This window comes from Cellulomonas sp. P24 (assembly GCF_024704385.1).
GTDB lineage: Bacteria > Actinomycetota > Actinomycetes > Actinomycetales > Cellulomonadaceae > JAJDFX01.
In genome coordinates, this window is sequence record NZ_JAJDFX010000002.1 from 3,033,539 (window position 1) to 3,088,968 (window position 55,430).

The window sequence follows — 55,430 nt, forward strand, 5'->3', positions numbered from 1 at the left end:
CGCCTCGGCACCCTGCTGCGGCTTGCCAGGGGCGAGCGCGCGATGCTCGACGTCGCGCTCGAGGCCGGTGTCTCACCCGAGACCCTCCGCAAGATCGAGACAGGCCGGGTGCCGACGCCGGCGTTCCCGACCATCGCCGCGATCGCCGACGTCCTCGGCCTCTCCCTCGACGCCGTCTGGGCCGAGGTCAGGACGTCCCAAGACGGCGTCGGACCCTCCCGGCCGCGTCGCCGCTCGCATGAGCGGGTGGCCTCGTAGGTCGCGAACCCGCAGCGTCCGGTCATCGAGCCCGGTAGGGACGCGCGCGCCGTGTCGAGCCGGCCGGCCCCCGGGGCGTGGGCGCGGTGTCGCCACCCCCCGAGGGTCGACGGGCCCGTCGGTGTCAGCGCCAGAACGCGGTGAGCTGCTCGGCGAGAGCGCTGCCCTGGTCGTACCCGGCGCGAGCGGCGGGCGGACGCGTCGACAGATCCATCATGTTGGTGCCGAACGCCGTGAGCGCCGCGTCATCCGGGAAGACGGTCTCGACGCTGCTGCCGCCGGCGCGGAGCTCGTCGATCTGTGCGGCGAGCTGCATGCCCCACTCCAGCGGATGCCGGGTTCGACCACCGAAGGGCGACAGCACCAGCACCCGCGCGTACCCGGCGGCGAGATCGGCATTCTCGTTGCGTCGGTAGCCGCCGTCGAGGTAGCGCCTGCCGCCGATGTCGGCAGGAGGGACACCGAAGCCGTTGGACGTGCTGGCGGCGACGGCATCGACGAGGTCGACCCCGGAGAAGCGGTCGAGCACGACAGGCTCTCCGGTACGGGCGTCGACCGCCGTGATGAGCACCGTTCGTTCCGGCCAGTGCGCGCCGGGCAGTCGCGCCGCGACCGTCGTGCGCCACCGCGCAGCTCCGGAGCCGTCCGATGTCGCGTCGAGGTCGAGTGCCGCCGCACCCATCCTGCGACGCATGTCCGCCGCGTCCTCCGCTGCGGCGATGATGCGGTCCGTCACCTCCATGTGGTTCGCCACCGGGCCGAACGGGCCCGGTGCGCCGCGGCCGAACGCACCGGTCCGCTGCGGCGGTGCGGCGGAGAGGATCGCGGCGAGCAGGTCGGTCGGGGTCGTGGTGGTGAGCTGGGCCGCGACCGTCGCTCCGGCCGACGTCCCGACGGTCAGGTCGGGCGCCGTCACGTCCAGCCCGGCATCGAGCAGCCCCGCGAGGACGCCGATCTCCCACGCATTGCCGGCCGATCCGCCGCCGTGGAGCACCAACGCGCGCTCGCCTGGGACGGGGATCCGGTGGGTGGCGTCGACCTGCGCCTGATCGTCGTGGGACCTCGACCGGTCGGAGGCCGTCGTCGAGGGGAGGTGCTGAGCTGAAGACGATGTGCTGTTCATGGAAGTGCCCTTCGCGAGTTGCCTGGCGGGCGCTCCCGGTGGCGACTAGCGCCGTCGCGCGATCGTGGACCGTGGGGGGCACCCAGTGCGGGTACTGCGTTCATGGGTGTCACCTCCTTGGGGGCGGGCTGCGATCGCCGAGACGGTAGCGCGTCGGCCTCGGCGTACGCAACGGCATTGACGCCGACCGTGGTGTCACCGGCGGGCGCGCCGCGATCGTTCGCGGAGGGCGGATCGCGCGGGCCGCGGGCGCGCGCGTGTGGCTGCTAGGTTCGCCCGAGAGGAGGTCGCCATGGCACCCGAGCCACTGGTCGCACTCGGGCAACGGGGTGCACCCGAGCCGCTGCTCCGACGGCTCGTCGGCGCGATCCTGCGCACCCGACGCGAGGCGCAGAGCAGGACGCTGCGCGACGTCGCGCTCGCGGCTCGTGTCTCGGTCGCGTACCTCTCCGAGATCGAGCGCGGACGCAAGGAGGCCTCGTCCGAGGTGCTCGTCGCGGTGTGCCGAGCGCTCGGGATGCGCCTGGTCGACCTCCTCGCGGAGGCCCACGACGAGCTCGTGGGACGCGCGGAGGTCGTCGACCTGACCGCCCGCGCGTCCCGACCCGGCTCCGTCCGACCGGTCTCCGTCCGATCCGGCTCCGTCGGACCCGATCGCGGCACCGACGTCGCCAGCGGTGCCGCGACCGCGGTCGACGGGGGAGCGTCACGCTGGACGCCCGGCGGTCAGGCGGTCCTGCGCGCCGCCTGAGGCGGCAGGTCGCCCTTTAGCGTGCGCACGACGTCGTCCACCAGGCCGTAGGCCACCGCCTCGCGCGCGTCGAAGATGAGGTCGCGGTCGGTGTCCAGCCGCAGCTTCTCGACCGGGTGCCCGGTGTGCCGGGACAGGATCTCCTCGACCTCGGCGCGCAGTCGCAGCACCTCGCGCGCCTGGATCTCGAGGTCCGCGGCCGTGCCCTCCGCCCCGCCCGAGGGCTGGTGCAGCAAGATCCGCGCGTGCTCGAGTGCGAACCGCTTGCCCGGCGCGCCCGCCGCGAGCAGCACGGCCGCCGCCGACGCGGCCTGACCCATGCAGAACGTCGAGACCTCCGGCCGGATGAACTGCATGGTGTCGTAGATCGCCATCAGCGCCGTGAGGGAGCCCCCGGGGAGTTGATGTAGAGGCTGATGTCCGCGTCGGTGTTCGCCGACTGCAGGTGCAGCAGCTGCGCGATCGTCACGTTCGCGACGTCGTCGTCGATCTCGGTGCCGAGGAAGATGATCCGCTCGGACAGCAGCCGGCTGAACACGTCGGCCGCGCGCTCTCCCGTCGGTCGCTGCTCCACGACCACCGGGACCGTGTAGTGGCCGGCCATCACAGACCGACCTTCTGCTGGTGAGCGTCGGGGCGGACGTCGTCCAGCCGGGTGACGACGCGGTCCACGAAGCCGTACTCCTTCGCCTCGGCGGCGGTGAACCAGCGGTCGCGATCGCTGTCCCGCTCGATCGTCTCCACGCTCTGGCCGGTGTGCTCCGCGATGAGCGACTGCATCGTCGTCTTGACGTGTGCCATGTTCTGCGCCTGGATCGCGATGTCCACCGCCGTGCCGCCCAGTCCGCCCGACGGCTGGTGCATCAGGACACGGGTGTGCTCGAGGGCGAACCGCTTGCCGGGCGTCCCCGCGCTCAGCAGGAACTGCGCGGCACTCGCGACGAGCCCCATGCCGAGGGTCGAGACGTCGTTCGGGATGAGCCGCATCGTGTCGTAGACCGCGAGCGCCGCACTGACCGAGCCGCCTGGGGAGTTGAGGTAGAGCGCGATGTCGCGGCGAGGGTCCTCCGCGGAGAGCAGCAGCAGCTGCGCGCAGATGCGGTTCGCGATCGCGTCGTCGACCTCCGCGCCGAGGACGATGATGCGCTGGTGCAGCAGGCGGGTCGCGAGCTGGTCGTCGAACGGGGACGGCGGAGGTGCCTGGGCGGTGCGAGCGAGCGGCGGGGCGGTCAGGTCCCGTCCGGTGGTGACTCGGGTGCTGGCGGTGGTGCTCATCGCGGTGTCCTCTCACGGTGTGTCGCTGACCTGACCACCGTCACCCCTCGGTGCGGCCGGAGCGGCTGGGGTCTGCCGTCGGCGGATCTGCTGACGGCAGACGGCACTCGGCACTCGGCACTCGGCACTCGTCCGGCGACGACCTCGATGGCGTCCCCGTCGAGGTCGCGTTCCGGCCGTCGGTCCCGCGCAGGCTGAGGCGGCCGCGCGACCCGAAGATAAGGCTTCTGCCGATGTCCTGGGGCACCTTAGGCGCGCACTCTCGAACACGTCGGAATGGTCGAGATCGCAAGGAAGAGACGATGGTGCACCTCTACACCCCGGAGTTCATCGAGGCCGAGCAGTCCTACCGGCTGGAGGGGTTCCGCCGCTGGTCACGTCATCGCGGCGGGGTCGACGGGGACGTCGTTGCGGCGCCCGTCGTGCCCGATGACGGGTGCCGCCAGGAGGTCGGCCTGCCGTCGCGCCGTCGGTCGTCACGGCCGCGTCGATGGCGTCGGCGACGTTCCACACCGTGCCTGCCGGCCTGATGTCGCCGATGTCGGAGGGCGGCTCGATGATGGGGTGCGTGACCTCCGACACCCGCGGCGGCCCGCTCGTCGGGCGTGAGGACGAGCTGAGCGAGCTCTGCGAGCTGCTCGGGGTCGACGAGGCCGTGCACGGTTCCGGATCCGTGCTGCTCGGCGGGGATGCCGGGGTCGGCAAGACGCGACTCGTGCAGGCCCTGCGCGAGCGCGCCGCAGCGACCGGTCGGAGTGATGTCGTCGGACACTGCCTCGACTTCGGCGACAGCGCCCTGCCCTACCTCCCCTTCAGCGAGATCTTCGGCCGGCTCCTTGCCGAGATCCCTGACGTCGTGGGTCCCGTCGTGGCCGCCCACCCCTCGATCAACCGACTCCTGCCGGGCCAGCGGGTCCGCTCGGGTGTCGGGATCGTCCCGTCGACGACAGACCACGACGACCGCCTCCGTGGCGATCGGGCTGCGCAGGCGCAGTCGAGCCGCGCCGATCTCTTCGAGTCCGTCCACGCGGTCCTCGAGGAGCTGGCGGAACGACAGCCGCTCCTTGTCGTCGTCGAGGACGTTCACTGGGCCGACCAGGCAAGCCGCGAGCTGATCTCGTTCCTCTTCTCGAGACCGTTCGAGGCACCTGTCGCGCTCGTCGTGACGTACCGCAGCGACGACGTCCATCGTCGGCACCCTCTGCGGTCCGCCATCGCCGAGTGGTCCAGGCTCACGACGGTGCACCGCCTCCACCTCGCCCCTCTCAGCGAGGGCGAGGTCCGCACGCTCATCCAGACTCTCCACCCGCTGCCGCTGCCGGAACGCGACATCCAGGCGATCGTCTCCCGTGCCGAGGGGAACGCGTTCTTCACCGAGGAGCTGGTCCTCGCGACCCAGATGGGGACTCGGGCCCTGCCCAACGACCTGGCGGACCTCCTCCTCGTCGAGCTCGACCACCTCGACGAGCGCAGCAGAACCGTCGTCCGGGCGGCAGCCGCCGCCGGTCGTCAGGTCACGCACCAGCTCCTCTCGCGAGTCGTCTCGGTCCCCGCGCCGGACCTCGACCTCGCCCTCCGGCAGGCGGTCGAGTCGCACATCCTGGTCCTCTCGCACGACGACAGCTACGCGTTTCGCCACGCCCTGCTCGCCGAGGCGATCTACGACGACCTCCTCCCCGGGGAGCGGGTCCGGCTCCACGCGGCCTACGTCAGTGTGCTGAGGTCCGGCGAGGTCCCGGGGACGGCGGCGGAGCTCGCCCGACACGCTCGGGCTGCGCGGGACGCCCCGACTGCGATCCGCGCGAGCATCGAGGCAGGCGACGACGCGATGGCGGTCGGCGCCCCCGAGGAGGCGGCCCGGCACTACGAGATCGCGCTCGAGCTGCTGGCCCGGGCCGTGCCGCAGGCGGGCGGTGGGGCCGCCGCGGGCGGATCGGTGCGGGCGGTCGGGCCCGTCGAGGTCGACGACGCCGACAGTGGCGAGCACGCGATCGTCGGGCTCGTGCTCAAGGCAAGTGACGCCTTGATCGCCTCGGGTGATCCCTACCGTTCCGTGAAGCTCATCGCCGACCACCTCGGCATGCTGTCGCCTGAGGCCGACCCGTCAGCACGCGTGCGCCTCCTCGTCGGACTCGCGGCCGGGACGTTCCTCACGGAGACCGACCTGGATCCGCTGGAGCTCACCGGCGAAGCGATGTCCCTCGTCCCGGACGTCCCTCCGAGTCCGCTTCGGGCCGAGGTCCTGTCCGTCCATGCCAAGGCGACGATCCATCGCCTCGGCGGCCAGGACGCGGCGCGCTTCGCCACCCAGGCCCACGACATGGCGCTCAGTCTGGGCCTGCCACGGGTTGCCGCAGAAGCGACGTTGACCCTCGCCCAGATCGACAACCTCACCGGTGACGCCGACGCGGCCCGCTCCCGCTTGGAGCGTGTCGTCGCGCAGGCCAGAGCCGACGGCGACGTCACGGCAGAGCTGCGCGGACTGGACCAGATCGGCCGGCTGCACTTCGGCCAGGGAGAGTTCCCCGAAGCGCTCGCGGTCTGCCAGGCGGCCGATCGCCGGGCCCGGGAGAGCGGGCGACCCTGGACTCCCTACGGGGTCGATGCGCGTGCGATCTCTGCCATCACCGCCTACACGATCGGCGACTGGGACGCGGCACTGCGTACCGTCGACGTCTCCGGTCAGTCGCCGCCACCGATGGCCGAGGCGCTCCTTGCCGCGGTCAAGCTCAGCGTCCTGGCAGGGCGGCGTGATCCCGGGGCGCCCGAGCTCGTGGAGATCACCCGTGCCTGGTGGGGTCGCGACGGGATGACGGCCCTGCTCGCGGGTGGAGCAGCGATCGACGTCCGCGGCGACCGTCACGAGATCGATGACGCCGTCGCCGTCCACGACGACGTCATCGGGAACCTCCGGCGCCTGTGGCAGGGGTCGACGATCTGGGTCCAGGTCCGCCTCAGTGCGCTCGTCCTGGGGCAGCTCGCCAACCACGCCCCGCGCGTTGCCCGATCGGAGCTCGCCGCACTCGGGTCCTCCGGCGCGAGGTTCGTCGCCGCCGCTGCGGACGTCTGGGACCACCAGTCGATGACCGGACCGGCACGGGTCGAGGTTCGTGCGTGGCGAGCGCGTGTCCTCGCCGAGCATCTCCGGTTGCGCTGGTTGACCGACGTCGACGCCCCGGCGGAGGACGACCTGGTCCGTGCCTGGCGGGAGAGCGTTGCGGCCTTCGAGGAGTGGGGCGACGTCTACGAGCTGGCCCGGTCACGAGCCCGCCTCGCCGTCGTCCTGCGGGCGGCCGGTGACGCGGACGAGGCGCGCACTCTCGCCGACGCCGCACGGGCCACGGCGCGCACGCTCGGGGCCGAGACACTGCTGGCCGAGCTGCGCGGCCTCGGCGGTCCGGCACGCACCACGTCCGCACGTGTCGCCACCACCAGTGCCCTCACCCCCCGCGAGCGCGAGATCCTCGGTCTCGTGGCCCAAGGGCGATCGAACGCCGAGATCGGCCGCCGGCTCTTCATCAGCGCCAAGACGGTGAGCGTCCACATCTCGAACATCATGGCCAAGCTCGGCGCCCGTGGGCGCACCGAGGCGGTGGCCGTGGCTCGCCGCGACGGGGTCCTGTCCGACTGAGGGGTCCCGCCCCTGACCGTGGCCGAGGCGATTCCTGCGGGGGTTCTCCGTCTGGAGCATGGCGGGCACATCAGCACGAACGCGCGCGTCGACGACGCCCTCGTCCGGCGGCGTGCGCAGGGCGACTCGCGCCGCGTGCGCGCACGCCGACCTGACCCTGGTGACCCGATCGGGTCCGGACGTCAACCGGTCGGTCAGGGCAGGATCTCGACGTACCCGTCGCCTCCGTGCACGCGGATCCGCTGCCCGTCGTGAATCAGGCGGGTGGCATCGGCCACGCCGACGACGGCCGGCAAGCCGTACTCCCGGGCGATCACGGCGCCGTGAGTCATCGCGCCGCCCACCTCCGTCACCAGCCCAGCGATCGCGACGAACAGCGGTGACCAGCTCGGGTCGGTGTGGGTGGTCACCAGGATGTCGCCGGCCTCGAGATCGGCCTGAGCCATGTCGAGGATCACGCGGGCGCGGCCGTCGACGATCCCGGTGGAGACCGGCAGGCCGACGAGGGCGCCGGGCGGTACGTCGTCGCGTCGGTACGCCCCGGAGAGGACCTCGCCGTCGGAGGTCAGCACCCGGGGCGGCGTGAGCGCCTGGGATGACCGGAACGCGTCCTTGCGCCGATGGATGAGCTGGTCGTCGACCTGGTGGGAGCGCGCGACGTCGTGGAGCTCGGCGAACGTGAGGAAGAAGATGTCCTCCTTCTCGGTGAGCACGTTCGCCGCCACGAGGCGTTCGGCCTCGCCCAGCAGGGCCTGCTTGTAGATGAGGTAGCGGCTGACGATGTCGTACTTCGGGTACTCCCGGTAACCGATGAAGGTCCGGACCCGCTCGATCATCCGCGTGGTCTCGTCGGCCTTCTGCTCCCCGTCCGGCAGGGCCCGCAGGCGTGACAGGACCTCCTGCTCCTTCCGTCGCGCCTCCTGCTGGCCATGCTCGAAGCGCCGCGCGGCGGCTCCTGGCTCGAAGAGCGCGATGTTGTCGAGGATCAGGGGGACGAGCGTGGTGGGGCGTTCGCTCCAGCGCGGCCTGGTGATGTCGATCTCGCCGACGCAGCGCATGCCGTACCGGTCGAGATAGGCCTCGATGGCGCGTCGTGCTGCGGTCCCACCCGGGAGCGTCGGCAGCTCGTCCAGGAAGCCGTCGTCGTCGACTCGCTCCAGGAACGCCACCACCTCCGGATAGGGCCGGATCGCGTCCGCGACGTCGAGCAGCTCCAGTCCCATCTGCGAGGTGACGTTGCCGGGGGCCGACAGGGTGAGCGTGTCGGCGGCGTTCTTCTCGCCGAGCCACTCCTGCAGGTGATCGTTGAGCCACCACGTGGCTTCCATCCCCGCCATGATCGCCTGCACGCTCGACGGGTCGCTGAGAACCCGCTTGTGCTCCTGGAACGCCTCGAGCAGGAAGTCGAACAGCGCGGGTCCCGTCACCGTCCTGATGTCGCGCCGCAGGGCGGCGATCGAGGCCTGGCTGCGCTCGATCAGCTCGGCGACGAGGGCCGGATCGGTCGCGATCGGGGCAGGTGCACCGCCCGGTGGCGGGGGACCGGGAACCGCATCCGAACGCAACGGGACGAGGTCGCCGCGGCTCAGGATGGTCTCCAGCGCATCCCTGGTCAGCGGGTCGGACCTGCCCACCATCTCCAGGAAGCCGGCACGGCCGGCAGGCGAGGACAGTCGTGGGGTCGCGTCGACGAACAGCCGCCCGCCGGCCTCGAGCATCGGCGCCATGGCAGTCAGCTGCCACATGGAGAGGCCGAGCGGCTTCATGGCGTCGGTCATCATCTGCTGATGGCCGACGGAGAGGTACACGTGTGTCTCCTGGTCGCGGGCCGCCGGCACGGGGAACAGCGTGGTGATCGGGCGGCTCTGCACGATCTGGACGTCGTCGTCGACCAGGCACCACTCGATGTCCTGCGGGCAGCCGACGCGCGCCTCGATCTGCCGTCCGAGGTGCGCGAGCCGCACGGCCTGTGCGTCCGACAGCGTGGGTTGCTCCTGCCGCGACGGGTCGATCGGCAGCTGCTCCGTGCCGCCCCCGGGACGGGCGTGAACGGCGCGATGCTTGGTGGCGATCGCCTTGGAGACGACCTCGCCGTCTCGTACCTGGTAGACGTCCGGGTTCACGAGGCCGGAGACCAGGGCCTCGCCCAGCCCGAAGGTGGCCTCGATGCAGGCAACCTTGCGGTTGCCCGTGACAGGGTCGGCGGTGAACAGGGTCCCGGCCGCGTCCGGGACGACCATCCGCTGCACGACCACGGCCATCTGGACCGCACGATGGTCGATGCCGTTGTGCAGGCGGTAGGTGACCGCGCGCTCGGTGAAGAGCGAGGCCCAGCACCGGCTGACGTGGCGGAGGATCTCCGCGGGCCCGACGACGTTCAGGTAGGTGTCCTGCTGGCCGGCGAACGAGGCCGTGGGGAGGTCCTCCGCCGTCGCGCTGGATCGCACGGCGTAGGCGCCGTCGCCACCGAGCTCGGTGAGCGCGCGCCTGATCGCGGTCGTGAGGTCGTCGGGAATGGCGGCCCCTTCGAGGGCTCGGCGGATCTGCGCGCTGAGCGTGCCGATCGCGTCCCGGTCCTCCGGGTTCAGGCGCGACAGCTGATCGAGCAGCTTGTCGACCGACGACGCCGACGCCATGAGCCGCCCGAACGCGGCCGTCGTCACGCAGAACCCGGCCGGGACGCGGACGCCATCGATCCGCGAGAGCTCACCGAGGTGGGCACCCTTGCCGCCGACGACCGCGACCTGCGACTCGTCGACCTCATGAAGGTTCAGCACGAGCTGCTCGATCATCGCGACACCTGCGAAACGGTCGCGGTCGGTCGCCCGGGACCGGCCACGCGTCGGAGAACGCGCGGTTCGTCAGCACGTCCCTCGTCCGTCGACACCACACCCACGTCGTGCCCCCATCTCCTCATCGGCGCCCTGTCGGCGCCGTGCTCGGGGGCCGATCTTGCGCCACGACCAGGGCCTTGCCGCAAGCCCCCTGTGCGTTGTACGTTGGAGACGGCGGGGGAGTGAGATCCGGGCAACCGTCCGTCGAACAGGCGAGAACCGCAGCGCGTCACGGCCCACCGCGATGGCCCGACGTCGTCAGCGCCGGTCGACGCGGTCCGCCGTCAGTGCCCGAGGAGCCGCAGGGCTGCCGAGTTCAACAGGTACACGACGGCGAGAGTGATCGCCGGGGCGGTGCGCCCGGCGAGGGCGAGCGCCAGTGCGCCCACGCCGAACCATGCGACCTGGAACGTCACGCTCGCGACTCCGTGAAGGGGTATCGAGGCCCTCGGTGCGGCGAACAGTCCCCACGCGACGGCCATGAGGACGGGCGCACCGAGCCCCACGAGCACGCGCAGGACGATCGGGTGCACCAGGGTGAACCCGGCGTAACCGGTCGCGGCAAGCACCGCCAGCTCCAGGACGAACGCGATCGACAAGCTGAGGTAGCGCAGAGACGACATCAGGGTCCTTCGGTCAGTGTGGGAGATGCGATTCCCTCCGTGGCTAATGGCATTAGCCAAACTACGATCGTGAGCCGAGGTCGTCAAGAGGGAGCGTGAGGCCGCCTCGCCCCGCCGGCCCGGCCCGGTCGTTCGCGACGGTCGCGGGTCGGGAAGAATCCGGATGGGGGAGGCGTTCGAGATCCCATGGCACAACCGCAGTCCGAGAGTCGCGCTCACGTCGGAGCTCGAGGCCCAGGTTCGGAGTTGACCGTCTGGGTGGTCGGCGGTCCCACGGCCGTGCTGGAGCTGGGTGGGCTTCGTCTCCTGACAGACCCGACACTCAGCCCGGCAGGGGTGCACGAGAGTGCGCCCGGCAGACCATTGACGAAGACCGAGGCGCCCGCGTTCGACGTCGACGTCATCGGGCCGATCGACGTCGTGCTCCTGTCCCACGACCAGCACGCGGACAACCTCGACCCGGCCGGGCGAGAGTTCCTTGCGAGTGCGCCGCTGACGCTGACGACGGAGAGCGCCGCGCGTCGTCTCGGCGGTACCGCCCACCCTCTCGCCAGCTGGCACGGGATCGTCCTGGACCGACCCGCGGGGGGCACGCTGGAGGTCGTCGCCGTTCCGGCGCGGCACGGGCCGGAGGGATGCGAGCCGTCGACCGGCGAGGTCACCGGGTTCGTCGTGCGCGGCGACGGCCTGCCCACGGTGTACGTCAGCGGTGACAATGCCTCTCTCGAGATCGTTCACGAGATCGCCGACCGGATGGGCGAGATCGATGTCGCACTGGTCTTCGCAGGTGCTGCCCGCACGTCGTTGTTCGACGGCGCGCCGCTGACGTTGACCGGCACGGACGCTGCCGAGGCGGCTCGCCTTCTCGACGCGAGGTGGGTCGTGCCGCTGCACGTGACGGGTTGGGCCCACTTCAGCGAAGGCCCCGACGACGTGCGTGCAGCCTTCGCGGGCGCGAACCTCGCCGATCGGCTGCGGGTCATCGAGCCTGGTGAGATCGCCACCTTCTAGCGGTGCGCCTCGGACGAGCTCGTCGACCAGGACGTGTCCTTCTCGGGGTGGACGTCGGCCCACAGGGGGGTCAGTCGGTGCCCAGGGTTCGGCGCGTGAGCTGGGCGATCCCGGTGGGCAGGTGCGCCGGGTGGGCTCCTGCGGCGTCGGCGCTGCACCGTGACAAGACGCCCGCAGCGGCTCGGACCGCACGGCGCAGCTCGACGGCATCGAGCCCCGCGACGGTCGCCTCGATGCCTGGGGGAGGAGGTCCGGGCTGTCATCGAGAACCTGCGACAGTCCGTGCCAGGGGTAGGAGGTGCGGCGGGCCGCCGCCCACAGCATCCAGATCCGATCGCGAGCCTGGTGCAGGCGCTGGTGCGCCTCCCACAGAGATCCGCGGCGGAGGTACTTGTCTGCGTCCAGCAGAGCACGCCACCCGAGGAACGCCCACTCCCGGACCTGGTCGGCGGACACGTCGTAGGCAGACGGCCCCCTGCTCAGGGCCGGCGGATCTTCCTGCCAGTACAGGGGCACGAAGTCCGGTGCCGCGTCTCCGCGGCGCACCTCGACCTCGGCGATGATCGCGAGGTCCAGCTGGAGGCGGTCGGCGAACTGAACGAAGACCCTCCGGATCGCGAGGTCGGTGCCCTCCGAGCCGCTGAGCAGCACGTCGACCGGGCTGCCCAGACCGGGTAGCGCGGCGACCAGCTGGTCCTCGACCTCGCGGATGACCCGCATGCCAGTGGCCCCGCGCGGCGCGGCCACGCCGATGGCTGCGTCGATGTCCGAGAGCTTGTCGCCCGCGCCTCGGCCGATCGAGCAGCCCACCGACAGGGACGTCACCGCGGAGCTGGACTCGCAGAAGGCCAGCAGGGCGGCGATCGCTGCTCGGTGACGGCTCATCGCCTCGCCGAGCGACGACAGCCATGCGCGATCGCTCGGCATCACGGACTCCTCGCGTGGGGACGAGATCATTCATCTGGCGCAAGGCTAGTTCCGGCTTGCGGCTCGTCGGGCCGGGCTGACCGCCGTGACGCGCGTGGGTCGACTCCGGCCCGGGAAGCCTCACGACGCGAACCTCGAGGACCGGAGGCGGCGTTCACGCGGCGGGGTCTCGTCGGTGGAGAACGACCCACGCGATGCTCATGGCGACCACGACAGTGGCTGCTTGCACGACGACGCCCAGCGCGAGCCCACCGCTGCCGCCTCCGGCGTGGAACAGCTGCGTCCAGCGCATCCAGTAGTGCTCCGGAAGGACCACTGCGACGGCATGCAGCGCGCGCACGTTCTCGATCATCACGGACCCGATGAGGAAGGCCACGCTGATCCCGAGGGCCTCCACAGATCGAGGGAGCAGCAGACCCAGCGCCAAGGCGATGGATCCGAGACTCAGCAAGCAAACGGCGAGGTACGCTCCCGCGCCGAGAGTTGCCCAGGCCGCCGTCGCCGTCGACAGGACGCTGACCCCGCCGCGGTGGTAGGAGTGCCACCCGAACGCCACGGCCCCGGTGAGCACGGCGGCCACCAGGAAGGCAGCGACGACCAGGGCGCTGCAGATCACCAGGGTCCACCACGTGCCGGTGATCACTCGGCGCGGGCTCACGGGCCGCACGTACAGGTAGCGCAGCGTGCCCCAGTCGTGGTCCGCGCCGCCCAGGGTGCTGCCGATGACGGCAACGACCAGGCCGAACAGCACGGGATCCATGAAGTTCAGGCCGGACTCGGCGAAGTTCAGCGCCGAGAGGGTCTCGTCCCCGTGCCCGCCGTGGGTGACCACGGCCAGGACGGGGATCCCGATCAGGACGCCGAGCAGCACCAGGCTGCGCACGCGCAGCAGCTGGGTGGCGATCTCAACGCGCAGCATCGGTCTCTCCCACCAGCTCGAGGAACGTCTCTTCGAGGCTTCGTCTCGAGCGCACGGCCTCGACGCCCACCCCTGCAGCGACGAGCACCTGGTTGAGCTCCTGGGGGGTGTGTCCCGGGGCGGTGACGGAGAGGCGATCGCCTCGTCGCGAAACGGACTCCACGCCCGGCACCGTGCGAAGGGCCGTCTCCGCGCCAGCGAGGTCATCGACCGCGAACTCGTAGGAGCCGTCGCCCAGCAGGTCCTGCAGCCGTCCTCGGGCGAGCACGGTTCCCTTGGTCATGACGACCGCGTGCGTGGCGAGCAGCTCGATCTCGGCCAGGAGATGGCTGGAGATCAGGACGGCGGCGCCGCGCTCGGCGAGTCGGCGGAGGTGCTCGCGCAGCGCACGCACCTCGCCGGGATCGAGTCCGTTGGCGGGCTCGTCCAGGATGAGGAGCTCGGGAGCTCCCATGAGTGCCTGAGCCAGCATCAGCCGCTGGCGCATGCCCATCGAGTAGCTCCTGACCTTGGCGTCCAGCGCTCGGTCGAGGCCGGCCAGGTCGAGGCTCTCCCTCAGTGCCGGCGGAGGCCACGTGCGTCCTCCCGCGGTCCAGAACAGCTCCAGGTTGCGCCGTCCGGTCAGGTGCGGGACGAACCCGGGTCCGTCGATCGCCACTCCGACCCGAGCGAGGACGCCCGCGGCGAGTCGGCTCTGTTCTCCCAGCAGACGGGCCGTTCCACGCTCTGGCCGCGAGAGGCCGACCAGGACCCGCATCGTGGTGGTCTTCCCTGCCCCGTTGGGACCGAGCAGGCCGCAGATCTGCCCGCGTTCCACCTCGAAGGTGACTCCATCGATGGCGCGCCGGCGACCGTAGCTCTTGGTGAGCCCGTGGGCCGCGACGACAGTCGCATCAACCATGGCGTACTCCTCTTCCGGGCATAGGGGTGCGAGCGTCGGCCGACGTCGACGGCCGACGACGGGGTGTGATCAGGCGGTGGCGGCGAGCTTCACACGCGTGTGTGCGTGGTACGCGTGCGTCGCGCGCAAGCCGAGCCATCCGCCGAGCGCTGCGAAGGAGGTGTACACCGCGGCGGCCTCGATGGCGGACGCGAGGATGTCGGGGTCGCCGATCAGCAGGTCGGGGATCTTCAGCGCGAGGCCGGCGGCCACGGACGCGCTTGCGGCGGCCCGCCACGGGTGGTGGCGCAGGTCCAGCCATCGGGTCAGGCGCGGGGCACGGGCGTGGGCCGCTCGCCAGGTCCGCCCGACGGCATCGTGCGCCCGACCGAAGGATGCCCAGCGTCCGGCCAGCGAGCCGGCGACTGCGGCGATGACGTCGAGCACGTCATCGTCGTCGACGCGGTCGGTCAGTCGGGCGGCGTGTGCCGGGGCACGTAGGCCAGCCACGGCCGCGATCGGGACGAGACCGGCGACCGTCGCCAACAACAGCCGCTCGACCACGGGCATCCCGGTGCCGAGGTTGCCCGCCGCCACGACGGCCACCGGCAGAAGCAGGCAGCCCGCCAGCGCGAGGTTGCGCCCCGCGAGCTCGGCCGGACGCCCGCTCAGCGGCTCCGCCCGAAGGCGAGGCGCGACGACGACGAGGAATGACGCGATGGCGGCGCAGACAACCGGTACCTGGACCCACAGCTGCATCACCAGGGAGAAGACCGAGTCGCTGGGCCACGCCCGGAGACCGGCGGTCTGCTGCACCGAGAGTGCGGCCGCGACGAGGGCCGCAGCGGCGCCGGCAGCAACGGCGACCGATGCCCGGTGCAGACCGCGTCGCGCGGCGTGGGCGTCGAGCTCTTCCGTCAGCCGGGCCGGCGCACCCGGTCGTTGCGGCGCTCGCCCCGCGGTCGACGCGAACGACCGCTCAGCCCCCCGTCGACGGCCCGCTTCGTCAGGTTCGTGATCGTGTCTCGAAGGTGTCATGGTCTGAATAGTACGCATCCCGTAGTACGCGTCAAGTAGCATCGCCGAACGTATTATGGTGAGCAGGGCCGTCGACACAGGTCCATGGGAAGGGGGCATGATGCACAGCAACGACGCCCAGATGCTGGTGCTCACGGTTCTGGCCGGAGGACCCCTGCACGGGTACGCCATCAACACCGCGATCGAGGAGCTCACCGGAAGTCGACTCGGACCGGGCAGCCTCTACGGGGCGCTGGCGCGGCTCGAGGCGCGCGAGCTGATCCGCGCCGTCGATCAGGAGGTCACCGACCGCCACCGGACCGTGGTCATCACCGACGCCGGCCGCGATCAGCTCAGCGCGGAGCTGCGCCAGATGGCACGGGTGTCGGCCGCGGGACTGCGAGCTCTGGGGGTGGCGCCGGCATGAGCGCGACCACGTTCCTGATCGAGCTGTTCCCGCCGGCTGTGCGTGACCGATGGGGCGCGGACCTTCGTCGGGAGATAGACGCGTCGGGGGTCCGATCGTGGCCGGACACCCTTGTCGGAGCGGCCCGGCTCTGGCTACACCCCAGCGACTGGCCCGAGGGTCGCGGCGGCGAGACCCGCCGCGTCTTGACCGTGATGCTGTTTGCCATCACGGCGGCCACGGTGCTGGTGTTGCGTACCGTCGCGCCGTCGTCAGTCCTGACGGCCAGTCCTCGCCACCCCGCCACCAGCCTGTGGCTCGTGCCCCTGCTGGTCGGTCTTGCCCTGGCCGTGCCACTGCCACCGCTGCAGCGCGACCGGCTCCGCCTCCTGGTCGCCACGGCTACACGCACCCTGATCGCACCTGCTGCGGCCGTCCTGGTCCTGTTCGCGCTCGCGTGGAGTGGCTTTGCCGGTCACCTCACCGGGGGTGCCAACGTCGCCCTGGTCGCCTACTACTGGCTGACTCTCGGTTTCGTCGCGTGTCGGATCTGCGTCCTGATCGCCCGCACCGCCCGGATCGTCACGTTGCCCAGCATCCGACGACTGTCGATCGCGCTTCTCCTCATCGGGGCAGGGCTGAGCCTGGCCTCCGGCCAGGCCCTCCTCGCTGCCGCGGCACGCGGAGTCGATCTGACCTGGCTCGCGCAGGTCCTCGCGCTGGGTGTTCTGGCGCTCACGGCGCTCAGCGCCGGACGAGACACGCGCCGAACCGCGGCATAGCCGACCAGACACCTGCTGCGCCCTCGTTCGCGGCGAGCTCGTCCCCCTCGTGGCAACCGACGGCTGCGGCCCCAGTCTCGGGTAGCCGTAGCCGTGCAGTGCTGACCACCGGGGTTCTGGGGAAGGCGTCGGCGAGTCAGCTGCCGGCGGTGGCCTTGCCGATCCTGGTTGCGATGCCGTCGAGGAGGCAGTCGAGACCGAACTCGAAGCGGGCCGTGTCGTCCTCGGGCGGTGCGCTGGAGTGGACGTAGCGCCCGTAGGTGGGGTAGTCGCCGGTCGCGAGGAGCCAGTCCAGGCGCGCTGCGTTCGCGTCCTTCGCGTCGTCCTCGGACGCCCACCCCTCAGGGCTGCGTAGACGGCTTCGGGTGACCTCGTCGTGGGCGCTGGCGCGGGTGTAGGCGGTCACGGCGGCGGCGATGGCAGCCATCTGGTCAGTGGTGAGCCCGAGGCCGTCGAGGGCGGTGAGGTTCTGCTCGGCGACGGCAAGGAGCGCTGGGGTGGTGGCGAACAGTATTCGGCCGGGGAGATCGGTTATCCAGGGGTGGCGCAGGATCACGCTGTGGAACCGCATGGCGGACGCCCGGAGGACGGACCGCCAGTCGCCGCGGGGATTCTCGAGGAGCACGCCCTTGCGGACGGTGTCGAGCATCAGTTCCAGCACCTCGTCCTTGCCCGAGACGTACCGGTAGCAGGCCATCGCGGAGACGCCGAGCTCGTCGGCCAGACGGCGCATCGAGACTGACGCGATGCCGTCGGCGTCGGCGATGCGCAGCGCAGCGTCGGCGATCGTGCCATGGGTGAGCGTGGGTCGCTGGGTCGCGTGCGCCTGCGCGACCCGCTCCCAGAGAGGCGGCGCAGCTGCTGGCGGGGCGTCCGTCTTCTGCCGGTTCACGAGTACGACGTTATCAGTTGTGTACAGCGTAAACTCTCTATTACGCTGTAAACCATGTCGGATCTGAGAGGACGTACCTCCGCATCCCGAGAAGGGGCGGCAGGACGTGCCCCCAACCGTTGGCGGGCGCTGGCGGCATGCCTGGTCGCCGGGTTCATGACGCTGCTCGATGTGAGCATCGTGAACGTCGCTCTCCCCTCGATGCAGAGCGGGCTGCACGCCGGGCCGGCGGACGTGTCCTGGGTGCGGGCCGGCTACACGCTGACCTTCGGCCTGGTCCTGATCCCCGGCGGAAAGCTCGGCGACGCCGCCGGGCGCAAGCGCATGTTCCTGGCCGGCGTGGCGATGTTCACCGCCGTCAGCGCGCTGTGCGCCGTGTCACCGGATCCTTCCTGGCTCGTCGTCGCCCGCTTGCTTCAGGGGGTGGCGGGCGGGCTGCTCAACCCGCAGATCATCGGGCTGATCCAGTACCTGTTCGGTGGGCCCGAACGCGGCAGAGCGTTCGGGCTCTACGGGGCGACGGTCGCGATCGCTACTGCCGTCGGCCCTCTGGTCGGGGGTCTGCTCATCGCGGCGGGCGGCTGGCGTTGGGTCTTCCTCGTCAACGTGCCCATCGGTCTGCTCGCCCTCGGACTGGGTGTTCGGCTCCTCCCCGCAACCCCCGCACGTCGACACGGCGACGGAGTCGACGTGGTGGGCGTGGTGCTGCTCGGGGGGGCGGCATCGCCTCGATCATGCTTCCCCTGATCGAGCAGGAGCAGTCGACCGAGACGGCGAACCGGTGGCCGCTCGGCCTCGCGATGGTGCTGCTCGGTGGCTTCGTCGGGTGGGAGCGGCGTCGGCAGCGCGCCGGGAAGGAGTCGCTGATCCATCTGCACCTGCTCCGCTCCCGCGCGTTCGCCCTGAGCGGCGCCGTCGGGCTGGCCTTCTTCGCCGGTTACCCCGGCCTGCTCTTCATCCTGTCGCTCTACCTTCAGCAGGGTCTGGGGTACTCGGCCCTGGGGGCAGGTGCGGCGGGGCTGCCCGTCGCGGTCGGATCGGCGATCAGCGCCTTGGCGAGTGGAGGCGCCGTGTATCGCATGGGGCGCCTGATGGTCCTCCTCGGCCTCGCCGCCGCCGCGCTCGGGCTGGTCGCCACCGCGCTGATCATCCGTACCGATCCGCACGGCACCATCTGGCTCGACCTCCTCGTCCCCCTGCTCGTCGCCGGCCTCGGCAGCGGTCTGGTGATCGGCCCCAACCAGACCCTCGCGCTCCAGCACGTCGCCCCAGCCTTCGGCGGAACCGCCGCGGCGATGCTCCAGACCGCTCAGCGGATCGGGATGTCCATCGGCACCGCCGTCGTCGCCACCCTCCTCTTCGGTCGGCTGAGCGTCGCCCGCGGCGGTTACTCGACGGCCGCCAGCACGAGCCTCTTCGGCGCTGCAGCGATGGCGGCGGTTGCCCTCGTCATTGCTGCTGTGGACCTCGCTGTCAACCGCCGCCCGCACGACGGCGAGATGTCGAACGCGGCGGCAGCGTCCCGTGACGAGTCGGTGCCCGACGTCGCCCGGTGACGCATCTCCCGGTGACGCACTCCGGTGCTGGCGGTCAGTGCGGTGCGTGCTCGGCTGCGGCGATCAGGTCGTGGAGGACCTCGGGGTACAGCGTGCGCAGCTTGCGGTGGACGACTCGCCCGAGCAGTGTCGCCCGCCAGTCGGCCGCCCAGTGGATGTGGGTGCCGCCGTCGGTGGGGGTGAGGGTCACCCGTGCGACGTACTCGCGAACCGGGAGGCCGCCGACGACGGTGTAGCTCAGGTCGTGCGGTGCGTGGAGCTCGGTGATCTGTTCGCGGGTGATCGTGCGCCCGTAACGCATCCAGCGCACGGCACCGGCCCCGCGGCGGTTGTCGTCGCGATACCCGCTCTCGTCCCACGGGCCCCAGACGTGGTAGGTCGTGGCGTCTGCGATGAGCGCCCACACGTCCTCGGGAGAGGCCTGCGTCGTTCCCGACGCCTCGACATGCAACACACCCATCACGCACCACCCGTCTGTACCAACTGGAACATGTACCGGATGGTACGGTCGGGCATGGCTCCATCGCAAGCACGACGCAAGCTGCTGGACGCGGCCGTCGGTCACGCGCTCGACGCCGGGATCGGCGACCTGAGCCTGCGCGAGCTCGCCGCTGCGATAGGCACGAGCCATCGGATGCTGATCTACCACTTCGGCTCGCGCGAGGGCCTGCTGGTCGCGGTCGCTGACGCCGTCGAGCGAGCCGAGCGAGACGCCGTGATGGCCGACGGTCAAGGGCGTGAAGGGGCGTGGCGCACCTGGGAGCGGCTCAGCGACCCGAAGATGTGGCCGCAGGAGCGACTGTTCTTCGAGCTGTACTCGTACGCGCTGCTCGGCCGGCCCGGGACCGACGGGTTCCTGGACGGCATCGTCGAGGACTGGGTCGGCCCCGTGGCCGACGGACTCATGGCGGAGGGCGCCGACGAACGCGACGCGCGCGCCGATGCTCGTCTCGGCCTGGCCGTCGTGCGGGGGCTGCTGCTGGACCTGCTCGCGACCGGCGATCGTGGGGCGGTCGACGAGGCCTACCGCCGCTTCATCGGCCTGGTGCGGCCCGAGGCCTGACCGGCGCCGGTCTACCCGGGTGGCGGTGCGGGTGCCGCCTGGCCAGGCGCGCCGGCGCACATCGAGGTCGGCGTCGTCAGGCGCGGCCCGCGGACGTGGCTCTCGAGAGGCGGGTACGCGCCTCCCGTGCGCGCGACCCGACCTGCTCGAGGACCGTCACGGTGGTGGCCAGGTCCTCGGCGGTGATCCCCTCGACGAGAGGCGCGGTCGTCGACGTCACACGCCGGCGCGTCTCCGTGACGAGGGCAGCACCTCGGGGCGAGAGGTGCCACGAGTCGTCGGTGCGGTGGAGGATCCCCTTGTCCTCGAGGGAGTGCAGTAGGTGGCGACCGGCGGCGGCGTCGACCGCGAGGCCGCCGGTGACGGCGTCGAGGATCGCGGTCTCGTCCGCGCCATGTCGATCGACGAGGGTCAGCGCCACCCACTCCTCGTAGCCCGCCAGCTCCGTCGTGCGGAGGAGCTCGGAGAGCAAGGATCGCAGGGCGTTCTCGGTCGAGCCGAGGGCGGCGGGCAGCGGACGCTGGGGTGACGGGGTCGACATCGGTCCTCCTCGAAGATTGATTGGTGGCGCCAACGATATCCGATCGCCGGAGACACCGCCAGGCGACGCCGTACGCTCGCTGCATGCCTGACGAGCTCCCCGCACGCCTCCGCGGGCTTCCGACCTGGATGGTCAGTCAGGCCGCAGTCCGTTCCCATCGCCTGGTCGTCCACGCCCTGTCAGGTTCGGACGCGCGCGGGCATCACTACCGGCTGCTCGTCGCTCTCCACGAGCAGGGGTCCGCCGACCAGTCGCAGCTCGGACGACGCACAGCGCTCGACCGGAGTGATGTCGCGGTCGCCGTCGACGAGCTCGAGCGCCGTGGCCTGGTGCGTCGGCGGCGCGATCCCGACGACGGCAGGCGCAAGCGGGTCGAGATCACGGACGCAGGGATCTCGTTCCTCACCGAGCTCGACACGGCGATCTCCTCCGCCCAGGACGAGCTGCTTCGGCCGTTGCCGGCCGACCAACGCCAGGTGTTCCTCGAGCTCCTGGGGCGGCTCCAGCCGGACCCTGGCGGCACCGGCGACTGAGAGCGCGGCGGCCGGTTCGAGGGCGCACGTCCGCGCCGGTGTCGCGTGAACCGCCGAACGCGCACATCTCGCAGACGCGTCTGCGTATGCTCGAGGAGGCCGCTACGACATCGGTATCGACGAGCGTCGGCGGCTCACTGACCAGCAGGTTCGTACGGTCCTCCACGAAGGCGTGTGCATGTCCGACACCACTCTCGAGCACCTCGGTGCGAGGTCCGGGCACGCCGTCGAGTTCGGGCGCGATGCGCTGATCGTGTGCGACAACCTCGTACGGATCTACCAGACCGGGACGATCGAGGTGCAGGCCCTGCAGGGGCTCGACCTGCTGGTCGACGCCGGCGAGATGATCGCGGTCGTCGGCGCGTCCGGCTCGGGGAAGTCCACGCTGCTGGCCGTCCTGTCGGGGGTCGACGCACCGACGGCGGGCCGGGTCCGGGTGGGCCCGTGGGACCTCATGGCGATGTCCGGGCGCGAGCGCGTCCAGTACCGCCGCAGCATGGTCGGGTTCGTCTGGCAGCAGGCCGCCAGGAACCTCGTGCCGTACCTGTCGGCCGCGCACAACGTCGAGCTTCCGCTCAGCCTCGCCGGGGCCGGCCGCCGGGAACGCCGGGCACGTCGCGCGGACGTCCTCGAGCTGATGGGCGTCGGGCACTGCGCCGAGCGCCGACCGCGCGAGATGTCGGGCGGCGAGCAGCAGCGGGTCGCCATCGCCGTCGCGCTCGCCACCAACCCGCGGGTGATCCTCGCGGACGAGCCGACGGGTGAGCTCGACACGGCGACGTCCCAGGAGGTCTTCGACGCGCTCCGGGCCGCCAACCGTGACCTGGGGGTGACGGTCGTCGTCGTCACGCACGACCACATGGTGAGCGGCCAGGTCGAGCGCACCGTCGCCATCCGTGACGGACGGACCAGCACCGAGGTGCTGCGTCGGCCGGCCGAGGGGGCCGACGGAACCGGCGGTGGCGCCGATGGCACGGACGTCATCGCGGAGGAGTACGCGGTGATGGACCGGGCCGGGCGCGTCCAGGTCCCCCGGGAGTACCGCGAGGCGCTCGCGCTCACGCGGCGCGTCAAGCTCGCGCTGGAGGCCGACCACGTCAGCGTCCGGCCCGACCGGTCGGTGACGTCGTGAGCGCGTCGGCGGAACCGGCACCGCCGATGGTCTCGGTCCGCGACGTCGACCGCACCTACGGCACGGGCCGCGCGGCCGTGCACGCGCTGCGCGGCGTCTCGTTCGACGTCGCCCCCGGCGAGATGGTCGCGCTCGTCGGCCGCTCGGGCTCCGGGAAGACGACGCTGCTGAACGTCGTCGGCGGTCTGGACCGCGCCGACGCCGGCACCGTCCGGGTCGGCGGCATCGAGGTGACGTCACTCGACGACGCAGGACTCGTGCACCTGCGCCGCGACATGGTCGCGTTCATCTTCCAGACCTTCGGCCTGGTCCCGATCCTGTCGGCGGCCGAGAACGTCGGTATCCCGCTGCGACTGCGATCGCTGCCGGTGGTCGACCGCAACCGCCGCGTCCAGCTTCTCCTGGACCTCGTGGGTCTGGGCGAGCATGCGGACCATCGACCTGACGAGCTGTCCGGTGGTCAGCAGCAGCGGGTGGCGATCGCCCGGGCGCTCGCCGGATCTCCGCGGCTCCTGATCGCGGACGAGCCGACCGGGCAGCTCGACTCGGAGACCGGCCTGGCGGTCATGGCGCTGATCCGGGCCGTCGTGGAGGCCGAGGGAATGACCGCGATCGTCTCGACCCACGACCCGGTCATGATCGGGCTCGCCGATCGTGCGATCCGGATCGTCGACGGCCAGCTCACGGATGTGTGATGACGACCAGCGGTGACCCGGGGTGAGCGGCGCCTGGTGGTTCGTCGTCCGCCGCACCCGCACGCAGCTCGGGGTGCTTGTCGCCGTGCTGGTCGTCCTCGTCGCCGGCACGACGCTCCTGGGTACCTGCGCCCTGCTGCTCACCATCGCTCAGGACGATGCCCTCACCGCGGCGCTGCGGGATGCCGCGCCCGGTGCCGTGGATGTCAGTGCGTCGCTCGGAGTGGTCGGCGGAGACCCGGCCGCGGTCGTCGCCGACGCGACGCACGTGGTCGACACCACGCTCGCGCCGCTCGGCTCGGCGACCTCGACCTGGCTCACCTCGGCGATGGTGTCCGTCCCCGGCAGCGCGGACCAGCCGGACCGGCAGGGGTATCTGGAGAGTGCCACCGACCTCCCTGACCACGCGCGCCTCACGGCAGGGCGGTGGCCGCGCGGACAGCTCGGCGACGGGTCCTGGGAGACCGCGGTGCCGGAGTTCGCAGCTCAGCAGCTCGGGCTCAAGATGGGCAGCCGGGTCGAGCTGCAGGGCATGTCGGGCCGGCAGGTGGGTGGATCCGCGTCGGGCATGAGCGTCGTCGTGGTCGGCACCTTCACCCCGACCGTCGCCGATGCCACCACCTGGAACCGCGACCTGCTCGTCGGCGCGGGGTACGCACCCGCGTGGGAGAAGCCCGGGTCGGAGGGGTGGGTGACGCTGCCGACCTACGGGCCGTTCGTCGTCGACCCGGCAGCGATCCTGGCCGGGCCCGACGGACTCTCTCAGGTCAGCCTCGTCGCCCGGCCCGACCTCACCGATGCGACGGCCGCCGCGCTCAGGACCGTCCGTGCCTCGCTCACCGGTGCGGGCCGGACGCTCGCGACCGCGCTCGGCGACCGGGTCCGCACCTCGAGCATCACCTCCGGGCTGTCAGGGACCCTCGACTCGGCCTGGGCGCAGCAGCGGGCGACCCGCTCGGTGGTCCTCGTGCTCGCCCTCATGGGCACGCTGCTCGCCGGCGCCGCGCTGGGGCTCGCCGGCCTGATCGTCTCGGGGCGCCGGCACGCCGAGACGGGTCTGCTCGTCGCCCGTGGCGCCGGCCGGGCCCAGCGGGTCGCGGCCGCGACGGGGGAGAGCCTCGTGCTCGCTCTCGTCGCGGCCGCGCTCGCGGTGCCGCTCTCGGTCGCGCTCTACCAGGGCGTGACGCGGTTGCCGCTGCTCGAGCACGCGGGAATCACCGGCCACGCCGGCGTGACTGGCGGTCTCGTGGTGAGCGTGCTCGCCGGGTCGCTCTTCCTGGCGTCGATCCTCGTCGTGCCGGCGATCCGCAGCACCGAGCACAAGGGACGGTCGCGGTCGCGCCTGCGCGGGGTCGCGGCACGCTCAGGCGGCGACCTCCTGCTGGTCGGCCTTGCGGCAGTCAGCTACCTGCAGCTCCGCGACCACGCGTCCGACCAGGGTGCAGGCGTCGACCCCGTGCTCGTCGCAGCACCGGTGCTCTGCCTCGTCGCGCTCTCCGTGGCCGCGCTGCGCACAGTCCCGTGGGTCGCCCGCGCGGCCGAGCGGTACGCCCGACGGTCGCGACACCTCGTCGGACCGCTCGCCGCGTGGGAGGTCGCGCGTCGACCGCAGTCGATGGTGGTCGGACTCCTGGTGGTGCTCGGGACGGCGGCCGCGACGTTCGGGGTGTCCTTCGATCGCACCTGGTCGGCCTCGCAGATCGACCAGGCCGACGCGCGGGTCGGCACCGCCCTGTCGGTGAACCTGGCGCCGTTGCCGTCCCTCGCGCAAGGGCACACGCTCGCCGGGGTGACGGTGGGGAAACCGACCCCGGTGACCCACCGGACGATCGGGGTCGGGGCATGGTCCGGCAGCTCGACCGCGGGCGGCTCGGGGGGCACCTGGCTCGTCGGTGTCGACACCACCCGGGCGTCGACCCTGCTCCGGGGACGCCTCCCCGCGGGTGAGACCTGGGCCTCGCTGACCGCGGGTCTGGCTCCGTCGACCCCGGTCGCGGCCGTCCCGATCGCCTCGGACGCCCACGGTGTGCAGCTCGCGATCACGGGGACAGGATCGGCCGGAGGACGACCGATGCGCGTCGTGCCGACCGTGGTCGTCCAGGACGCCTGGGGCGACAGGGCTCCGGTGGTCGGTACCAGCGTGGCCCTCGACGGGCAGCGGCACCTGGTCACCCTGCCGTTCCCGGCGTCTCCCCGGCCGATCGAGGGTGAGCTCACCGTGGTCGGCGTGGACCTGGACGTCAGCATGGAGCCGGGGGTGCATCCGTCGAGCCTGGACCTGTCGAGCGCGCTCGCCGTGACTGCCGAGATCCCGGATGGCGGTCGGCAGGGCTCGTCGAGCGCCGCGGAGTGGACCCTCTCCCTCCCGGCTGCGTCCTTTCCGTCGGTGAGCGCCGCGACGGTGCAGGCCGAGGGCGGGAACGGGGTCACGACCGTCACGACCGAGGCGACCGTTGCGACCTACCTGCTGTCGGTCACGCCCGCGACGATGATGCTCACCCCCTTCGCCGCGCCGGACGAGGTACCGGTCGTCGTCTCCGAGGACCTGGCGCGCGAGACGAACAGCTGGCCCGGCACCGAGCTCGGGCTGACGGTCGGGTCGGCCACGGTGCGCGCCCGAGTGGTCGCGACCGCGCCGTACGTGCCGTCTGCCGTCGGGCGTCCCGCCATCCTGGCCGACGAGGACCTCCTGTCGCGGGCGGTCCTCACCCAGCTCGAGCGCGGGTCCCTGACGGACGCCTGGTGGCTGGGACCGTCGGATGACACCCCCGGGACGGCCGACCGCGTGCGGGCCCTCGGGCTCGGGGAACCCGTCAGTGCCTCGGTGACCGCCGCGAGTCTCGGCTCCGGTCCGCTCCGGGTCGGGATCCGGGCAGCCCTCGGTCTGCTCGTCGTCGCAGCCGTCGTGCTGGCTGTGGCCGGCATGGTGCTGCACACCGTGGCGTCGCTCGAGGCGAGGTCGGTGGAGATCGCACGGCTCCTCGGCATCGGCATCTCGCGGCGTGCAGTCGTGACTGTGCACGCCGTTCAGTACGCCGCGGTGAACCTCCTGGTGGTGGGTGCCGGGGCGGTCGCAGGGGGAGCGGTCGCGGCCGTCGTGGGTCCGTACCTTGCGTTGTCGGAGACCGGACAGGTACCTGTGCCGACGCCGATGCCGGTCATTCCCTGGGGGAGGAGGCCGTCGTGGTCGCGGGCCTGCTCGTCCTGCTCACCCTCGCCGTCCTCCCCGTCGTCCAGCTGCTCGTGCGCCGCGCGGGCGCAGCCCACCTGCGGCTCGACGGGACGTCATGATGGCCGTGCGAGCAGACCCTCGTCCCTCGCGACAGCGCCGGTCGCGCGTCTTCCTGCCGGGCATGGGCGGACGCGCCCGTGCCGACATCTGGCCGCTGACCGTCGCCGTCGGTGTGATCGCGCTGACGATCCTCCTGGCGAGCCTCACCCCGCGCCTCGTCGACCGGACCGCCGACGCCGCGCTGCGCGACGCCCTCGCGACCACCGATCTCTCCAGCGGGGTCGTCGTGACCGTGCCGTTCGTCGACGACAACCGCGGTCCGCGCATCCTCGAGTCGGACCTTGCGGCTCAGGTCGCCGAGCGCGGGGCGGCGCTCGCTGCCGCCCTGCCGGCGGGGTTGACGGCTGTGCTCGCACCTCCGGTCGCCACGGTGACCAGTGCGCCGCAGACGATGACGCTCGAGCGGAGCGAACTCGGAGCGGTCGCCCTGACGTTCACGTACGTCGCGCAAGGCGGAGAGCCCCAGGTCCGCTGGCTCGAGGGGGGACCGCCCACGGCAGCCCCGGTCCTCAGCACGGGTGCGATGGACGGGAGGGAGACGTGGTCGCTGCAGGTCGCCCTGTCGCGCGACACCGCATCGCTCCTCGACGTGCATGCGGGCGACCGGTTGCCCGTCGTCGACCAGGTGTCGATGCCCCTGGACGTGACGGTCAGCGGGGTCTTCGTCCCCGTCGATGCGCGGGACCCGATCTGGTCGCACGCCCCCGGGGTCCTCGAGCCGGTCTCGGTGGGTGCTCACGTCACGACGGACACCGCTGTCACGGCGCTCGTCGGCGCCACCTCTCTTCCGGCGGTCGTCGCCGACTTCCCGATGGGACACACCACGCGGACCTACGCGTTCGACGTCGAGCCCCAGGCGTTGCATGCCAACGACATCGGGCGCGTCCTCACCGCGCTCGCCGACGCCGAGGTGCGACCGCAGACGCTCGGTACGCCGCGAGAGCTGCCGTCGGTGACGACGTCGCTGGACACGATCCTCGTCGCCGCGCGGTCCCACATCCGCGCGGGGCAGGCACAGGCCTCCGTCCTCCTTGCCGGTGTGGTCGCGGCCGCTGGTGCGACGCTGCTCCTGATGGGGCAGCTCCTGTCCCGACGGAGGGCCGTCCAGCTCGCCCAGTACCGTGCGCGAGGGGGAGCGCTCACCGGCCTCGCCGTCGAGCTCGGAGCGGAGGCGCTGGCCGTCGCTCTTCTCGGCTGCGGCATCGGGCTGACGGTGGCCGCAGTGCTCGTCCCCGGGCCCGTCGCGTGGTGGTGGGTGCTCCTCGCCCTGCTCCCGGCCGTCGCCGCGCCCCCGGCCTACGGGGTTCGAGCCGCCGCCCGAGGATCCGGTGGGACGCGTGTCCCTGCTGGGCGCAGCGATCGGCGGCTCGCGGTGCGGGACCGGCACCTGCGTCGGATCGCCCTCGAGGGGGCGGTCGTGCTCGCGGCCGTCGGTGCGCTCGCCGCGCTCCGGGTCCGCGGCGTCGTCCCGTCGGCATCGGACCAGGGCGGTGACCTGCTGCTCGCCGCCGCTCCCTCCCTCGGCGTGCTGGCCGGGGCGGTCGTGCTGGCCCGCGTGCTGCCCCTGGTACTGCGGGGTATCGGCGCACTGGCCGTACGCGTGCCCGGCGCCGTCCCGGTTCTCGCCGCGGCGCGCGCACAGGCGACGGCCGGTCGGGTCCTGCCGATCGTCGCCCTGACCCTGGCGACCGGACTCGTCACGTTCGGCTCGGTGATCGGGACGACGGTCGACCGTGGTCAGATGGCCGGCTCGTGGAGCGCTGTGGGTGCCGACGTCGTCGCGACCGTGGGCACCGATGTCTCGGCCGCGGACCTCGCCGCCCAGGTGGCGGCTCGGCCAGGGGTCACGACGGCCGTGTCTGGTGCCGTGGAGGACGTCCAGATCCGATCCTCGAGCGGTGGCCACCAGGTTCGGGTCGTGGCCATCGACGCCGCCGACCTCGCCCGGCTGCTCGCGGCCGTGCCGGTGCCCCTCGGCCAGCACGGACAGCTCGTGGCGACGTCCGGAAGCGACCTCGGGGTGCTCCTGGGGGCCGACCTGCGCACCGGAGGCGACACCGACCTGTCCATCTTGTGGCGGGGGACGTGGGTCACGGTGCATCCGGCGGGCGCCGCACCTGTCGTCGGGTCGGACGCCGCCGACCTCGTCGTGGTCGATGCCGGATCCCTCTCCAGCGCTGTGGGCGTCCGGGTCGAGCCCAACACGGTCTGGGTCGTCGGGCCAGGTGCCCGATCCGCGGTCGCTGCGGTCCCGCAGCTCGCGCACGCGGACCTCGTGGAGCGGTCCGACTGGCTCGCGCGGCAGCGCTCGGCGCCGCTCACCGCAGGGCTCGGTCACCTGCTGGCTGCCACGACGGCCGTCCTCGTGCTGCTCGCGGTCCTCATGGTGGTGCTCGGAGCCTCGGCGAGCGCCCCCGAGCGTGGGGCGATGCTGGCGACGTTGCGCACCACCGGGCTCGGGCGCGGACAGGTCACCCGGATCGCGATCGGCGAGCTGCTGCCGCCGGTGCTCGCGGCGGGCGCTACCGGGATCGGTCTCGGGGTGCTGCTCGCAGAGCTCGTCGCCGGACCCCTCGGGCTGCGGTTCGCCACCGGTCAGCCGGGGGACCCGACGCTCGCCATCGCGTCGTGGGTGCTGCTTCCCGTGGTCGCCCTGGTCCTCGTCGTGGTGGCCGTGGTCGCGGCGGAGTCCTCGCTGACCCGCCGCGAGCGGCTCGGACAGGTGCTGCGCGCGGGCGCACGGTAGCGGCTTCGCGGATCCCGATCGAGCCGCAGCAACGGGACGGGAGCCTGGTGACCTGGGCGCCGGTCAGACCAGGGCGCGCGTGACCGCGCGTGCTTCGGCCGCTTGCCACAGGACGAGCTGCAGCACCCCGAGGACTGCGACGTAGGGCAGCAGCGTCCACACGCCCATGCCCTGGGCGATCGCCGCAGCCAGCCAGGGAAGGCCCGCGCCTCCCACGACCGAGACGGCGTTGAGCACCCCGATCGCCGTCGGGACCTGGGCCGTCGGCGCGAGGTCGGGGACCAGGGCCATCGCCGTCGGGAAGAGCGGGCCGAGGAAGAACCCGAGGAGCGCGAACCCGGCGCCGGCCGCCAGGCCGTGCAGGGCCCAGGTGAGCACCGTCGCCCCGATCACCCCCGCCATGCAGCCCAGCATCATGCGCTGGGACGTCAGCCCCAGGCGGCGTGCCAACGGGCTGATGACGAACCTCCCGACGGTCAGCCCCAGCCAGTAGCCGCTCAGGGCGTACCCGGCGGTGAGGGCGAGCAGGCCCTGGTCCTTGACGAGGTAGGTGTACGCCCAGTTGCCGACGCTGATCTCCAGCCCCACGTACACCGCGAGGAAGGCCGCGGCGAGCATCACGGACGGCCGTTGCAGGACCTGCGCGAGCAGCCCGTCGCGTGGGGATCGACGCCCCAGCGGGCGAGGTTCGCGCTCATGGTGCCGCGGGAGCACCAGCGCGAAGCCGACCAGCAGTGCGGCGGTGAGCAGTGCCAGCACGAGGAAGACGGCCGTCCACGGTCGGTACCGCAGGATCCACGCGGCCAGCACGGGACCGAGGAGTGCCCCGACGCCGAAGAAGGCGTGGAGACGGTTGAGGAGCACGGTCGCCGACGGCAGCCCCGCCAGGTACACGTTGAGCACCGACTCGAGCACACCCATGCCGTAGCCGGAGAGGACCTGGATGGCCACGAGCACGGCGAAGGTCGGGCGCGTCGTCGTGATCAGCGCTGCGACGAGGAAGGTCGCGCCACCGGCGAGCAACGCCGACCGGGTACCGAGGCGGCCGACGAGCGCACCCGTGCTCGCTCCCGCCAGGAAGAACCCTGCCGAGAAGGTGACGAAGGTGAGGCCGATCATCGACATGCTGATGCCGTAGTCGTGGATCTGCGCCGGCAGCAGCACACCACCGACTCCCGAGGTGACTCCGACGAGGACGAACGCCGCATAGGACAGGACGACCGGGAGCGGCCAGGTGCGACGCCGCATCTGCATGGTGGCGATGGTAAACGTTATCGACGACGGCGTCACGCCGGAGTAGGTACCGGTGACCCGATGACCGGAGGAACCTGACGGGCCTCGACCCGGACGTCGGCTTCGCGGGCACGGCGCGGACGGGTTTGACCTGTCTACTGGTGAACGGTCAACGGTGGCGGCATGAACACCACGCCACTGGCCCGCCTCGTCGTCGACCTCCCGCTCACCTTCGCCGGTACGCCGCAGGAGGTGTTCCCTCTGCTGTGCCCGGTCAGGGAGTACGACTGGATCCCTGACTGGTCCTGCACGATGATCCACAGCACCAGTGGTGTGGCCGAGCTCGGCTGCATCTTCACCCGGGAGCGGGGCGAGACATGGATCACCACGCGGTACGAGCCGTCGGTGCGGATCGACTACACGATCGTGCTGCCGGGGCTGGTCGTCCGGACGCTGTCGTTCGAGTTGACGGCCACGGGCCCGCGGACGACGTCGGCGGCGTTGCGCACCACGGCGACCGCCCTCGGTCCGGACGGGGTCGCGGAGGTCCACGGCTGGACGGCCGACGACCAGCGGCGACTGTGGCGGTTGCGCGAGGAGCAGGCCAACCACTACCTGACCACCGGGAACCTGCTGGTGGCCGCGCCGACGCCGACGACGCCGACGGTGGGCTGACGGTCGGGCGGCTCGCCGCCAGGTTCGGCCTCTCGCGCACCACGCTGCTGTACTACGACCGCCTCGGGCTGCTGTGCCCGGCAAGGCGGTCGGCCGCGGGGTACCGGGTGTACGACGCGGTCGACGTCGAGCGGCTGGCCACGATCTGCCGTCTGCGTCAGGCCGGCCTGCCCCTCGCGGAGATCGGGCGCGCGCTGGACTCCGCGACGCCGCACCTCGTCGCGGCTCTGGCCGTCAGGCTCGTCGAGCTCGGTGATCAGATCGAGGTCCTCCGGAGTCGTCAGCGGACGATCCTGAGCGCGCTCGCGACCGGTCGCGAGGGCGACCGGACGTGGTCGCTGGACAAGGCGTCTCTCGTCGACCTGCTCGACGGCGCCGGGATCGGACCGGACCGGCAGGAGGCGTGGCACGTGGCCGCCGAGCAGGCCGACGGGGAGCTGCACCAACAGCTCCTGGAGTCCCTCGACATCCCGGCGGACGAGGTGGCGCGGATCCGGCGCGGAGGCGGCGGCGCGGATCCGGCCGGGTGACCGGTCTGGGGTCGCCTGGCTCCCGACCGTTCTCACCGATGGCGCTCTCAGAAGAACGTGCGGACCAGGTCCACCACGAGCGGGTCGTCACCGTCCGGGTCGTCGATCACCGGGACCAGCGCCCACTTGTCGAAGGCCGTGCACGGATGGGACAGGCCGAGGCGCAGGCGGTCCCCGACCCGCAGCTGGTCGGACCGGGCGCTCGGAAGGCGCACGAACCCATGCTGGTCGTTCAGGGCGCTCACGAAGACGTCCTCGAGGCGTGCGCCGTGCTCTCCGGCGACCCGCGCGCACCGCACCTGCGCCTCGGGGAGCCCCTCGTCGTAGGGCAGGTCGCGCTTGCCACCGTCGACGAGTGCCAGCCCGCGCTCGGGGTGCGAGAGGACACTCACCCAGGCGTGGAGCGCGGCGGTCAGCAGCGGGCCCGTCGTGCGTCGGTCACGACCGAGCGGCGAGACGCGACGGTAGAAGCCGTCGTCATGCGCCAGGTAGGCGCCTGAACGCAGGACCACGCGTGCACCGGTCCCCGTCAGCGGTCCGAGCTCGTCCGCGACGAGATCGAAGTACGCGCTGCCACCTGCCGTGACGACCGGCTCGGCGTCGGGCGGGTAGAGGCCGTGCGCCTCGATGCGGAGGTGCAGTGCCGCGACCTCGCGCAGGTACCGGCGGACGGTCTCGAGGCTCGCGGCGTCGGTCGTGTGCGCGATCGCCCCCTCGTAGCCCGCGACGCCCACCAGTCGTAGCGCGCTGCTGCGTGCGACGGCGTCGGCGACCTCCAGCGCCGCAGCCTCGTCCCGGGCGCCCGCACGCCCTCCGGGTGCGCCCCGTTCCACCAGCACGCCCAGACGTCCGGGCTCGGTCCCAGGGTTGTCCCGGGCGTGCTCGGAGAGAACCGCGTCCATCAGGTGCACCCCGCGTACCGAGTCGACCCAGACCGTGATCTCGTGCGAGGGGTTCGCCGCGAGCTCGTCGGCGATCCACCGCAGCGCCGGCGGCGAGACGACCTCGTTCGCGAGCATCACCCGGGTCACGCCGTACGCGCGCGCGACGGCGAGCTGGGCCGGCGTCGCCACCGTGAGGCCGTATGCACCCGCGTGCAGCTGCTTCGCCCAGAGGGCGGGGGCCATCGTGGTCTTCCCGTGAGGGGCGAGGTCCAGCCCGCGCTCGTCGACCCAGCTCGCCATGGTCGCGATGTTGGTGGCCACGGCCGGTGCGGTCAGCGTCAGCAGCGGGGTCGGCAGGTCGGACAACCGCGGAGCAGCCTCGAGCATCTCCGCGACGGTGGCTCCCCAGAATCGCGGCGGCACGGCCTTGAACCGCCAGCCGAGCTGCTCGTCGGCCAGGCGATCGATGCGGTGGGCGTCGATCGATGTGGGACGCGGGTCAGGGCTCACGGGCGGTGTCCCCGTCAGCCGACGACCGCGAGGGCGTCGATCTCGACGAGCATCTCCTCGCGGGGCAGCCCGACGATCACGGTCGTGCGCGCCGGGTAGACGCCGGAGCTCAGCCGTGCGCCCAGGAACTGCCCGTAGGCGGCGTTCATCGCCTCGAAGTCCGTCCGGGCCGCGAGGTACACCCGCAGCATCACGACGTCGTCGAACGACGCGCCCCCGGCGATCAGCACGGCCTCGACGTTGGCCAGCGTCCGTTCCGTCTGTGCCGCGACGTCGCCGGGGAACACGTACGCCCCGGTGGACGGGTCGACGGGACCCTGACCCGAGACCTGGAGGAGGGCACCCGCTCGCACGCCCTGGGAGAACGTGTGGGCGGGCGACGGGCCCCGGCTGGTGGTGATGGCGGAGGTCGGTGTCATGGTGCCCTTCCGGGTGCCGGTGAGACGCTCGTGCGCGTCCCGGGGTCGGGTGCCGTCGGAGCCCGGCGGGCTCAGGCGGTCTGGGTGATCTTGCGCAGCCCACGCGGTGCGTCGGGGTCGATCCCCTTCGCGCGCGCGAGTGCCTCGACGAGGAGCTGACCGGGGACGACGAGCGACATCGGCGCGAGCATCGCGTCTGCGTCGGGACCGGCGACCGAGACGCGACACTCCGCGGCCAGCTCGGCGTCGCCACCGAACGCGATCACGTCCGCACCTGCCCGCGCGCACCGCCGGGCCACCTCCGCCGTGCCCGGGAACACCGCGGCATCCCCGGTCGAGGCGATCAGGGCCGTGGGAGTCCCCTCACCGACCATCGCGATCGGACCGTGCAGCAGGTCCGCCCAGGACAGGCCGACCGCCGTGACGTAGCACGCCTCCTGGAGCTTCAGCGCGAGCTCCCGCGCGACCGACAGCGCGTAGCCGCGGGCCGCGACGACGAACCTGTCGGCCCCGACGAGCTGCCCGGCCAGCTGCTCCATGAGCGGGGCCGAGTCCAGCGCCCGCGCCATCTGATCGGGAACCCGCTCGAGCTGGTCGAGCATCTCGGTGTCCTCGGCCAGGACCAGACCGAGCACGGCCATCGCCGCGAGCTGCGACGTGTAGGTCTTCGTGGCGGGCACGGCGACCTCGCGCCCCGCTCGCGTGACGAGCGCGAGGTCCGCCACGGCAGCCAGGTCGGACTCGGGCTCGTTCGTCACCGCGACGGTGCGGGCGCCGCAGCGGGCCGCCCACTCGAGGGTCTCGACGATCTCGGAGGTCGTCCCCGACTGCGAGAGCCCGACCGCGACGACATCGCCGAGGTCGAGGTCGGAATGGTAGGCGGTGGCGATCGACGGCGAGGCGAGGGTGGCGAGCCGCCCCCGTGTCGACAGCACGTACTGGCCGTACACGGCCGCGTTGTCCGACGTCCCACGACCGATCAGGAGCACGTGCCTCCGCTCGGCGACGAGCCGTCGGATCGACCCGGCCGACGCCAGCAGGCTGCTGATCGTGAGGGCGACCGCCGCGGGCTGCTCCCGGATCTCCCGGGCCATCTGCGTCGTCATGCCGACGTCCGGCGACGTTCTGCTGCGGCGCGTGAGCGCAGCTCGTTGCGCAGGTGGTCGCGCAGCGTCGCCGGTGCCCGCCACGTGTCGAGCCCCAGCAGGGCCGCGCCGGTGACAGGAGGCTCGTCGACGATGCGGATGATGGCGCGAGGTGCACGCTCCTGCATCCGGGTGGCGATGGCCTCGACGAGGAACGGGTTGCGGGCGGCGAGCACACCGCCGCCGAGCACGACCTCGGCCGGGGACTCGAGCAGGTTCAGGCGCCCGAGGGCGACGACGGCGAGCGTGACGACCTCCTCCGCCAGGCGGAGGACGATCGATCGCGCGACCTCGTCGCCGTCCGCGGCAACGGCCAGCAGCACCGGGACCAGCTCGTGCAGTCGCGCGGTGTCGATGTCGCCGAGGTGCATCCCCGCCGAGACCGCTGCGACCGTGGAGAGACCGAAGTGCCGGCGGACGGCCTCCTGGAGGGCGGTCGGGCGACCACGACCGTCCTCCGCCCGGACGGCGTACCACAGGGCGTCGTCGCCGAGCTGCGCCCCGCCGCCCCAGTCGCCCGAGAGCCGGCCGAGGGACGGGAACCGTGCGACCCCGCCCGTGGCGCTGACGCCCACGCAGTTGATACCGGCGCCGCAGACGACAGCCACGGCATCGCGCGACTCGGTACCGATGCGGAGCAGGGCGAAGGTGTCGTTGTCGACCGCGACGGTCGACGTCCACCCTTCCGACTCGATGTGTCTGGTCAGCAGGTCGATCTCCGTCGGGAGGTCCGCTCCGGCCAGGTAGAAGCCGCCGTGGTCCGCGATCGGCTGCTCGGGGTCGAGCGCGGCGTCCGTCGCGAGCTGGGCCACGAGCCCGCGCAGGATGTCCATCGTGGCGTCGATCCCGATCACCTGGTGGCACGAGCCCGGGCCCCGCGCGAACGCGAGCAGCGAGCCGTCGCCGGCGATCAGGGCGGCATCGGTCTTGCTGTTGCCGCCGTCGACGGCGAGGATCGCCGGCCGGGGTGGCCTCACCGTGCCCATGCGAGGTAGTCCTTGTTCTCCGAGACGAGCAGGTCCGTCAGCTTCTCGGCAGGCTCGTACTGACCGACCAGCGGGTGGGCGAGCAGCGCCCGCGTCACCCGGTCGCGCCCACCGTGGACGGCCGCGTCGAGCGCGAGCCTCTCGTACGCGGCGACGTGGCTGATGAGGCCGGCCATGTCGGTCGGGACCTCGGCGATCGGCAGGGCGGTGATCCCGTCGGCGTTGACGACGGCAGGCACCTCGATCACGTGGTCGTCGGGCAGGAAGGGCAGAGCACCGTCGTTGCGGAGGTTCACCACGTGCCGCCCCTCGTCGTTGCCGAGCAACGAGCCGAACAGCTCGATCGCTGCCTCCGAGTAGAACGCGCCGCCGCGCCCCTTGAGCGCCTCGGGCTTGGTGTTCACCCGAGGGTCGGCGTACTCCTTCAGGAGCGCCTCCTCGATCGCCATGACCGCCTCGGCCCGGGTCGGCGACGTGAGCTGCCGGCTCAGCACCGCGTCGTGCGTGTAGTAGTACTGCAGGTACGAGGACGGCACGGCACCGAGGAACGTCAGCAGCGCCGGCGGGAGGTCCACGGCCCCCGCCACGTCGGCGAGGTGGTCTCTCAGCAGGACGGGCAGCATGTCGACGCCGTCGACGTCGACCGCACGCTCCCAGGTCAGGTGGTTCAGCCCGACGTGCTGGAGGTGCACCTGCAGCGGATCGGCCTGGAGCAGGCCGGCGAACGTCCGCTGCAGCGTGATGGCGACGTTGCACAGGCCGACCGCACGGTGGCCCGCCTCGAGCAGCGCGCGCGTCACGATGCCGACCGGGTTGGTGAAGTCCACGATCCACGCCGTGGGCTTCGCGTGCGCGCGGACGACCTCGGCGACGTCGAGCATCACCGGCACCGTCCGGAGCGCCTTCGCGAACCCGCCCGGACCCGTCGTCTCCTGCCCGATGCAGCCGCACAGGTGCGGCCAGGTCTCGTCGCCGTGGCGGGCACGCTGCCCGCCGACGCGCAGCTGGATCAGGACGGCGTCGGCGTCCGAGACCGCGGCGACCAGGTCCGTCGTCGCGACGACGCGCCCGGGGTGCCCCTCTCGCGCGAACATGCGCGTCGAGACGCCTGCGACGAGCTCGAGCCGGGTTCGGTCCGGGTCGACCAGCCACACCTCGTCGACGGCGATCTGGTCGCGTGAGCGCGCCAGACCGTCCATCAGCTCCGGGGTGTACGTGGATGCCCCACCGACCACTGCAATCTTCACGACCTATCCCTTCACGCCGGTGAATGTGATTCCTTCGACAAAAGTCCGCTGGGCGAGGAAGAAGACGACGACCACCGGGATCGTGACCAGCACGGTGACGGCCATCGTGGTGCCCCAGTCGGTTCCGTGCGTCCCGTGGAACGTCGCCATGCCGTAGGCGACCGGCCAGCTCGACGGGTTCTCGGACGCGTACAGCAGCGGTCCGAAGTAGTCGTTCCACGCGTGGAAGAACAAGAAGATCCCCGAGGCGGCGATGCCGGGACGCGCCATCGGGATGATCACCCGTCGCAGCACCCCCCAGTCGCTGCAGCCGTCGAGCCGCGCCGCATCGACGTACTCCGGGGGGATCGTCAGGAAGAACTGACGCAGCAGGAAGATCGAGAAGGCGTCGCCGAGAAGGTTCGGGAGGATCAGCGGCCACAGCGTGCCGGTGAGCCCGATCTTGGCCCACATGACGTAGATCGGGACGATCGTCACCTGGGGCGGCAGGAGCATCGCGATGATCACGGCGAGGAAGATCGCGTTCCTGAACCTGATCTCGATCTTCGCCAGGACGTACGCCGCGGGCACCGACGACAGCAGCATGAAGACGGTCGCCAGCACCGCGTACAGCGCCGAGTTGCCGAACCAGACGCCGAGCGGGGCCTGGGTGAACGCCTTGGTGAAGTTCCCCCACTGCCACGGCTCGGGCCACAACGACGCGGTGAGCGTCTGGTTGCTCGACATGAACGACGTGAGCAGCACGAACAGGAGCGGTCCTGCGACCAGGACGCCGAGCGTGACGAGGACGGTGTGCTCGGCCACCCAGAGCAGGAGGCGTCCGGGCGACCGCCGTGTGCCGGCCCTCACGAGCCGGCCCCCGTCGAGAAGGCGTTGAAGCGACGCAGGAGGGCCGCGATGAAGACGGTCGCGACGACGAAGAGAAGGACGGCCATCGCGGCGGCGTACCCCAGCTGGAAGCTCCCGAACCCTCGCGCGTACAGCCACCCGGTGTACGTCAGGAGCGAGTTGTCGGGATACCCGATCACGAGGGACAGGTTCTGGCTCTCGACGCCGGTCTTGCCGCTGGCGACACCCGACGCGACCACGGCCTCGGTGAAGTACTGGAGTGCGGCGATCACCCCCGTGATCACGGCGAAGATGAGCACCGGCACGAGGTTCGGGAGCGTCACGAAGACGACCTTCTGCAGACCGTTCGCGCCGTCGAGCGACGCCGCCTCGTACTGGTCCCGTGGGACGTCCAGGAGGGCGGCGACGAAGATGATCATGATGTCGCCGAGCACCCACATGCCCAGGAGCACGAGCGACGGCTTCGACCAGGCCGGGTCGTTGAACCAGAGCGGTCCGTGTATCCCGAGGTGGCTGAGCACGAGGTTCACCGGGCCGGTCCCCGGGTTGAACAGGAAGACGAACGCCACCACGGAGGCGACCGGCGGCACCAGCGCCGGCAGGTAGAACAGGGTGCGCCAGAAACCTGAGGCGTGCTTGGCGCGGACGATCAGGCCGGCGACCACCAGGGCGCTGGCGATCCGCACCGGCACCAGGATGGCGACGAACCACAGCGTGTTCAGGCTCGCCTTGACGATGCTCGGGTCCTGCGTGAACAGGTACTGGTAGTTGCGCAGGCCGACCCATCGCGGGGCGGAGACCAGGTCGAACCGCGTGAACGAGTAGAAGATGTTCGCGGCAAGGGGGTAGAGGAAGAAGACCCCGAGGCCCAGCAGGGCCGGGGTGAGCATCCCCCAGGCCACCACCGTGCGACGGTTCCGCGCGCCTCCCCACCCGGTCCGGCCGGGGGAGCGGACGGCACGCATCGCCCGCCCCCCCGTGTGGTCCGTCGTGATCGCCATCGCCGGGTGGCTACTTGCTCATCGCAAGAGCGTTGTCGATGTCCTGGTCGACCTTCTTCAGACCGGTGTCCAGGTCGCCACCCTTGCCCTGCTCGTAGGTGTGCCAGTAGGTCTCGAAGGTGGTCTGGCTCGTGCTGCCGATCCTCGTGATGTCCGACGACATCGCGTGCGGGGAACCGGCGATGTCGAGGAACGTGGTGAACTCCGGCGGGAGCTGGAGGTTCGGCGAGGCGAGAGCGGCCGTGGTCGTGGGCACGTTCTTGATCCCGTTGGCCAGCTTCACCACGGCGTCGGTGTTGAGCGACAGGTACTTGATGAGCGCCCAGGCCGCCTCGGGGTTCTTCGAGTCCTTGGCGATGCCGGCCACCGTGCCGGTGGCGTAGCCGCCGCCGTAGAGATCCGTGTGGTTGTCGGCGGTCGGGAAGGGGGCCGTGGCGTACTTGAGGTCCGGCGCCTGGTCCGCGATGAACGCCGTGCGCCACTCGCCGTCGAGGTTCATGGCGACCTGGCCGGTCTGGAAGGCGTTGTCGGCGGACCACTCGTCACCGAGACCCGCGGTGAAGGTCTTGAGCTTGTCGTAGCCGATCGCGTCGACGAAGCCCTTCTGCCACGTGAGCAGGTCCTTCCACGCCGGGCTGTCGATGGCGCTCTTGCCGTCCTTCGTCCAGGTGGCGCCGACGGTGGGGGCGAGCTGGGTCGCGGTGTTCTCGTAGTAGCCGAGAAGCGGGTTGAACCCGAGAGTCTTGATCGACCCGTCGGCGTTGTAGGTCGTCAGCTTCAGAGCCATGTCCTGCAGCTCGCTGAACGTCTTGGGCGGGGCGGTGTAGCCCGCCGCGGACAGCAGGTCGGTGTTGTAGTAGAGCCCGTAGACGTCGGCCAGGACCGGGAGCGAGCACTGGGTGCCCTCGAAGGCGGTGTACTTCCGGAACGTGTCCGGGATCTGGGTCAGGTCGACGCCGTCGCGCGAGATGAGCGGACCGAGGTCGCGGAAGGCGCCGGACGAGCAGAACGTCCCGAGGTTGTCGATCGAGCTGGACAGGGCGACGTCGACGTCTCCTCCGGTGCTGATCACCTTCGCGAGCTTGGAGTCGTCCTGTCCCGAGTGCACCTCGACCTTGACCCCGGGGTTCGCTGCCTCGAAGTCGTCGATGACACCCTGGAACGCTGCGGCCTCACGGTCCGACCAGCCGTGCCACACCGAGATGGTGCCGGTCAGCGCCGTCGGCGCAGCGGACGCGATGGGGGCCGCGCCGTTCGTCGTCCCCCCGGAGCATGCTCCGAGGGCGAGCGCCGCCACGGCCGGGATGGCCGTCGCCGCGAGGAGTCTGGAGTAACGGTGCTGCATCGCGGAACCTCTTTCATCGTGGGGGAGGGCGGACGAACGGAGAGCAGCTAGTCGGATGTCGAGCCGACCTTCTTGAAGAGCAGGTCGCGCACCTTCGTGATCACGAGCTCCTGGACGCCGCGGAGGACGGTGCTGTCCGGGACGGCCGTCGTGACGACGTCCGGGAGCCAGTGGGAGCTGTGGCGGATCGAGCGCTGCACGAGCTCCGCGAGCTCGGCCCCGCCCATCTGGCCGGTCGGTCCGCCCAGCACGACGCGCTCGGGGTCCAGGACGGACAGCACCGGCATGACACCCATGGCGATGCGCGGTGCGAGATCCTCCAGGACGGCGAGGCGCTGCGGGTGCCCGGCGAGCGCGACCACGAGCTCCTGGTAGCTGCGGGCCTTGACCCCGTGGACCCGGGCGAGCCGGATGAGGGCCGGGCCGCCGATCAGGTCCTGGAGCGTCTCGGCACCGGGGTCCAGCGCGGCGGACCGCTTGGGGACCTCGAGGTAGTCGATCTCCCCGGCGCCCCCCGACACGCCGCGGTGCACGTGGCCGTCGAGGTCCACGGAGAGGCCGAGCCCGTGGCCCATCCACACGAGCGCGAAGCTCGACACGTCCGTCCCGGCACCCTGCTTGCGCTCGGCGATGGCGGCCAGGTTCGCGTCGTTCTCGATCACGACCTCGCGGCCGAGGGCGTCCTCGAGGTGGCGCCGGATTCCCCGTCGTGGCCATCCGGGCAGGTCACCGACGAACCGCAGCTGGTCGGTGCGGGGGTCGACGGCGCCGGGGATGCCGATGCACACGACGCTGACGGCACTCTCCTCCACGCCGCTGGCAGCGCATGCTGCGGCGATCGACTCGGTCACGTCGGAGACGGCGCTGCGGTCGCGGGAGGCCCGCGAACGTGCGAGCTCGGCCACCGGGTGCTCGCGTCCGTACGCGTCCACCACCGTGGATCGCATGGCCTTCTCGTCGATGTCGATCGCGACGCCGAGGACGGACGTGGGGCGGATCGCGTAGCTGGCGGCGCTCGGACCGCGTCCGCCGGGCACCGAGCCCGCCACCTCGATGAGCCCGGTGGACTCGAGGTTCCCGACGATGTGGGACGCGGTGACCTTCGACAGGCCGGAGAGCTCGCTGAGCCGGTTGCGGGTCAGCTCGCCGTGCTCGAGCAGCAGTGACAGCGCCGTGCGCTCGTTCCGCTCCCGCAACCAGGACTGCGTCCCCGGCACTGTCTCCGTCGACATCGGACTCCTCAGACTCGATCCGGACGAGGCCGGCAAGATCTATTAGGAAAGTATGTTGCTGGTAGTTCACCATGGATGTCAATGGGTGGCGACCGGGCAGGATGCCGTCCCGTCGACCCTTGTCACCAGGCGGCGTCGCGCTTCGTCCCGGTCGTGCTCGGCGGTCGCGCTCCCACCGCAGAGCTGCGACGGAACAGGGGGTGTCGCTGGCGTCGAGGCTGGATGGGCGCCTGCCTGGCGAGCGAGGAGGGGGTTGCGTGTGGCTATATACCACCCCTAGATATTGATGATCTAGCGCTGCTATCGTGACGATGTCACGTGCAGGCCGTGCGTGCAGCAGGCGCACTCATGAGAGGACCACCCACATGTCCGAGACCGCAGCGCAGGGAGCGTCAGGGGCCGGCCGGCTGCCGGCGAACCCGTTCGCGGACTGGCCGCTCGACAAGAGCTACGTCGGCAAGGCCACCCCCCGAGAAGGTGGCGGTTGGCAGATCCGGGTACTCGTTCACGAGCCCGACGCCGAGGGCCAGGCCCGCGTGGTCGGCATCACCGAGTGCGCCACCCTCGAGCAGCTCGAGGTCAAGACGTGGGAGCTCGTGCGTGCCCTGACCGACGACGCGGACGTGCATGTCGTCTCGGCCCCGGACATCGGTGACGACGAGCTGATGACCCGCGTCATCGGCGCCTGGGCGGCCATGAGGGAGGCCAAGAACGCCGAGGCAGAGGCGGCCAGGCGCATCCGCGAGGTCGTCAAGGAGCTGCGCGACCGTGGCCTGTCCATCACCGACATCGCGTTCCTCACCCACGTCTCACGCGGCCGCGTCTCCCAGCTCCTCGTCTGACGACGCGGGCGCTGCGCGGGAACGCGACCGGTCCCCACCACCGGCGAGCTGAGCGGCACACGGTGCCCCCGGCCTCACCGCCGCTCCGGCCGGTTCACACCCTCCGGCGCTGCCGCGGCTCGAGGCGCACCCAGCTGAACCGGACGGCCACCACGGCGGCTCCGGCGAGGGTCCAGGCCGCCAGCACGCCGAGGTGCACCCAGGAGAACCCCCCACCGAGACCGGTCGCTCCGGCCGCCGACGTGAGGGCGTTGGTCGCGTGGCGCAGGGGGAAGAACCAGGACAGTCCCTGCAGCACCGGCGGGTAGCTGACCCCGACGACGAACACGTCGGAGATGAAGCACAGCGGCAGGAGGACGCCGAGGGTGACCCCGATCATCGAGGACGCCGAGCGGACGAGGGTCATGACGGCGATCCCCACGACGGCGAAGCACGTCGTCGCGAGCAGCAGGGTGAGCAGCACCGCGGGCAACGCCGCGGGAATCGGTGTGCCGTACATGACGCCGCCGACCACGTCGATCCCGGCCAGCGTCACCACGGCGACCACCTGGGCGCCGACGACCCGCCCGGCCAGGAGCGTCCAGGCGGGCAGTGGCGTGGCGTGCATCCGCTGGAGCACGCCCAGGTCGCGGGCCTCCGCGAGGCCGGTCGGGAGGTTGACGTAGGCCGTGACCGCGGCCCCGTACGCCGCCATGGTCGCGGCGAAGAACGCCCCGAGCGTCTGGCCGTCGGCCATGCGCTGGTCGCCGCCGCCGTTGACGGTCGGGATGAGCGCCACCAGCAGGATCGGGAAGGCGATCGCGAAGAACACGGCCGTCGCGTCACGGGTGAGGACCCGCACGGAGTGCTGCACCTGGCCGACCAGGAGGGCGGCGGGCGACGGGGAGGTGGTGCGGCGGGGTCGGGCGTCGGACGCGCGGGCGGAGCGTGCCTGGCGTCGTCGCACCGCGGTGCGGTCCTGCTCGCGGCGCAGGGCCCATGCCGCCACCAGCGCTCCGCCGACCCCCCACGCCGCGATGGCCGCGAGGTGGTCGAGCTGGAAGCCGGTGCCGGTCAGGTACGGGTTGAACGCGTCACCGAGCAGGTTCACCAGGTGCTTGAGCGGGAACATCCAGCCGAGCGTCGACATCCACGACGGCAGCGTCCCGTTGACCATGAACGTGTCGGACACGAACGCGATGGGGATGACGATCCCGTTGGTCACCGCGATCGTGGCCTGCGGCGTGGGCAGCAGGAGGGCGGCGGCCAGACCCATCGCGCTGAACGACACCGACGCGAGCACCAGGGTCACCAGGACCGCCGGCAGCGTCCTGGCGAAGACCTGGACGCCGTAGAGGGCTGCGCCGGTGCCGATCACCAGAGAGGTGGCGACGAGCCCGAGGAGGAGGGCGGCGCCGATCCGTCCGCCGAGCAGGGCCCACCGCGGCAGCGGCGTGCCGCCCTGGCGCTTGAGGACGCCGGTGCTGCGCGCCTCGGCGAACCCGGCGGCGAGGAACGAGAACGTCGCCATGACGACGCCGAAGCTCGCCATCGACGGGGCGAGGAACTGGGCGAGCCGGACGCCCTGACGGCTGTCGATGGTCTCGTTGCCGACCACGGCCGCGAGCAGGATGAAGAACAGCAGCGGGAACACGATGCTGAGGATCATCGTGAGCGGCGTCCGACGCAGTGCGACCAGCTCGTGGCGGACCTGACGGCCGAGCAGCGCCAGGTCGGCGCTCACGGCGCAGCCTCCTCGGCGTCCTCGGCATCCTCCTGACCGCCGACCAGGTCGAGGTAGACGTCCTCGAGGCTCGGGCGCGTCAGCGTGAGGCTCTCGAGCTCGACACCTCTGCCGACAGCCCACGCGGCGAGCGCGTTGACGTCGGCGGTGGCCGAGGACGTCCGCACGTCGGCCACCGAGCCAGCGACGCGCATCTCCTGCCCGATCCGGGGCAGGTCGGCGGCGGTGACCCCGGACGGCAGCCGGAACGAGATGACCGTGGACTGCCCGGCCGAGGCAGCGAGCTCCTCGGCCGTGCCCTGGGCGACCACCCGGCCGTGGTCGATCACCACGAGACGGTCGGCGAGGTGCTCGGCCTCGTCGAGGTAGTGCGTCGTGAGCAGGATCGTGGCCCCGAGGTCGCGCAGGCCGTCCACCAGGTCCCAGGCCCTGCGCCGAGCCGACGGGTCGAACCCGATCGTCGGCTCGTCGAGGAACAGCACCTCCGGCTGCCCGACGATCCCCAGCCCCAGGTCGAGCCGGCGTCGCTGCCCGCCGGACAGCGTCCGGACCCTCGCGTCGGCCTTCTCCTCCAGCCCGACGAGCCGCAGGACGTCGTCGACGGCGCGGGGGTGCGGGTAGTAGCCCGCGTGGAGCCGGATGAGCTCACGCGGGGTGAACTGGTCCTCGAACCCGGCCTCCTGGAGGACGACGCCGATCCGCTCGCGCAGCGACCGCCCACCGGTCTGCGGGTCCATCCCGAGCACGCGCACCGTCCCGGAGTCCGGGCGACGGAAGCCCTCGAGGATCTCCACGGTGGTCGTCTTGCCGGCACCGTTGGGGCCGAGCAGGGCCAGGACCTCGCCCTGCTCGACGGCGAGGTCGATGCCGTCGACCGCCAGGACCTCTCCATAGGCCTTGTGCAGGCCCTCCACGACCACTGCTGCCATCGGGACCTCACCGCTGCGGTTGTTCGAGCAGAGACGTGCATGCGTCACCCGCGTCCTGACTACTCCTCAGACGGCCCCTGTGGTTGGGCCGTCGGTCCCGACCTGATGGTGGCGGTGGTGGCCTCGTCGATCAGCTCGGCAGGGTCTGCACCGCTGAGGGGTGCCGGGCATGTGGGGCCGGCGCACTGGTGGCGAGGGAGCGACGCAGTGGATGACCTCGCTCGCCGAGGTTCGGACCGCGGCACGGGGTGACGCGATTCACCCGAGCTTGCACTAGATGAAATTTTGCATGAGATGTAATCTTTGGCTCATGCCCACCACGTCCGCGTCGTCGCCGGAACCTGCCGGACTGCGTGCGCGCAAGAAGCTCGCCCGGCGCGAGGCGCTGATCGACGCCGCCCACGAGCTCGTCGAGCGAGACGGTCTGGACGGCGCGACCGTCGAGGCGATCTGCGATCGGGCGGGGGTGTCCACGCGCACGTTCTTCAACTACTTCGAGTCCAAGGACGACGCGGTGCTCGGCATCGAGCCATGGTCGGTCAGCGCTGCCGTCTCCGACGAGTTCGCCGCGGGCGGCCCGACCGGCCGGCTGCTGCCCGACCTCGAGGTGATCATCGCCGACCTGCTCGACGCGCCGATGATCGGCCGGGTGCGCATGGCTGCGGCCATGGAGCTGGCTCGGAAGGAGCCGCGCCTGCTGGTCCGGCTGCAGGCCTGGATGGAGATGAACCGCGCTGAGATCGAGTCGCTCGTGCGGCGCCGCCTCGGTGAGGACACCCCGGCCTACCGGCTCGAGCTGGTCGGGATCGTGGCCATGGTCATCACCCGCGCCACCTTCTCCCGTTGGGAGTCGACCGGTGGAGACGGCGTCGCCGGGGATCACCTGGCGGCCGTCGTCGACGACCTGCGCGCGCTCCTGGCCGAGACCTAGGAGCCGCGCCGCACAGCGCTCGACCCGCACGTCACGCCCGCTTCACGGCACCGGCGCCGTCACCCCCCACCCGCACCACCCGAATGAGGTTCCGATGGCATCCGCCCCACCGATCTCGGCCGAGGCAGCAGGCAAGCCGCTGATCGTTCTCACCAAGCGCACCGTGCTGGTGATCTTCGGCGCGCTCATGGCGAGCATGTTCCTGTCCTCCCTCGACCAGTCGATCGTCAGTACCGCGATGCCGACCATCGTCGGCGAGCTCAACGGGGTCGCGCACCAGGGCTGGGTCATCACCGCCTACATGCTGGCGACCGCAGTCGTGATGCCGCTCTACGGGAAGTTCGGCGACCTGTGGGGCCGGCGCTACCCGTTCCTCATCGCGATCGGGCTGTTCACGGTCGCGTCGGCAGCAGCCGGTTTCTCCCAGAACTTCGGCGAGCTGGTCATCTGGCGCGGGATCCAGGGCCTGGGTGGTGGCGGGCTGATGATCCTGTCGCAGGCGATCATCGCGGACATCGTCCCGGCCAAGGAACGCGGCAAGTACATGGGCCCGATGGGCGCCCTGTTCGGGATCGCGGCCGTGATCGGACCACTGCTGGGTGGGTTCTTCACCGAGAGCCTGTCCTGGCGCTGGTGCTTCTGGATCAACATCCCGGTCGGCATCGCAGCCTTCGTGGTCGCCTGGAAGACGCTGAAGCTGCCGACGCACCGCTCGGGCCGCAAGGTGGACGTCGCCGGCATCATGCTCATGGTGGCGGCCACCTCCGGCCTCATCCTGACCACGTCCTGGCAGAGCTGGACGGGCAACGCGGGCTTCGACTGGACCGACCCGGGCCTGCTCGCGCTCGTCGTGGGCACGCTTCTCGCCGCGGTCGCCTTCGTCGTCGTCGAGCAGCGCGCCGAGGAGCCGCTCCTGCCGCTGCACCTGTTCAAGAACCCCACGTTCGCCATCGCGACCTCGGTCGGGCTGCTGATCGGCATGGGCATGTTCGCTGCGCTCAGCTTCCTGCCGCAGTTCCTGCAGATGGCCACCGGCGCCGGGGTCACCGAGTCCGGGTTCCTCATGCTCCCGATGATGGCCGGCCTGATGGGGACCGCGATCTGGTCCGGGTTCGCGATCACCAGGAGCGGGCGCTACCGGACGTACCCGATCGTGGGCATGGCCGTCGCGACCCTCGGGATGATGTGGCTCACCCGGCTCACCGGGGAGGTCACGATGCTGCTCTTCTCGGCGATGCTCGTCGTCCTCGGTGCGGGCCTGGGCCTGGTGATGCAGACGATCGTGCTCGCGGTGCAGAACTCGGTGGACCCGGCCGAGATGGGCACCGCCACGAGTGCGAGCAACTTCTTCCGCGAGATCGGCGCGGCGGTGGGCACCACGATGTTCAGCACGCTCTACGTCGCACGTCTGGAGACCAACCTCGGCGCGGTGTTCGCCGGCACGAGCACCGGCACGGCGGGGACCAACAGCCTCACGCCGGCCGCGGTGGCTGCACTTCCGGAGCCGCTGCACACCGGCGTCGTGGACGCCTACGCGAACGCGCTCGCACCCACCTTCTGGTACCTCGTGCCGTTGCTCGCCCTCGGGTTCGTCCTCACGCTGTTCCTGCGTGAGGTGAAGCTGTCCGACGTCGCGGGCATGGTCGCGCGGGGGGAGGCCGTCGCCGACCACGGCACGCTCATCGAAGGGAACCTGCCGCAACCCGTCGCGGCACGGCACGACGCGGCCACCAGTGCCCACCCGCGAGACGCGGAGAGCCCGGACGGCCCGGACGCGAGCGGACCGGCACGAGAGGCGGACGGGACCCCGGTCGCGCGCGGCCAGCTGTCCTGACCAGGGACGTCGGTCGAGTGGGTGCGATGCGCTGATCTGAGTGATGCGCGTGAGGGCCTCCCGCGAGAGTGGAACCGCCGAGGTATCCGCTCCGCCGACAGGAGGCCCTCGTGCCCCACGCTGACGCTGCCCCGGCGCCTCGGGCTCGGCTACGCGAGGCCGCCGTTGGTGAAGATGACCTGGCCGTTGACCCAGCGGGCGGGGCCGGCGAGGAAGGCGATGGTCTCGGCGATGTCGTCGGGCCGGCCGAGTCGCTCCAGCGGGGCAGCCTTGGCGAGGTTCGCGATGGTGGTCTCGTCCTTGCCGTCGAGGAAGAGGGCGGTGGCGGTCGGGCCGGGGGCGACCGCGTTGACGGTGACGTCCTTGCCTCGCAGCTCGCGGGCGAGGATCAGGGTGAGGGCCTCGACTGCGGCCTTGCTCGCCACGTACGCGCCGTAGGTGGGGAACTGGGTGCGGGTGACCGACGTCGAGACGTTGATGATCGCCCCCCGGACGGACCCGGCGGGCGGCCTGCTGGGCGACGACGAACGTCCCGCGGATGTTGGTGCGGTGCATCCGGTCGAGGTCGTCGAGGTTCAGCGCCGCGATCGGCGCCAGGAGCATGATGCCCGCGGTGTGGACGACGACGTCGATCCCGCCGAGCTCGGCTTCCACCGCGTCGAAGGCCGCCGACATCGCGTCCTCGTCGGCGACGTCCCCACCGACCGCGATCGCGCGGCCTCCCGCGGTGCGGACCGCAGCGACGGTCTCCTCGGCCTTGGCCCGGTTGCCGGCGTAGTGCACGCCGACGGCGATGCCGTCCTGCGCGAGGCGCTCGACGACGGCGCGGCCGATGCCGCCGGAACCGCCGGTGACCAGGGCGACCCTGGGTGCGGTGGTGGTGGGTGCGGTGTCGATGGTGCTGGTCATGAGGAGCTCTCCTTCGGGTGCGATGCGGTGAGGCGCGCCGTGCTCGGGCGCGACGGAGCGCGTCCCCGCGCAGCGGGAGACGTGCGGTGGTGTCGCGGCAGTGGTCAGCTCGGACGAGGTCGGGACTGGAGGCGTTCCAGCCACTCGTCCAGCAGCCCCGCCTCGCGGTCGGTGAACAGGTCGCCGACCGTCGCCGGGAGCGCGCTCCGCAGGGTGGTCGCCGCGACGCGGTCGGGCTCACCCGCGTCGGTGGCGGGGGTGGCATCCGATACGAGCGCGCCGTGCACGACGTCGCGCAGCGTCGTCGACAACGCCGCATCGGCGTAGAGCTCGGGGCGCAGGATCATCGCGAGAGCGACGCCGGTGTTCGCCGCCATCACCACCCGCGCCGCTGCCTCGGGATCCAGGCGCAGGCGTCCTTGTGCAGCCAGCCGGTCGAGGACCTCACGGAGCAGCCGCATCGCCTCGGCCGCGGACTCGGCCCGGGCGACGGCCCCTGACCCGAAGAGCAGCAGGTAGGCGTTCGGGTGGGCGAGGGCGAATATCGTGTGGCTGTCCCATCCCGACCGCAGGTCCTCGAGCGGGTCGGGAGAGCGTTCGGCGGAGCGCTTCATGCCCAGGTACTCGTCCCACACGTGATCGACGGTGGCGGCGAGCAGCCCCTCCTTGTCGCCGAACAGCCGGTAGAGCGCCGGCTGCTGCACCCCGGCCGCCTCGCAGACCGCGCGGGTCGAGATGTCGCCGCTCGGCGAGCGCGCCAAGAGGTCCGCCGCCGCCTCGACTATCGCCGCTCGTGTGGTCACGTCATCGACGATAACACTCCGGTGGTAACACTGCAATCATCGGTGTGGTAGCACCGATACTCCTGGTGCTCACCCGCTGCCCGGGGCGAAGTCGCCCGTCGCGAGGACGCCCGCGCCACCGGTCAGCCGAGGAGCCCCTGCTGGCCCAGCCAGGTGTGGAGCTGATCGATCCAGCCGTCGGAGGGCAACCCCTGGTGGTGCATGCCGAAGCCGTGCCCTCCCGCAGCGTAGGCGTGCGCCTCGACAGGACGGCCCGCGGACTGCCACGCGGTGTACAGCGCCAGGCACGACTCGACGATCAGCGCGCCGATGGTGTCGTCGGAGGCCCAGGCCTGGAACAGCGGCGGCGCCTCCGCCGGGACGGTCAGGTCCTCCCAGACGGACCCGTAGATCGCGGCGAGGAAGTCCGGGCGGCCGGGGGCGGGGGTGTCCAGGGTGGTGGCGGTGGCGACGAACGCGCCCGCGGAGAATCCGAGGATGCCGACCCGGTCGGTCGCCACCCCCCAGTCCGCCGCGCGTCCGCGGACCATCTCGAGGGCGCGCGCGCCGTCGGCGACGGCGATCGGCCGGTGGTCCCGAGAGAGCTCGGTCATCCTCCCGGGGACGTTCATCACGGCCTCCATCTGCGCGGTCAGCTCGGCCTCGTCGCGGGCAGTGGGGAGGAGGCGGTAGTGCAGCACGAACGCGGCGATCCCACGCGCGGCGAACCAGCGTGCGACGGCGGAGCCCTCGTTGACGATCGAGAGGAAGTGGTGCGCACCGCCGGGGCAGATCACCACGCCGGTGCCGGTCGCCGCCGCCGGGTCCGGCAGGTGGGCCGTCAGCGTGGGACGGGTGACGTTGCGGAGGAGCGGGTCGTCGGGGTGGCGGGGGTCGGTGCTGATGAGGGAGCCGTCGGGGCCGGTGGCGTCCGGCCACAGCTCGATCGGTCCCTCGACGCGGGTCTCTTGGTGGTGGGTCACGAGGGAACCTTCCGGTGTGCTGGGTGCCTCGGTCGCACCCGGGGCTGGTGTCAGGTCATGATCCAACCGGGATCCGGCTCCGTCGGGAAGTCCTGTCCGCGGGTGTCGCCGAGAGCTCCTCGCGGCACCGGTCGACGTGCGGGTGCCCCATCGACCGGGCGGCCCCGGTCGACCGCGGGGCGCTGGGCCGTTCGGGTGAACGGTGCGGGTAGTGGGACCGGGACGCTTACTTGAGCCCGTGGTGATGTCGATGGGCCATCTGAGTGACGAAAAGGCAAACCCATCGCGAGGTGGGGACGCAAAGCCACGGGACCCTCGAGGTCAGCCGGGCCGCCGAACCAGGAGAGCTGTTGGTCGTCGTGTCGAAGAGTCGTACGACCGGTGCGCGCGGCGCCGTGCCGCGTGAGCAGGCCGGTGCCACGCCTGGCCACGAGTCAAGACCGGTGGCTCGGCCACCCGGGGCGCCAAGCCATGGGGCTGCGCGAGCCCGACGTCTCACCTCCGAGGTACGGTCAGGATCAGCCCGTCGGGGGGGACCCACGCGCCGGGCGACGATCGGGGATCCGATGAACGACAACACGGAGATCGCCCACCCGAAGTTCCGCATCTGGCTCCGGCAGGACGGCGTGGTTCACCTCGTCTGGGCGCCGCGGGTCGCGACGGGTCTCGAGGACGCGGTCGCGGCGGTCGAGGCGATGGAGAGGCTCACCGGCGGGCGCCGGGCCCCGCTCCTGGTGGACACGCACGACTCCGGCCCGCAGGATCGGGCCGCGCGCATGGAGTTCGTGCGCCGGGGCGACCTCGTGTCGGCTGTCGCCCTGGTCGTCGCAACCCCGCTCAGCCGGATGATGGGGGACTTCTTCCTCACCGTGAGCAAGCCCAAGGTGCCGACGCGGCTGTTCGACGACGAGGCGTCCGCGCTCGCCTGGCTCGCGGAGGTCGGCGGGTGACGACGCCGACCCGGTCTGGGGATGACGAGCCGTCGCGGATCCCGGGTCGGTCGGGGTCGTCCCGCGCCGGCCCGCCGACGGACCGAGACGACGCGAAGGTCCACGATCTCGAGCGTCGGCTGGAGGACGTCGTGCGAACCATCCAGGACTTCGCTGCGCTGCGGTTCGAGGCCCGCGCGCCGGTCGGTCCTGCTGGTGACATCGTCGACGCCGTCTCGGCCGGCGTGAACTTCCTCGGTGAGGAGCTCGAGGCGTCGTTCCACGAGATCGAGCGCCGGGTCGCCGATCGCACGGCCGAGCTGGCGAAGGCCACGCGGGAGCTCAGCCGCCGGGCGCACCACGACGAGCTGACCGGGCTGCCGAACCGCACCGTCTTCTGGGACCGCCTGTCCCACCGCCTGGACCTCGCGGACCGGCGTGAGATCGGCTTCGCCGTTCTGTTCCTCGATCTCGACGGGTTCAAGACGGTCAACGACACCTGGGGTCACGGTGCCGGCGATCAGCTGCTCGTCCACGTGGCTCGACGCATCCGTCGTCAGCTGCGGTCCGGGGACACCGCCGCCCGCCTGGGAGGAGATGAGTTCGTCATCCTCCTCGATGCCGTCGCCACGAGAGAGGCGGCGCTGGTCATCGCGCACCGCCTCAACGAGGCGCTCCGAGCGCCGTACGAGATCGGGACGCATCGGCATGTCACGACGAGCAGCGTCGGCGTGGCCATGGGTGTGGGCAACCTCCCGACCGCCGATGCGATGGTCGCCGCAGCCGACGCCGCCATGTACGACGCGAAGCGACGCGGCCGAGGACTGTGCGTCCTCTACGACGAGGACCGTCACGGCCGGGCGCCGTGCGCCGAGGCGGACGCGGCCGGCGGCTGACGAGACGACACCCACCCGCCGTGTCCCGCCCCAACCCGCGAGATCGTGAGTGCGGCGCGAGATCGTCAGTCTGGACGTGCGATCTCGCGCCGCACTCACGATCTCGCGATGGTCTGCGGGGTGTCGGCGGACGCGGCGCGAGGGATGGACGACGGACGCCACGGACGGCATCCCCGACTACGATGCAGCGCGCGATGCCCGGCCGCCCGGTCGGGACGTGCCGGCCACATCGATCTCGGACGGCGCGGCGTCCCCGCGTCGACACCACCCGAGAGGTCGATCCCACGCTCGCGAACCTGCTCCCGACGCTCGACCCGGGCACGCTCGCCCTCCTCCTCGTGGCGGCCCTGTCGGCGGGCTGGGTCGACGCCGTGGTCGGTGGAGGCGGGCTCATCCAGCTCCCCGTCCTGCTCCTGACGCCGGGGCTCACCCCGGTCCAGGCGCTCGCCACGAACAAGCTCGCGGGCGCCATGGGGACCGCGACGAGCGCAGCCACGTACTACCGGCGGATCCGGCCGTCGCTGCGGACCGCGCTGCCGACTGCGGGAGTCGCCGCTGCGGCAGCCTCGCTCGGCGCCCTGTCGGCGACCGCGGTCCCGTCAGGGGTGCTCGAGCCGGTGATCTTCGTCATCCTGCTCGGCGTCGGCGCCTACACGGCGCTCCGTCCCGCTCTCGGTGAGGTCACCGCGCTTCGCTTCAGCGGGCATCGGCATGCGATCGCCGCCGGCCTCACAGGCGCGGTGATCGGCTTCTACGACGGTGTTGCCGGGCCCGGCACCGGAGCGTTCCTCGTGTTCACGCTGGTCGGGCTCCTCGGCTACGGGTTCCTCGAGGCCAGTGCCACCGCGAAGATCGTCAACCTCGCGACCAACCTCGGTGCGCTGGTCCTGTTCGCCAGGCACGGTTCCGTCATGTGGAACCTGGGGCTGTGCATGGGCGTCGCCAACCTGACGGGTGGCTATCTCGGGGCCCGGACCGCGGTCAGGGGCGGCAGCCGGATCGTGCGGATCGTCTTCCTCATGGTGGTCGGCGCGCTGGTGGTCCGCCTCGGGTTCCAGTTCTTCCGGTAGACGGCAGGCGTTGCCGCCGGTCGACCCGACGCGTGCAGCGCTCGGGTGAGGGCGCGCAGGTGGCGGTGCTCAGGTGGCAGTGCTCAGGTACCGGTGCTCACGGCAGCCAGTGCGGTCGTCCAGTCGGTGGCGATCGCGCGCTGGGCGGCGGTCAGGGTGATCGCGCCTCGGCACACCAGGGCGTGCAGGCGGCTCTCGACGGCGTCCTTCGCGTTGGTGAACGACGAGGCCGTGGCCGCGTTCGGCTCGGGCCACAGGTTGCGCGGGTCGTTGGGGTCCCCGCCCAGCTCGAGTGAGATCAGATGGTCGTACTCGACGACGTGCGGGTTCCCGGCATAGGCGTAGGCGGCTACGGAGGCGGCCTTCTCCCGCCGGGTGATCGCCGTCGGAGGTCGGATGGACGCGGTGTACCCGGAGCGGCAGATCGTGGTCGCCAGGGTCGCAGGCGTCACGGTCGGGCTGATGGCGCCCGGGGTGCAGGTCGGGTCGGGGAGCACCTTGCCGGCGGCGGCGTCCAGGACGCGGTAGTGGCAGGTGCCGGGTGCAGGTTGGGGCTGGACCGTGTAGTGCCCGGACGGGCCGGGGCCGATCGCGATCGTCGTCGTGACGGAGGTGCTCGGGCCGGTGGCGGTCGCGGAGGCGGAGGGTGCGGTGCCCGGCTGTGTCGTGCCGGGCTGCGTGGCGGCGGACAGCGGCAGGCCGGTGGTGGCCGCCGCGCAACCCGACAGGAGTGCGCCGGTGAGGGCGAGGAGGGCGAGGGGGCGGGTGCGGTTGGTCATCGGTGCTCACTGTGGTGGCTCGGCCGATGATGCGGTGGACGACGCGCCGGGGATCGTCGGCGGGCGGGGCAGATTCGTTGTATGCCATATAATCATTGGCATGATGGCAACGAGTCGAACCGATCCCGTCGACGAACCGTCGGGCCCGGGCGGGCGCGTGCTGCTGATCGGCGCGTCACGCGGCCTGGGTCTTGCGCTGGCCCGGCAATGGGCCGGCGAGGGCCGCGAGGTCGTGGCCACTGTCCGGGGTCCGGGTTGGACCGCGCTGCACGACCTCGCCGACGCGGACCCGGAGCACGTCGAGATCGAGACCCTCGACATCACCGTGCCCGCACAGATCGTCGCGCTGCGTGATCGCCTGGCCGGCCGCCTGTTCGACCTCCTGTTCGTGAACGCCGGCGTGACCAACCAGCCGGAGGGGACGGTGGCCGAGACCTCGGTCGAGGAGTTCACCCGGGTGATGGTCACGAACGCCCTGAGTCCGCTGCGCGTCATCGAGGCACTTCAGGACCTCGTCGACCCCGCGGGCACGATCGGGGTGATGTCCTCCGGGCAGGGCAGCGTCGCCAACAACGAACGTGGCGGGCACGAGGTGTACCGCGGGAGCAAGGCCGCGCTCAACACGTTCATGCGCAGCTACGCGGCGCGGCACCGGGACGACCGTCGGACTCTCGTCCTCATGGCACCCGGCTGGGTACGGACGGACCTCGGCGGTGCGGACGCGCGCCTGAGCATCGAGGAGAGCATCCCCCGCGTCGCCTCGACGCTCGACGCGCTCCGGGGCAGCCGCGGACTGCACTACGTCGACTACCTCGGTCGGACGGTGCCGTGGTGACCGCGACCCCGGGGGCTCCCGGACAGGAGGCATGGGCTCTGATGCACCGGTTCGTCGAGGCGAACAACCGCCGCCGCGAGCTCGCCGACACGCTCGGTTTCCGCCTCGGTGGCGGACGCGGGAAGGTCCTCGTCCAGCTCCGGGACGGACCGATGACCCTCCGCCAGCTCGCGGACCTCAACAAGATCGATGCGCCGTACACCACCCTGATCGTCGACAAGCTCGAAGCCCACGGCCTCGTCGAACGCCGGCCGCACCCCGACGACCGACGTCGCAAGCTGGTCGTGCTCACGGCTGCCGGGCGCGACGCCCTCGCGACCATCGACGCGATCCTGCAGCGCCCGCCGGAGGCGATCGGCCACCTCCCCGACGACGACCTCGCTCAGCTCACCGCGATCCTCACCCGTCTCCTCGAGGCCGACCCCGACGGCGCGACGGCCTGACCGGCACGTCCTCGCGCGATACCCGGGCCTCGCCCGGTCAGGGCAGCGGGTCGGTGGTCGGTTCGTGACCGTCGAGGTCGTCGGTCCCGGAGCCGCGCTCCGGCGCCGGTCTCTTGGTGACCCGGGCGTGCTCCGCCCGGATCCGGTCGCTCGCCTCGCTCCGACGACCGGCCAGGGCCGTGTGGCGGTCCTGCTCGGCCTGGTCCCTGTCGTCGGCCTCGGTGGCGCGGTCCGCGGTGGCGCGGCTCCGGTCGTCCTGAGCGCTCTGTCGGGCCGACGACGACCCTCCGGTGTCGCGCCCGGTGTCGCGTCCGTGGGCGTGCGCGCCGGTGCGGTCCCGGTCGTCGGCGATGAGCTCCCGCGCGGCGGCCGCGCGATCGCGCAGGTCCGCACGGTCGTCGCGGTCGTCGCCGTCCTCGTCGCGGCGGTCCGCGATCGCCTCCCGGACGTCGGCGAGACCGTCGCGGCCGTCCGCGATGGCGTCCCTGTCGTCCGCGGCGTCGCGACGTGACCGCGAGGGCGCCGGTCCCGCACCACCGGCACCGTTCCGACGGGACGGGAGGTCGGCGGGCGTGTACGACGCGAGCCACGTGGTGAAGGCC

At 71.8% G+C, this 55,430-nt stretch carries 54 protein-coding genes, 2 pseudogenes and 1 riboswitch (2 of these 57 running past the window's edge); of the genes and pseudogenes, 25 read left to right on the top strand and 31 right to left on the bottom strand.

Annotated features, from left to right (window positions below; genetic code table 11):
* Positions 1-258: the 3' portion of a helix-turn-helix transcriptional regulator gene (locus tag LJB74_RS14255; protein WP_259309166.1), read on the top strand. It extends 45 nt beyond the left edge of the window; only the last 258 of its 303 coding nucleotides appear in the window; the start codon falls outside the window, past its left edge; the stop codon is at positions 256-258.
* A gap of 124 nt (positions 259-382) precedes the next feature.
* On the opposite strand, the gene LJB74_RS14260 is transcribed toward LJB74_RS14255, so the two are convergent.
* Positions 383-1,381, bottom strand: a complete 999-nt coding sequence (locus LJB74_RS14260; protein WP_259309167.1) for a patatin-like phospholipase family protein — start codon at positions 1,379-1,381, stop codon at positions 383-385.
* A gap of 292 nt (positions 1,382-1,673) precedes the next feature.
* On the opposite strand from LJB74_RS14260, the gene LJB74_RS14265 reads away from it, so the two are divergent.
* On the top strand, positions 1,674-2,132 hold the full coding sequence (locus LJB74_RS14265; protein WP_259309168.1) for a helix-turn-helix domain-containing protein: 459 nt from the start codon (positions 1,674-1,676) through the stop codon (positions 2,130-2,132).
* On the opposite strand, the pseudogene LJB74_RS20910 reads toward LJB74_RS14265, so the two are convergent.
* Positions 2,108-2,736 (bottom strand): annotated as a pseudogene (locus tag LJB74_RS20910) (ClpP family protease). The gene LJB74_RS14265 and the pseudogene LJB74_RS20910 sit on opposite strands and share 25 nt — an antisense overlap.
* Complete coding sequence (locus LJB74_RS14275) at positions 2,736-3,407, bottom strand: ClpP family protease (protein WP_259309169.1); 672 nt, start codon at positions 3,405-3,407, stop codon at positions 2,736-2,738. The pseudogene LJB74_RS20910 and the gene LJB74_RS14275 overlap by 1 nt, the downstream one beginning before the upstream one ends.
* 302 nt (positions 3,408-3,709) lie before the next feature.
* Between LJB74_RS14275 and LJB74_RS14280 the strand changes: the two genes are divergently transcribed.
* On the top strand, positions 3,710-3,937 hold the full coding sequence (locus tag LJB74_RS14280) for a hypothetical protein (protein WP_259309170.1): 228 nt from the start codon (positions 3,710-3,712) through the stop codon (positions 3,935-3,937).
* 38 nt (positions 3,938-3,975) lie between these two features.
* Entirely contained in the window at positions 3,976-7,038 is a 3,063-nt protein-coding gene (locus LJB74_RS20660) for an AAA family ATPase (RefSeq protein ID WP_310650854.1), read from the top strand.
* 194 nt (positions 7,039-7,232) lie between these two features.
* On the opposite strand, the gene rph is transcribed toward LJB74_RS20660, so the two are convergent.
* Together rph and LJB74_RS14300 are read right to left on the bottom strand one after the other, a co-directional pair.
* Positions 7,233-9,830, bottom strand: a complete 2,598-nt coding sequence (gene rph / locus LJB74_RS14295) for a rifamycin-inactivating phosphotransferase (RefSeq protein WP_259309171.1) — start codon at positions 9,828-9,830, stop codon at positions 7,233-7,235.
* Positions 9,831-10,156: 326 nt separating this feature from the next.
* Positions 10,157-10,495: a YrdB family protein gene (locus LJB74_RS14300; RefSeq protein WP_259309172.1), complete on the bottom strand. Its 339-nt coding sequence runs from the start codon at positions 10,493-10,495 to the stop codon at positions 10,157-10,159.
* A gap of 246 nt (positions 10,496-10,741) precedes the next feature.
* Between LJB74_RS14300 and LJB74_RS14305 the strand changes: the two genes are divergently transcribed.
* Both LJB74_RS14305 and LJB74_RS14310 read left to right on the top strand, forming a co-directional pair.
* On the top strand, positions 10,742-11,506 hold the full coding sequence (locus LJB74_RS14305) for an MBL fold metallo-hydrolase (protein ID WP_259309173.1): 765 nt from the start codon (positions 10,742-10,744) through the stop codon (positions 11,504-11,506).
* A 718-nt stretch (positions 11,507-12,224) separates the two neighbouring features.
* Entirely contained in the window at positions 12,225-12,383 is a 159-nt protein-coding gene (locus tag LJB74_RS14310) for a hypothetical protein (protein ID WP_259309174.1), read from the top strand.
* A gap of 204 nt (positions 12,384-12,587) precedes the next feature.
* Here the strand turns inward: LJB74_RS14310 and LJB74_RS14315 are convergent, their stop codons facing one another.
* From LJB74_RS14315 to LJB74_RS14325, 3 genes are all read right to left on the bottom strand, one after another.
* A complete protein-coding gene (locus tag LJB74_RS14315; RefSeq protein ID WP_259309175.1) occupies positions 12,588-13,352 on the bottom strand; it encodes an ABC transporter permease in 765 nt (254 codons plus the stop codon).
* Positions 13,339-14,253 (bottom strand): ABC transporter ATP-binding protein, encoded by a 915-nt coding sequence (locus LJB74_RS14320; RefSeq protein WP_259309176.1) that lies wholly within the window; start codon positions 14,251-14,253, stop codon positions 13,339-13,341. The genes LJB74_RS14315 and LJB74_RS14320 overlap by 14 nt, the downstream gene beginning before the upstream one ends.
* Positions 14,254-14,322: 69 nt before the next feature.
* Positions 14,323-15,270: a hypothetical protein gene (locus tag LJB74_RS14325; RefSeq protein WP_259309177.1), complete on the bottom strand. Its 948-nt coding sequence runs from the start codon at positions 15,268-15,270 to the stop codon at positions 14,323-14,325.
* Positions 15,271-15,370: 100 nt separating this feature from the next.
* Between LJB74_RS14325 and LJB74_RS14330 the strand changes: the two genes are divergently transcribed.
* Both LJB74_RS14330 and LJB74_RS14335 read left to right on the top strand, forming a co-directional pair.
* Positions 15,371-15,676 (top strand): PadR family transcriptional regulator, encoded by a 306-nt coding sequence (locus LJB74_RS14330; protein WP_259309178.1) that lies wholly within the window; start codon positions 15,371-15,373, stop codon positions 15,674-15,676.
* Positions 15,673-16,437, top strand: a complete 765-nt coding sequence (locus LJB74_RS14335; RefSeq protein WP_259309179.1) for a hypothetical protein — start codon at positions 15,673-15,675, stop codon at positions 16,435-16,437. The genes LJB74_RS14330 and LJB74_RS14335 overlap by 4 nt, the downstream gene beginning before the upstream one ends.
* A 136-nt stretch (positions 16,438-16,573) precedes the next feature.
* On the opposite strand, the gene LJB74_RS14340 is transcribed toward LJB74_RS14335, so the two are convergent.
* Positions 16,574-17,329 (bottom strand): TetR/AcrR family transcriptional regulator, encoded by a 756-nt coding sequence (locus tag LJB74_RS14340; RefSeq protein WP_259309180.1) that lies wholly within the window; start codon positions 17,327-17,329, stop codon positions 16,574-16,576.
* 54 nt (positions 17,330-17,383) lie between these two features.
* On the opposite strand from LJB74_RS14340, the gene LJB74_RS14345 reads away from it, so the two are divergent.
* Both LJB74_RS14345 and LJB74_RS14350 read left to right on the top strand, forming a co-directional pair.
* Positions 17,384-18,076, top strand: coding sequence for an MFS transporter (locus tag LJB74_RS14345; protein ID WP_259309181.1), 693 nt, complete (start codon positions 17,384-17,386; stop codon positions 18,074-18,076).
* Positions 18,064-18,885 (top strand): MFS transporter, encoded by an 822-nt coding sequence (locus LJB74_RS14350; RefSeq protein ID WP_259309182.1) that lies wholly within the window; start codon positions 18,064-18,066, stop codon positions 18,883-18,885. Before LJB74_RS14345 ends, LJB74_RS14350 begins: the two co-directional genes overlap by 13 nt.
* A 34-nt stretch (positions 18,886-18,919) precedes the next feature.
* Here LJB74_RS14350 and LJB74_RS14355 read toward each other — a convergent pair whose 3' ends face one another.
* Positions 18,920-19,345: an SRPBCC family protein gene (locus tag LJB74_RS14355; RefSeq protein WP_259309183.1), complete on the bottom strand. Its 426-nt coding sequence runs from the start codon at positions 19,343-19,345 to the stop codon at positions 18,920-18,922.
* 54 nt (positions 19,346-19,399) lie between these two features.
* Here LJB74_RS14355 and LJB74_RS14360 point away from each other — a divergent pair, with 54 nt between their 5' ends.
* The gene (locus LJB74_RS14360; protein WP_259309184.1) at positions 19,400-19,948 is read left to right on the top strand and encodes a TetR/AcrR family transcriptional regulator; all 549 of its coding nucleotides are present in this window, start codon (positions 19,400-19,402) and stop codon (positions 19,946-19,948) included.
* A 76-nt stretch (positions 19,949-20,024) separates the two neighbouring features.
* Here the strand turns inward: LJB74_RS14360 and LJB74_RS14365 are convergent, their stop codons facing one another.
* The gene (locus LJB74_RS14365; protein ID WP_259309185.1) at positions 20,025-20,489 is read right to left on the bottom strand and encodes a hypothetical protein; all 465 of its coding nucleotides are present in this window, start codon (positions 20,487-20,489) and stop codon (positions 20,025-20,027) included.
* 83 nt (positions 20,490-20,572) lie between these two features.
* Between LJB74_RS14365 and LJB74_RS14370 the strand changes: the two genes are divergently transcribed.
* The 3 genes from LJB74_RS14370 to LJB74_RS14380 all read left to right on the top strand — a co-directional run bounded on the left by LJB74_RS14370 (position 20,573) and on the right by LJB74_RS14380 (position 22,849).
* Positions 20,573-21,022, top strand: coding sequence for a MarR family winged helix-turn-helix transcriptional regulator (locus tag LJB74_RS14370; RefSeq protein ID WP_259309186.1), 450 nt, complete (start codon positions 20,573-20,575; stop codon positions 21,020-21,022).
* Positions 21,023-21,200: 178 nt separating this feature from the next.
* Positions 21,201-22,154, top strand: a complete 954-nt coding sequence (locus LJB74_RS14375) for an ABC transporter ATP-binding protein (protein WP_259309187.1) — start codon at positions 21,201-21,203, stop codon at positions 22,152-22,154.
* A 26-nt stretch (positions 22,155-22,180) separates the two neighbouring features.
* Complete coding sequence (locus LJB74_RS14380; protein WP_259310367.1) at positions 22,181-22,849, top strand: ABC transporter ATP-binding protein; 669 nt, start codon at positions 22,181-22,183, stop codon at positions 22,847-22,849.
* Here the strand turns inward: LJB74_RS14380 and LJB74_RS14385 are convergent.
* The 3 genes from LJB74_RS14385 to LJB74_RS14395 form a co-directional block, all read right to left on the bottom strand.
* Positions 22,836-23,117 carry a hypothetical protein gene (locus LJB74_RS14385; protein ID WP_259309188.1) on the bottom strand — a complete coding sequence of 94 codons (282 nt, stop codon included), beginning with the start codon at positions 23,115-23,117 and terminating at the stop codon, positions 22,836-22,838. The two genes, LJB74_RS14380 and LJB74_RS14385, sit on opposite strands and share 14 nt — an antisense overlap.
* A gap of 494 nt (positions 23,118-23,611) precedes the next feature.
* The gene (locus LJB74_RS14390; protein ID WP_259309189.1) at positions 23,612-23,830 is read right to left on the bottom strand and encodes a hypothetical protein; all 219 of its coding nucleotides are present in this window, start codon (positions 23,828-23,830) and stop codon (positions 23,612-23,614) included.
* 1,479 nt (positions 23,831-25,309) lie between these two features.
* A complete protein-coding gene (locus tag LJB74_RS14395) occupies positions 25,310-25,519 on the bottom strand; it encodes a hypothetical protein (protein WP_259309190.1) in 210 nt (69 codons plus the stop codon).
* Between the two features lie 683 nt (positions 25,520-26,202).
* Between LJB74_RS14395 and LJB74_RS14400 the strand changes: the two genes are divergently transcribed.
* Complete coding sequence (locus tag LJB74_RS14400) at positions 26,203-28,887, top strand: FtsX-like permease family protein (RefSeq protein ID WP_259309191.1); 2,685 nt, start codon at positions 26,203-26,205, stop codon at positions 28,885-28,887.
* Positions 28,888-28,950: 63 nt separating this feature from the next.
* On the opposite strand, the gene LJB74_RS14405 is transcribed toward LJB74_RS14400, so the two are convergent.
* Entirely contained in the window at positions 28,951-30,141 is a 1,191-nt protein-coding gene (locus tag LJB74_RS14405; protein WP_259309192.1) for a sugar MFS transporter, read from the bottom strand.
* A gap of 162 nt (positions 30,142-30,303) precedes the next feature.
* Between LJB74_RS14405 and LJB74_RS14410 the strand changes: the two genes are divergently transcribed.
* Positions 30,304-30,795: a hypothetical protein gene (locus tag LJB74_RS14410; protein WP_259309193.1), complete on the top strand. Its 492-nt coding sequence runs from the start codon at positions 30,304-30,306 to the stop codon at positions 30,793-30,795.
* Positions 30,702-31,325: a MerR family transcriptional regulator gene (locus tag LJB74_RS14415; protein WP_259309194.1), complete on the top strand. Its 624-nt coding sequence runs from the start codon at positions 30,702-30,704 to the stop codon at positions 31,323-31,325. Before LJB74_RS14410 ends, LJB74_RS14415 begins: the two co-directional genes overlap by 94 nt.
* A 47-nt stretch (positions 31,326-31,372) precedes the next feature.
* Here the strand turns inward: LJB74_RS14415 and LJB74_RS14420 are convergent, their stop codons facing one another.
* The 9 genes from LJB74_RS14420 to LJB74_RS14460 all read right to left on the bottom strand — a co-directional run bounded on the left by LJB74_RS14420 (position 31,373) and on the right by LJB74_RS14460 (position 40,943).
* Positions 31,373-32,719: an alanine racemase gene (locus LJB74_RS14420; protein ID WP_259309195.1), complete on the bottom strand. Its 1,347-nt coding sequence runs from the start codon at positions 32,717-32,719 to the stop codon at positions 31,373-31,375.
* 14 nt (positions 32,720-32,733) lie between these two features.
* Positions 32,734-33,138, bottom strand: coding sequence for a RidA family protein (locus LJB74_RS14425; protein WP_259309196.1), 405 nt, complete (start codon positions 33,136-33,138; stop codon positions 32,734-32,736).
* A gap of 71 nt (positions 33,139-33,209) precedes the next feature.
* The gene (locus LJB74_RS14430; protein WP_259309197.1) at positions 33,210-34,244 is read right to left on the bottom strand and encodes an SIS domain-containing protein; all 1,035 of its coding nucleotides are present in this window, start codon (positions 34,242-34,244) and stop codon (positions 33,210-33,212) included.
* Positions 34,241-35,269, bottom strand: a complete 1,029-nt coding sequence (locus tag LJB74_RS14435) for an N-acetylglucosamine kinase (protein WP_259309198.1) — start codon at positions 35,267-35,269, stop codon at positions 34,241-34,243. Before LJB74_RS14435 ends, LJB74_RS14430 begins: the two co-directional genes overlap by 4 nt.
* On the bottom strand, positions 35,257-36,516 hold the full coding sequence (locus LJB74_RS14440) for a 6-phospho-beta-glucosidase (protein WP_259309199.1): 1,260 nt from the start codon (positions 36,514-36,516) through the stop codon (positions 35,257-35,259). The genes LJB74_RS14435 and LJB74_RS14440 overlap by 13 nt, the downstream gene beginning before the upstream one ends.
* A 3-nt stretch (positions 36,517-36,519) precedes the next feature.
* A complete protein-coding gene (locus tag LJB74_RS14445; RefSeq protein ID WP_259309200.1) occupies positions 36,520-37,320 on the bottom strand; it encodes a carbohydrate ABC transporter permease in 801 nt (266 codons plus the stop codon).
* Between the two features lie 41 nt (positions 37,321-37,361).
* Positions 37,362-38,366: a carbohydrate ABC transporter permease gene (locus tag LJB74_RS14450; protein ID WP_259309201.1), complete on the bottom strand. Its 1,005-nt coding sequence runs from the start codon at positions 38,364-38,366 to the stop codon at positions 37,362-37,364.
* A 10-nt stretch (positions 38,367-38,376) separates the two neighbouring features.
* Positions 38,377-39,711, bottom strand: coding sequence for an extracellular solute-binding protein (locus LJB74_RS14455; RefSeq protein ID WP_259309202.1), 1,335 nt, complete (start codon positions 39,709-39,711; stop codon positions 38,377-38,379).
* A gap of 47 nt (positions 39,712-39,758) precedes the next feature.
* Positions 39,759-40,943, bottom strand: a complete 1,185-nt coding sequence (locus LJB74_RS14460) for an ROK family transcriptional regulator (RefSeq protein ID WP_259309203.1) — start codon at positions 40,941-40,943, stop codon at positions 39,759-39,761.
* Positions 40,944-41,308: 365 nt separating this feature from the next.
* Between LJB74_RS14460 and LJB74_RS14465 the strand changes: the two genes are divergently transcribed.
* Positions 41,309-41,785, top strand: a complete 477-nt coding sequence (locus LJB74_RS14465) for a hypothetical protein (protein WP_259309204.1) — start codon at positions 41,309-41,311, stop codon at positions 41,783-41,785.
* A gap of 94 nt (positions 41,786-41,879) precedes the next feature.
* On the opposite strand, the gene LJB74_RS14470 is transcribed toward LJB74_RS14465, so the two are convergent.
* The gene (locus LJB74_RS14470; protein ID WP_259309205.1) at positions 41,880-43,508 is read right to left on the bottom strand and encodes an ABC transporter permease; all 1,629 of its coding nucleotides are present in this window, start codon (positions 43,506-43,508) and stop codon (positions 41,880-41,882) included.
* Complete coding sequence (locus LJB74_RS14475; RefSeq protein ID WP_259309206.1) at positions 43,505-44,485, bottom strand: ABC transporter ATP-binding protein; 981 nt, start codon at positions 44,483-44,485, stop codon at positions 43,505-43,507. Before LJB74_RS14475 ends, LJB74_RS14470 begins: the two co-directional genes overlap by 4 nt.
* A gap of 262 nt (positions 44,486-44,747) precedes the next feature.
* Here LJB74_RS14475 and LJB74_RS14480 point away from each other — a divergent pair, with 262 nt between their 5' ends.
* Together LJB74_RS14480 and LJB74_RS14485 are read left to right on the top strand one after the other, a co-directional pair.
* Positions 44,748-45,368, top strand: coding sequence for a TetR/AcrR family transcriptional regulator (locus tag LJB74_RS14480; protein ID WP_259309207.1), 621 nt, complete (start codon positions 44,748-44,750; stop codon positions 45,366-45,368).
* Positions 45,369-45,462: 94 nt separating this feature from the next.
* Positions 45,463-47,202 carry an MDR family MFS transporter gene (locus tag LJB74_RS14485; protein ID WP_259309208.1) on the top strand — a complete coding sequence of 580 codons (1,740 nt, stop codon included), beginning with the start codon at positions 45,463-45,465 and terminating at the stop codon, positions 47,200-47,202.
* A 149-nt stretch (positions 47,203-47,351) separates the two neighbouring features.
* On the opposite strand, the pseudogene LJB74_RS20915 reads toward LJB74_RS14485, so the two are convergent.
* The 3 genes and pseudogenes from LJB74_RS20915 to LJB74_RS20665 all read right to left on the bottom strand — a co-directional run bounded on the left by LJB74_RS20915 (position 47,352) and on the right by LJB74_RS20665 (position 49,876).
* Positions 47,352-48,111 (bottom strand): annotated as a pseudogene (locus LJB74_RS20915) (SDR family oxidoreductase).
* 104 nt (positions 48,112-48,215) lie between these two features.
* A complete protein-coding gene (locus LJB74_RS14495) occupies positions 48,216-48,914 on the bottom strand; it encodes a TetR/AcrR family transcriptional regulator (protein WP_259309209.1) in 699 nt (232 codons plus the stop codon).
* A 122-nt stretch (positions 48,915-49,036) separates the two neighbouring features.
* On the bottom strand, positions 49,037-49,876 hold the full coding sequence (locus LJB74_RS20665; protein ID WP_310650855.1) for an alpha/beta hydrolase: 840 nt from the start codon (positions 49,874-49,876) through the stop codon (positions 49,037-49,039).
* Positions 49,877-50,139: 263 nt separating this feature from the next.
* A riboswitch (cyclic di-GMP riboswitch) is annotated at positions 50,140-50,214 on the top strand.
* 228 nt (positions 50,215-50,442) lie between these two features.
* Here LJB74_RS20665 and LJB74_RS14510 point away from each other — a divergent pair.
* The 3 genes from LJB74_RS14510 (at position 50,443) to LJB74_RS14520 (ending at position 52,771) form a co-directional block, all read left to right on the top strand.
* Positions 50,443-50,826 carry an STAS/SEC14 domain-containing protein gene (locus tag LJB74_RS14510; RefSeq protein WP_259309210.1) on the top strand — a complete coding sequence of 128 codons (384 nt, stop codon included), beginning with the start codon at positions 50,443-50,445 and terminating at the stop codon, positions 50,824-50,826.
* A 131-nt stretch (positions 50,827-50,957) separates the two neighbouring features.
* Positions 50,958-51,701 (top strand): GGDEF domain-containing protein, encoded by a 744-nt coding sequence (locus tag LJB74_RS14515; RefSeq protein ID WP_259309211.1) that lies wholly within the window; start codon positions 50,958-50,960, stop codon positions 51,699-51,701.
* Positions 51,702-51,895: 194 nt separating this feature from the next.
* Positions 51,896-52,771 (top strand): TSUP family transporter, encoded by an 876-nt coding sequence (locus tag LJB74_RS14520; RefSeq protein WP_259309212.1) that lies wholly within the window; start codon positions 51,896-51,898, stop codon positions 52,769-52,771.
* A gap of 83 nt (positions 52,772-52,854) precedes the next feature.
* Here the strand turns inward: LJB74_RS14520 and LJB74_RS14525 are convergent, their stop codons facing one another.
* A complete protein-coding gene (locus tag LJB74_RS14525; RefSeq protein ID WP_259309213.1) occupies positions 52,855-53,550 on the bottom strand; it encodes a hypothetical protein in 696 nt (231 codons plus the stop codon).
* A 103-nt stretch (positions 53,551-53,653) separates the two neighbouring features.
* On the opposite strand from LJB74_RS14525, the gene LJB74_RS14530 reads away from it, so the two are divergent.
* On the top strand, positions 53,654-54,385 hold the full coding sequence (locus LJB74_RS14530) for an SDR family oxidoreductase (protein ID WP_259309214.1): 732 nt from the start codon (positions 53,654-53,656) through the stop codon (positions 54,383-54,385).
* Positions 54,382-54,828, top strand: a complete 447-nt coding sequence (locus LJB74_RS14535) for a MarR family winged helix-turn-helix transcriptional regulator (protein ID WP_259309215.1) — start codon at positions 54,382-54,384, stop codon at positions 54,826-54,828. The genes LJB74_RS14530 and LJB74_RS14535 overlap by 4 nt, the downstream gene beginning before the upstream one ends.
* Before the next feature lie 37 nt (positions 54,829-54,865).
* On the opposite strand, the gene LJB74_RS14540 is transcribed toward LJB74_RS14535, so the two are convergent.
* Positions 54,866-55,430: the final stretch of a bifunctional diguanylate cyclase/phosphodiesterase gene (locus LJB74_RS14540; RefSeq protein ID WP_259309216.1), read on the bottom strand. It continues 1,772 nt past the right edge of the window; the window shows 565 of its 2,337 coding nt (coding positions 1,773-2,337); its start codon lies beyond the right edge, outside the window; it ends in the stop codon at positions 54,866-54,868.

Bases quoted from the DNA above. Each gene is read 5' to 3' on its own strand.
- LJB74_RS14450 (WP_259309201.1), bottom strand. From the start codon at position 38,366: ATGGCGATCACGACGGACCACACGGGGGGGCGGGCGATGCGTGCCGTC.
- LJB74_RS14320 (WP_259309176.1), bottom strand. From the start codon at position 14,253: ATGGTTGATGCGACTGTCGTCGCGGCCCACGGGCTCACCAAGAGCTAC.
- LJB74_RS14325 (WP_259309177.1), bottom strand. From the start codon at position 15,270: ATGACACCTTCGAGACACGATCACGAACCTGACGAAGCGGGCCGTCGA.
- LJB74_RS14465 (WP_259309204.1), top strand. From the start codon at position 41,309: ATGTCCGAGACCGCAGCGCAGGGAGCGTCAGGGGCCGGCCGGCTGCCG.
- LJB74_RS14455 (WP_259309202.1), bottom strand. From the start codon at position 39,711: ATGCAGCACCGTTACTCCAGACTCCTCGCGGCGACGGCCATCCCGGCC.
- LJB74_RS14410 (WP_259309193.1), top strand. From the start codon at position 30,304: ATGAACACCACGCCACTGGCCCGCCTCGTCGTCGACCTCCCGCTCACC.
- LJB74_RS14280 (WP_259309170.1), top strand. From the start codon at position 3,710: ATGGTGCACCTCTACACCCCGGAGTTCATCGAGGCCGAGCAGTCCTAC.
- LJB74_RS14530 (WP_259309214.1), top strand. From the start codon at position 53,654: ATGGCAACGAGTCGAACCGATCCCGTCGACGAACCGTCGGGCCCGGGC.
- LJB74_RS14260 (WP_259309167.1), bottom strand. From the start codon at position 1,381: ATGAACAGCACATCGTCTTCAGCTCAGCACCTCCCCTCGACGACGGCC.
- LJB74_RS14395 (WP_259309190.1), bottom strand. From the start codon at position 25,519: ATGGCGGGACGCCCGACGGCAGACGGCACGTACGGCGCGGTCGCGACC.
- LJB74_RS14435 (WP_259309198.1), bottom strand. From the start codon at position 35,269: ATGGGCACGGTGAGGCCACCCCGGCCGGCGATCCTCGCCGTCGACGGC.
- LJB74_RS14405 (WP_259309192.1), bottom strand. From the start codon at position 30,141: ATGCAGATGCGGCGTCGCACCTGGCCGCTCCCGGTCGTCCTGTCCTAT.
- LJB74_RS14485 (WP_259309208.1), top strand. From the start codon at position 45,463: ATGGCATCCGCCCCACCGATCTCGGCCGAGGCAGCAGGCAAGCCGCTG.
- LJB74_RS14390 (WP_259309189.1), bottom strand. From the start codon at position 23,830: ATGAGGGCGAGCACGAGGACCACCGAGCGGGTCGCCCGCTGCTGCGCC.
- LJB74_RS14310 (WP_259309174.1), top strand. From the start codon at position 12,225: ATGCCAGTGGCCCCGCGCGGCGCGGCCACGCCGATGGCTGCGTCGATG.
- LJB74_RS14315 (WP_259309175.1), bottom strand. From the start codon at position 13,352: ATGCTGCGCGTTGAGATCGCCACCCAGCTGCTGCGCGTGCGCAGCCTG.
- LJB74_RS14265 (WP_259309168.1), top strand. From the start codon at position 1,674: ATGGCACCCGAGCCACTGGTCGCACTCGGGCAACGGGGTGCACCCGAG.
- LJB74_RS14355 (WP_259309183.1), bottom strand. From the start codon at position 19,345: ATGGGTGTGTTGCATGTCGAGGCGTCGGGAACGACGCAGGCCTCTCCC.
- LJB74_RS14350 (WP_259309182.1), top strand. From the start codon at position 18,064: ATGCTTCCCCTGATCGAGCAGGAGCAGTCGACCGAGACGGCGAACCGG.
- LJB74_RS14510 (WP_259309210.1), top strand. From the start codon at position 50,443: ATGAACGACAACACGGAGATCGCCCACCCGAAGTTCCGCATCTGGCTC.
- LJB74_RS14525 (WP_259309213.1), bottom strand. From the start codon at position 53,550: ATGACCAACCGCACCCGCCCCCTCGCCCTCCTCGCCCTCACCGGCGCA.
- LJB74_RS14380 (WP_259310367.1), top strand. From the start codon at position 22,181: ATGGTCTCGGTCCGCGACGTCGACCGCACCTACGGCACGGGCCGCGCG.
- rph (WP_259309171.1), bottom strand. From the start codon at position 9,830: ATGATCGAGCAGCTCGTGCTGAACCTTCATGAGGTCGACGAGTCGCAG.
- LJB74_RS14430 (WP_259309197.1), bottom strand. From the start codon at position 34,244: ATGACGACGCAGATGGCCCGGGAGATCCGGGAGCAGCCCGCGGCGGTC.
- LJB74_RS14345 (WP_259309181.1), top strand. From the start codon at position 17,384: ATGTCGGATCTGAGAGGACGTACCTCCGCATCCCGAGAAGGGGCGGCA.
- LJB74_RS14335 (WP_259309179.1), top strand. From the start codon at position 15,673: ATGAGCGCGACCACGTTCCTGATCGAGCTGTTCCCGCCGGCTGTGCGT.
- LJB74_RS14275 (WP_259309169.1), bottom strand. From the start codon at position 3,407: ATGAGCACCACCGCCAGCACCCGAGTCACCACCGGACGGGACCTGACC.
- LJB74_RS14375 (WP_259309187.1), top strand. From the start codon at position 21,201: ATGTCCGACACCACTCTCGAGCACCTCGGTGCGAGGTCCGGGCACGCC.
- LJB74_RS14425 (WP_259309196.1), bottom strand. From the start codon at position 33,138: ATGACACCGACCTCCGCCATCACCACCAGCCGGGGCCCGTCGCCCGCC.
- LJB74_RS14520 (WP_259309212.1), top strand. From the start codon at position 51,896: ATGCCCGGCCGCCCGGTCGGGACGTGCCGGCCACATCGATCTCGGACG.
- LJB74_RS14460 (WP_259309203.1), bottom strand. From the start codon at position 40,943: ATGTCGACGGAGACAGTGCCGGGGACGCAGTCCTGGTTGCGGGAGCGG.
- LJB74_RS14365 (WP_259309185.1), bottom strand. From the start codon at position 20,489: ATGTCGACCCCGTCACCCCAGCGTCCGCTGCCCGCCGCCCTCGGCTCG.
- LJB74_RS14300 (WP_259309172.1), bottom strand. From the start codon at position 10,495: ATGTCGTCTCTGCGCTACCTCAGCTTGTCGATCGCGTTCGTCCTGGAG.
- LJB74_RS14360 (WP_259309184.1), top strand. From the start codon at position 19,400: ATGGCTCCATCGCAAGCACGACGCAAGCTGCTGGACGCGGCCGTCGGT.
- LJB74_RS14330 (WP_259309178.1), top strand. From the start codon at position 15,371: ATGCACAGCAACGACGCCCAGATGCTGGTGCTCACGGTTCTGGCCGGA.
- LJB74_RS14480 (WP_259309207.1), top strand. From the start codon at position 44,748: ATGCCCACCACGTCCGCGTCGTCGCCGGAACCTGCCGGACTGCGTGCG.
- LJB74_RS14370 (WP_259309186.1), top strand. From the start codon at position 20,573: ATGCCTGACGAGCTCCCCGCACGCCTCCGCGGGCTTCCGACCTGGATG.
- LJB74_RS14400 (WP_259309191.1), top strand. From the start codon at position 26,203: ATGGGCGGACGCGCCCGTGCCGACATCTGGCCGCTGACCGTCGCCGTC.